At 72.0% G+C, this 57089-nt stretch carries 50 protein-coding genes and 1 riboswitch (1 of these 51 only partly in view); of the genes, 15 read left to right on the top strand and 35 right to left on the bottom strand.

Features of this window, described 5'->3' with window-relative positions:
* Positions 1–5 precede the first annotated feature (5 nt).
* Both ACSP50_RS03860 and ACSP50_RS03855 read left to right on the top strand, forming a co-directional pair.
* Positions 6–1070: an LCP family protein gene (locus ACSP50_RS03860; RefSeq protein ID WP_014687842.1), complete on the top strand. Its 1065-nt coding sequence runs from the start codon at positions 6–8 to the stop codon at positions 1068–1070.
* Between the two features lie 17 nt (positions 1071–1087).
* Positions 1088–2473: a M1 family metallopeptidase gene (locus ACSP50_RS03855; RefSeq protein WP_014687841.1), complete on the top strand. Its 1386-nt coding sequence runs from the start codon at positions 1088–1090 to the stop codon at positions 2471–2473.
* A 4-nt stretch (positions 2474–2477) separates the two neighbouring features.
* Here ACSP50_RS03855 and ACSP50_RS03850 read toward each other — a convergent pair whose 3' ends face one another.
* The gene (locus ACSP50_RS03850) at positions 2478–3599 is read right to left on the bottom strand and encodes a GuaB3 family IMP dehydrogenase-related protein (RefSeq protein WP_014687840.1); all 1122 of its coding nucleotides are present in this window, start codon (positions 3597–3599) and stop codon (positions 2478–2480) included.
* Between the two features lie 20 nt (positions 3600–3619).
* Positions 3620–5107 (bottom strand): IMP dehydrogenase, encoded by a 1488-nt coding sequence (guaB, locus tag ACSP50_RS03845; protein ID WP_014687839.1) that lies wholly within the window; start codon positions 5105–5107, stop codon positions 3620–3622.
* A gap of 119 nt (positions 5108–5226) precedes the next feature.
* Here guaB and ACSP50_RS03840 point away from each other — a divergent pair, with 119 nt between their 5' ends.
* Positions 5227–5622, top strand: coding sequence for a DUF5319 domain-containing protein (locus tag ACSP50_RS03840; RefSeq protein ID WP_043513471.1), 396 nt, complete (start codon positions 5227–5229; stop codon positions 5620–5622).
* Between the two features lie 498 nt (positions 5623–6120).
* Here the strand turns inward: ACSP50_RS03840 and ACSP50_RS03835 are convergent, their stop codons facing one another.
* Positions 6121–6960, bottom strand: a complete 840-nt coding sequence (locus ACSP50_RS03835) for a response regulator transcription factor (RefSeq protein ID WP_014687837.1) — start codon at positions 6958–6960, stop codon at positions 6121–6123.
* A gap of 231 nt (positions 6961–7191) precedes the next feature.
* On the opposite strand from ACSP50_RS03835, the gene ACSP50_RS03830 reads away from it, so the two are divergent.
* Positions 7192–7578: a WhiB family transcriptional regulator gene (locus ACSP50_RS03830; RefSeq protein WP_014687836.1), complete on the top strand. Its 387-nt coding sequence runs from the start codon at positions 7192–7194 to the stop codon at positions 7576–7578.
* A gap of 159 nt (positions 7579–7737) precedes the next feature.
* Here the strand turns inward: ACSP50_RS03830 and ACSP50_RS03825 are convergent, their stop codons facing one another.
* From ACSP50_RS03825 to ACSP50_RS03780, 10 genes are all read right to left on the bottom strand, one after another.
* Positions 7738–9231: a molybdopterin-dependent oxidoreductase gene (locus ACSP50_RS03825; protein WP_043513469.1), complete on the bottom strand. Its 1494-nt coding sequence runs from the start codon at positions 9229–9231 to the stop codon at positions 7738–7740.
* 29 nt (positions 9232–9260) lie between these two features.
* Entirely contained in the window at positions 9261–10898 is a 1638-nt protein-coding gene (locus ACSP50_RS03820) for a pitrilysin family protein (protein WP_014687834.1), read from the bottom strand.
* Positions 10898–12385, bottom strand: coding sequence for an insulinase family protein (locus ACSP50_RS03815; protein WP_014687833.1), 1488 nt, complete (start codon positions 12383–12385; stop codon positions 10898–10900). Before ACSP50_RS03815 ends, ACSP50_RS03820 begins: the two co-directional genes overlap by 1 nt.
* Positions 12382–13272 carry a hypothetical protein gene (locus tag ACSP50_RS03810; protein ID WP_043513466.1) on the bottom strand — a complete coding sequence of 297 codons (891 nt, stop codon included), beginning with the start codon at positions 13270–13272 and terminating at the stop codon, positions 12382–12384. The genes ACSP50_RS03815 and ACSP50_RS03810 overlap by 4 nt, the downstream gene beginning before the upstream one ends.
* Before the next feature lie 54 nt (positions 13273–13326).
* The gene (locus tag ACSP50_RS03805; RefSeq protein ID WP_014687831.1) at positions 13327–14505 is read right to left on the bottom strand and encodes an ROK family transcriptional regulator; all 1179 of its coding nucleotides are present in this window, start codon (positions 14503–14505) and stop codon (positions 13327–13329) included.
* A gap of 31 nt (positions 14506–14536) precedes the next feature.
* Positions 14537–15796 carry a sugar ABC transporter permease gene (locus ACSP50_RS03800; RefSeq protein WP_014687830.1) on the bottom strand — a complete coding sequence of 420 codons (1260 nt, stop codon included), beginning with the start codon at positions 15794–15796 and terminating at the stop codon, positions 14537–14539.
* Positions 15793–16596, bottom strand: coding sequence for an ATP-binding cassette domain-containing protein (locus tag ACSP50_RS03795; RefSeq protein ID WP_014687829.1), 804 nt, complete (start codon positions 16594–16596; stop codon positions 15793–15795). The genes ACSP50_RS03800 and ACSP50_RS03795 overlap by 4 nt, the downstream gene beginning before the upstream one ends.
* 152 nt (positions 16597–16748) lie before the next feature.
* On the bottom strand, positions 16749–17858 hold the full coding sequence (locus ACSP50_RS03790; protein ID WP_014687828.1) for a sugar ABC transporter substrate-binding protein: 1110 nt from the start codon (positions 17856–17858) through the stop codon (positions 16749–16751).
* Positions 17859–18213: 355 nt separating this feature from the next.
* On the bottom strand, positions 18214–18696 hold the full coding sequence (ybaK, locus tag ACSP50_RS03785; protein ID WP_014687827.1) for a Cys-tRNA(Pro) deacylase: 483 nt from the start codon (positions 18694–18696) through the stop codon (positions 18214–18216).
* Positions 18697–18719: 23 nt separating this feature from the next.
* The gene (locus ACSP50_RS03780) at positions 18720–19898 is read right to left on the bottom strand and encodes a methyltransferase domain-containing protein (protein ID WP_043510794.1); all 1179 of its coding nucleotides are present in this window, start codon (positions 19896–19898) and stop codon (positions 18720–18722) included.
* Between the two features lie 216 nt (positions 19899–20114).
* Between ACSP50_RS03780 and groES the strand changes: the two genes are divergently transcribed.
* Both groES and groL read left to right on the top strand, forming a co-directional pair.
* Positions 20115–20429: a co-chaperone GroES gene (gene groES, locus ACSP50_RS03775; RefSeq protein WP_014440794.1), complete on the top strand. Its 315-nt coding sequence runs from the start codon at positions 20115–20117 to the stop codon at positions 20427–20429.
* Positions 20430–20503: 74 nt separating this feature from the next.
* Complete coding sequence (groL, locus tag ACSP50_RS03770; RefSeq protein ID WP_014687824.1) at positions 20504–22150, top strand: chaperonin GroEL; 1647 nt, start codon at positions 20504–20506, stop codon at positions 22148–22150.
* A gap of 9 nt (positions 22151–22159) precedes the next feature.
* Here the strand turns inward: groL and ACSP50_RS03765 are convergent, their stop codons facing one another.
* The 12 genes from ACSP50_RS03765 to ACSP50_RS03710 all read right to left on the bottom strand — a co-directional run bounded on the left by ACSP50_RS03765 (position 22160) and on the right by ACSP50_RS03710 (position 33401).
* Complete coding sequence (locus ACSP50_RS03765) at positions 22160–23962, bottom strand: ABC transporter ATP-binding protein (RefSeq protein WP_014687823.1); 1803 nt, start codon at positions 23960–23962, stop codon at positions 22160–22162.
* Complete coding sequence (locus ACSP50_RS03760) at positions 23959–25656, bottom strand: ABC transporter ATP-binding protein (RefSeq protein ID WP_014687822.1); 1698 nt, start codon at positions 25654–25656, stop codon at positions 23959–23961. The genes ACSP50_RS03765 and ACSP50_RS03760 overlap by 4 nt, the downstream gene beginning before the upstream one ends.
* Before the next feature lie 43 nt (positions 25657–25699).
* Positions 25700–25954, bottom strand: coding sequence for a hypothetical protein (locus tag ACSP50_RS03755; RefSeq protein ID WP_014687821.1), 255 nt, complete (start codon positions 25952–25954; stop codon positions 25700–25702).
* A 9-nt stretch (positions 25955–25963) separates the two neighbouring features.
* Positions 25964–27016 (bottom strand): tRNA (adenosine(37)-N6)-threonylcarbamoyltransferase complex transferase subunit TsaD, encoded by a 1053-nt coding sequence (gene tsaD, locus ACSP50_RS03750; protein ID WP_014687820.1) that lies wholly within the window; start codon positions 27014–27016, stop codon positions 25964–25966.
* Positions 27009–27446: a ribosomal protein S18-alanine N-acetyltransferase gene (gene rimI / locus ACSP50_RS03745; RefSeq protein ID WP_014687819.1), complete on the bottom strand. Its 438-nt coding sequence runs from the start codon at positions 27444–27446 to the stop codon at positions 27009–27011. The genes tsaD and rimI overlap by 8 nt, the downstream gene beginning before the upstream one ends.
* Positions 27446–28102, bottom strand: a complete 657-nt coding sequence (gene tsaB, locus ACSP50_RS03740; protein WP_014687818.1) for a tRNA (adenosine(37)-N6)-threonylcarbamoyltransferase complex dimerization subunit type 1 TsaB — start codon at positions 28100–28102, stop codon at positions 27446–27448. The genes rimI and tsaB overlap by 1 nt, the downstream gene beginning before the upstream one ends.
* A gap of 10 nt (positions 28103–28112) precedes the next feature.
* Entirely contained in the window at positions 28113–28796 is a 684-nt protein-coding gene (gene ung, locus ACSP50_RS03735; RefSeq protein ID WP_014687817.1) for a uracil-DNA glycosylase, read from the bottom strand.
* Positions 28793–29242, bottom strand: coding sequence for a tRNA (adenosine(37)-N6)-threonylcarbamoyltransferase complex ATPase subunit type 1 TsaE (gene tsaE / locus ACSP50_RS03730; protein WP_014687816.1), 450 nt, complete (start codon positions 29240–29242; stop codon positions 28793–28795). The genes ung and tsaE overlap by 4 nt, the downstream gene beginning before the upstream one ends.
* On the bottom strand, positions 29239–30345 hold the full coding sequence (locus ACSP50_RS03725; protein ID WP_014687815.1) for an alpha/beta fold hydrolase: 1107 nt from the start codon (positions 30343–30345) through the stop codon (positions 29239–29241). The genes tsaE and ACSP50_RS03725 overlap by 4 nt, the downstream gene beginning before the upstream one ends.
* Positions 30342–31460 carry an alanine racemase gene (alr, locus tag ACSP50_RS03720; protein WP_014687814.1) on the bottom strand — a complete coding sequence of 373 codons (1119 nt, stop codon included), beginning with the start codon at positions 31458–31460 and terminating at the stop codon, positions 30342–30344. Before alr ends, ACSP50_RS03725 begins: the two co-directional genes overlap by 4 nt.
* 36 nt (positions 31461–31496) lie before the next feature.
* Entirely contained in the window at positions 31497–32948 is a 1452-nt protein-coding gene (locus ACSP50_RS03715; protein WP_014687813.1) for a bifunctional ADP-dependent NAD(P)H-hydrate dehydratase/NAD(P)H-hydrate epimerase, read from the bottom strand.
* A gap of 84 nt (positions 32949–33032) precedes the next feature.
* Positions 33033–33401 (bottom strand): holo-ACP synthase, encoded by a 369-nt coding sequence (locus ACSP50_RS03710; protein WP_014687812.1) that lies wholly within the window; start codon positions 33399–33401, stop codon positions 33033–33035.
* Between the two features lie 134 nt (positions 33402–33535).
* Between ACSP50_RS03710 and ACSP50_RS03705 the strand changes: the two genes are divergently transcribed.
* Both ACSP50_RS03705 and ACSP50_RS03700 read left to right on the top strand, forming a co-directional pair.
* Positions 33536–33823: a type VII secretion target gene (locus tag ACSP50_RS03705; RefSeq protein WP_014687811.1), complete on the top strand. Its 288-nt coding sequence runs from the start codon at positions 33536–33538 to the stop codon at positions 33821–33823.
* 715 nt (positions 33824–34538) lie between these two features.
* The gene (locus tag ACSP50_RS03700) at positions 34539–35675 is read left to right on the top strand and encodes an alpha/beta hydrolase (RefSeq protein WP_085945544.1); all 1137 of its coding nucleotides are present in this window, start codon (positions 34539–34541) and stop codon (positions 35673–35675) included.
* Positions 35676–35790: 115 nt separating this feature from the next.
* Here ACSP50_RS03700 and glmS read toward each other — a convergent pair whose 3' ends face one another.
* A complete protein-coding gene (gene glmS, locus ACSP50_RS03695; RefSeq protein ID WP_043510792.1) occupies positions 35791–37674 on the bottom strand; it encodes a glutamine--fructose-6-phosphate transaminase (isomerizing) in 1884 nt (627 codons plus the stop codon).
* 197 nt (positions 37675–37871) lie between these two features.
* Here glmS and ACSP50_RS03690 point away from each other — a divergent pair, with 197 nt between their 5' ends.
* Together ACSP50_RS03690 and ACSP50_RS03685 are read left to right on the top strand one after the other, a co-directional pair.
* Complete coding sequence (locus tag ACSP50_RS03690) at positions 37872–38438, top strand: Putative membrane protein mmpS4 (RefSeq protein WP_014687807.1); 567 nt, start codon at positions 37872–37874, stop codon at positions 38436–38438.
* 37 nt (positions 38439–38475) lie between these two features.
* On the top strand, positions 38476–39606 hold the full coding sequence (locus tag ACSP50_RS03685) for a pyridoxal phosphate-dependent aminotransferase (RefSeq protein ID WP_369793944.1): 1131 nt from the start codon (positions 38476–38478) through the stop codon (positions 39604–39606).
* A 15-nt stretch (positions 39607–39621) separates the two neighbouring features.
* Here the strand turns inward: ACSP50_RS03685 and glmM are convergent, their stop codons facing one another.
* The 3 genes from glmM to rplM all read right to left on the bottom strand — a co-directional run bounded on the left by glmM (position 39622) and on the right by rplM (position 42125).
* The gene (gene glmM, locus ACSP50_RS03680) at positions 39622–40977 is read right to left on the bottom strand and encodes a phosphoglucosamine mutase (protein WP_014687805.1); all 1356 of its coding nucleotides are present in this window, start codon (positions 40975–40977) and stop codon (positions 39622–39624) included.
* Positions 40978–41154: 177 nt separating this feature from the next.
* On the bottom strand, positions 41155–41661 hold the full coding sequence (gene rpsI, locus ACSP50_RS03675) for a 30S ribosomal protein S9 (RefSeq protein ID WP_014687804.1): 507 nt from the start codon (positions 41659–41661) through the stop codon (positions 41155–41157).
* A 20-nt stretch (positions 41662–41681) separates the two neighbouring features.
* Positions 41682–42125 carry a 50S ribosomal protein L13 gene (gene rplM, locus ACSP50_RS03670; protein ID WP_014687803.1) on the bottom strand — a complete coding sequence of 148 codons (444 nt, stop codon included), beginning with the start codon at positions 42123–42125 and terminating at the stop codon, positions 41682–41684.
* Positions 42126–42773: 648 nt separating this feature from the next.
* Here rplM and ACSP50_RS03665 point away from each other — a divergent pair.
* Entirely contained in the window at positions 42774–43898 is a 1125-nt protein-coding gene (locus ACSP50_RS03665; RefSeq protein WP_014687802.1) for a uroporphyrinogen-III synthase, read from the top strand.
* A 280-nt stretch (positions 43899–44178) separates the two neighbouring features.
* Here the strand turns inward: ACSP50_RS03665 and ACSP50_RS03660 are convergent, their stop codons facing one another.
* The 4 genes from ACSP50_RS03660 to ACSP50_RS03645 are packed head-to-tail and all read right to left on the bottom strand — an operon-like array spanning position 44179 to position 48416.
* Positions 44179–44790, bottom strand: coding sequence for an ATP/GTP-binding protein (locus ACSP50_RS03660; protein WP_014687801.1), 612 nt, complete (start codon positions 44788–44790; stop codon positions 44179–44181).
* Positions 44771–45133, bottom strand: a complete 363-nt coding sequence (locus ACSP50_RS03655) for a DUF742 domain-containing protein (protein ID WP_014687800.1) — start codon at positions 45131–45133, stop codon at positions 44771–44773. The genes ACSP50_RS03660 and ACSP50_RS03655 overlap by 20 nt, the downstream gene beginning before the upstream one ends.
* A gap of 50 nt (positions 45134–45183) precedes the next feature.
* A complete protein-coding gene (locus ACSP50_RS03650; RefSeq protein ID WP_014687799.1) occupies positions 45184–45597 on the bottom strand; it encodes a roadblock/LC7 domain-containing protein in 414 nt (137 codons plus the stop codon).
* Positions 45594–48416 carry a nitrate- and nitrite sensing domain-containing protein gene (locus ACSP50_RS03645; RefSeq protein ID WP_014687798.1) on the bottom strand — a complete coding sequence of 941 codons (2823 nt, stop codon included), beginning with the start codon at positions 48414–48416 and terminating at the stop codon, positions 45594–45596. The genes ACSP50_RS03650 and ACSP50_RS03645 overlap by 4 nt, the downstream gene beginning before the upstream one ends.
* Before the next feature lie 595 nt (positions 48417–49011).
* On the opposite strand from ACSP50_RS03645, the gene ACSP50_RS03640 reads away from it, so the two are divergent.
* The 4 genes from ACSP50_RS03640 to ACSP50_RS03625 all read left to right on the top strand — a co-directional run bounded on the left by ACSP50_RS03640 (position 49012) and on the right by ACSP50_RS03625 (position 54788).
* The gene (locus ACSP50_RS03640; RefSeq protein WP_014687797.1) at positions 49012–50400 is read left to right on the top strand and encodes a hypothetical protein; all 1389 of its coding nucleotides are present in this window, start codon (positions 49012–49014) and stop codon (positions 50398–50400) included.
* Positions 50401–50515: 115 nt separating this feature from the next.
* A complete protein-coding gene (locus tag ACSP50_RS03635) occupies positions 50516–50920 on the top strand; it encodes a ribonuclease domain-containing protein (RefSeq protein WP_014687796.1) in 405 nt (134 codons plus the stop codon).
* Between the two features lie 257 nt (positions 50921–51177).
* A riboswitch (cyclic di-GMP riboswitch) is annotated at positions 51178–51252 on the top strand.
* Between the two features lie 29 nt (positions 51253–51281).
* Positions 51282–51725 carry a hypothetical protein gene (locus tag ACSP50_RS03630; RefSeq protein ID WP_155123432.1) on the top strand — a complete coding sequence of 148 codons (444 nt, stop codon included), beginning with the start codon at positions 51282–51284 and terminating at the stop codon, positions 51723–51725.
* 96 nt (positions 51726–51821) lie between these two features.
* On the top strand, positions 51822–54788 hold the full coding sequence (locus ACSP50_RS03625) for a S24/S26 family peptidase (RefSeq protein WP_014687794.1): 2967 nt from the start codon (positions 51822–51824) through the stop codon (positions 54786–54788).
* Positions 54789–54812: 24 nt separating this feature from the next.
* Here the strand turns inward: ACSP50_RS03625 and thiC are convergent, their stop codons facing one another.
* Both thiC and thiD read right to left on the bottom strand, forming a co-directional pair.
* Positions 54813–56330: a phosphomethylpyrimidine synthase ThiC gene (thiC, locus tag ACSP50_RS03620; RefSeq protein ID WP_014687793.1), complete on the bottom strand. Its 1518-nt coding sequence runs from the start codon at positions 56328–56330 to the stop codon at positions 54813–54815.
* 69 nt (positions 56331–56399) lie between these two features.
* Positions 56400–57089 carry the 3' portion of a bifunctional hydroxymethylpyrimidine kinase/phosphomethylpyrimidine kinase gene (thiD, locus tag ACSP50_RS03615; protein ID WP_014687792.1) on the bottom strand. Its footprint extends 72 nt past the window's final position, so 690 of the gene's 762 nt are visible here — the last part of the coding sequence; its start codon lies beyond the right edge, outside the window; it ends in the stop codon at positions 56400–56402.

Raw genomic sequence — 57089 nt, 5'->3', positions numbered from 1 at the left:
GGATCATGCGGACAGGCAGGATCGCGCGAGCCGTGGTGGTCGCCGTGCTCGGGATGACGGTCGCCGCCTGCCGGCACTCCGGCGCCGCCGCCCCGGCCGCGTCCACGGCGCCGATCCCGGAGTCGACGCCGAGCGCCGCGCCGGCGCCCTCCCCGGGCGCCGACCTCACCGGCCCGCTCGATCTGGTGCTGGCCGGCGTCGACACCCGGATCACCGAGCCCGGCTGGGAGCCGCACTCCGACGCGATCATGCTGCTGCACGTCGACGCCGGGCTGAAGTCCGCCTACCTCTACTCCCTCCCCCGGGACCTGCTCGTCCAGGTCCCGGCCTATCCGAAGGCCGGCTTCCCGGGCGGCAGGCACAAGCTCACCGAGGCGATGGCGTTCGGCTCGCGGATCCCCGGTCGGACCGCCAAGAACGTGGCGAACGGCTACGACCTGCTGACCCGGACGATCAGCGCGTACACCGGGATCAGGACCTTCCAGGCCGGCGCGATCCTCAACTTCGGCGGCCTCGACCGGCTGGTCGACGAGTTGGGCGGGATCGACATGACGATCGACCAGAAGGTGAAGTCGCGGCACCGGCGACCGGACGGCACACTGCGCAAGCTGAGCGGCCACGACTACACCGGGCCGCAGGCCGTCTACCTGCCCGGTAAGCGGCACCTGGTCGGCTGGCAGGCGATCGACTACGCCCGGCAGCGCTACGGCCTGCCGAACGGCGACTACGACCGGCAGCGCCATCAGCGGCAGATGGTCGAGGCGATCCTCGACAAGGCGCTCGGCGAGGGCCTCAGCGACCCGGCGAAACTTCAGCCGGTCATCACCGCCCTCGGGAAGACGCTGGTCACGGTCGGCGGACGACAACCGATCGACTACGCGTACGCGTTGCGTGACCTCACCCCGTCCTCGGTGACCATGGTTCAGCTGGACGGCGGCGGCGTCGGCAGTGGCAGCGGCTACCTGGGCGAGGCGCTGAACGCGGAGGCCCGCGGCTTCCTCTCCGCGGTCGCCGCGGGCACCATTGCGGCGTACCTGAAAGCGCACCCCGGGATGGTCGACAAGGGATGAACGTAATGTCTTGAGGCATGAGACGACGGGGTCCGGTCGCCGTGCTGGCGGTCCTGCTCATCGCCGGTGGCTGCCGGTCCTCCGGGGCCGCGGCCTTCACGGCCGGTGCGATCGGGGCCGGTGACCCCTACTTCCCGACGTACGGCAACGGCGGCTACGACGTGGCCGGATACGACCTGGACCTGCGCTACGACCCGGGCAGCGGTCAGCTGGGCGGCCGGGCGACGATCACCGCGACCGCCACCCAGAGCCTGTCCCGCTTCGACTTCGACCTGGCCCACCTGACCGCCTCGAAGATCACCGTGGACGGCGCCGCGGCGACCGCCGAGACGGCCGGCAACGAGCTGGTCGTCACCCCGGCCACCGGGATCCCGTCCGGGCGGCGGTTCACCGTCGTCGTCGAGTATTCCGGCGAACCCGACCAGCTGGAGAACAAGGCGCTCGGCAACGGCGGCTGGATCCGCACCGCCGACGGCGGCATCGCGCTGGGCCAGCCCGAATCGGCCAGCACCTGGTATCCGGTGAACGACCACCCGTCGGACAAGGCCACCTTCCGCCTGGCGATGACCGTGCCGGACGGACTGCAGGTGATCAGCAACGGGGTGCCCGGGACGACGGACCGCCACGGGGGCTGGACCACCTGGCACTGGGCCGAGTCCGCGCCGATGGCCAGCTACCTGTCCACCGTGGTGATCGGGCACTACCGGGTCACCACCGGCACCCACGACGGCAAGCCGATGATCGTCGCGGTGCCCGAGTCGGTGCCGGCCACCAGCCCCGGGGCCAGGGCACTGGCCCGCACCGGCGAGATCGCGGATTTCCTGGCCGGGCTGTTCGGGCCGTACCCGTTCGACGCCTACGGTGGGGTGATCGTCACCGACAGCCGGATCGGGTACGCGCTGGAGACCCAGTCCCGGCCGGTGTACGGCGGTGACTTCTTCACCAAGGACGAGAACGCCGGGGTGGTCGCCCACGAGCTGGCCCACCAGTGGTTCGGCGACAGCGTTTCCCTGCGACGGTGGCAGGACATCTGGCTCAACGAGGGGTTCGCGACCTACGCCGAATGGCTGTGGGCCGAGCACGACGGCGGCCGCACCGCGCAGCAGGAGTTCATCATCGCGTACTCGTCGACGGACTGGACCCAGCCGACCGGGGACCCGGGCCCGGCGCACCTCTTCGGATCGGCGGTCTACCAGCGGGGGGCGATGACGGTTTACGCCCTGCGCCGGACGATCGGCGACGACGCCTTCCTGAAGCTGCTCACCGCGTGGCCCGCCGCCCACAGGGACGGCAACGGCACCACGGAGCAGTTCATCGCCCTTGCCGAACAGACGTCCGGCAAGGACCTGAAAGACTTCTTCCACGCCTGGCTCTACGGAACCGGGAAGCCCCCGGCCCCGTGAAGCCCTACTGCCGGTCGAGGACCAGGGCGACCTTCTGGAACTCCTTGACGTCGCGGTAGCCGCACTTGGCCATCGCGCGACGCAGGCCGCCGAACAGGTTGAGCTGACCGTCGGCGCGGTCGGCCGGGCCGTAGAGCAGCTGCTCCAGAGAACCGTCCGGCTCGCCGGCGATGCAGAAACCACCGCGCGGCAGGGCGGGGTGGCTGGCCGCCGAGTGCCACCAGGCGCCGCCGGCCGGGGCGCCCTCGGCCAGCGACAGCGGCTCGCCCAGCATCACCGCGTCGGCGCCGCAGCCGATCGCCTTGGCGATGTCGCCGGAGGTCGCGATCCCGCCGTCGGCGATCAGGTGCACGTAACGGCCGCCGGTCTCGTCCAGGTAGTCGCGGCGGGCCGCGGCGGCGTCCGCGATCGCGGTGGCCATCGGCACCCGGATGCCGAGCACCGTGTCGGTGGTCGACCACTCGTCCGCGCCGACCCCGACGATCACGCCGGCCGCACCGGTACGCATCAGGTGCAGGGCGGTCTTGTAGTCGGTGCAGCCGCCGACGATCACCGGCAGGTCGAGGTCGGCGATGAACTCCTTGAGGTTCAGCGGCTCGTCGGTGGTCGACACGTGCTCGGCCGAGACCAGGGTGCCCTGGATGACCAACAGGTCGACGCCGGCGTCCAGGATCACCGGGGCGAGTGCCAGGGTGTGCTGCGGCGACACCCGGACGGCCACGGTCACGCCGCCCTCGCGGATCTGCCGGACCCGCTCGCCGATCAGCTCCGGCTTGATCGGCTCGGCATACACCTCCTGCAGCCGCTTGGTGGCGTCCGCCTCCTCGTCCAGCGAGGCCAGCTCCTCAAGGATCTTGCTGGGGTCCTCGTAGCGGGTCCAGAGGCCCTCGGCGTTGAGCACGCCCAGGCCGCCGAGGCGGCCCAGGGCGATCACCGAATCCGGGCTCTGGGTGGCGTCCGAGGGGTGCGCGACGCAGGGGATCTTGAACGGGTACGCGTCGAGCTTCCACTCGGTCGAGACGTCGTCGACGTCCCGGGTCCGCCGGCTCGGCACGATCGCGATGTCATCCAGGTGGTAGCCGCGCTGGGCGGTCTTACCGAGGCCGATCTCCACTACGTCACGCATCGGGGTTTCAGATCCTCTATTTAGCGGGAGTGGTAGTTGGGGGCCTCGACCGTCATCTGGATGTCGTGCGGGTGGGACTCCTTGAGACCCGCCGCAGTGATCCGGATGAGCTGTCCCCGCTCCTGAAGATCGGGAATGGTCTCCGCGCCCACGTAGCCCATGGCCGCGCGCAGCCCGCCGATGAGCTGATGCGCCACCCTGGACAGAGGACCACGATAGGGCACCTGACCCTCGACGCCCTCGGGCACCAGCTTGTCCTCGTTCACATCCTGCTGGAAATACCGGTCCTTGGAGTACGACTTGGCCTGACCCCGGGACTGCATCGCGCCGAGCGAGCCCATCCCCCGGTACGACTTGAACTGCTTGCCGTTCATGAAGATCAGCTCGCCGGGGCTCTCCTCGGAGCCGGCCAGCAGGCTGCCCAGCATCACCGTGCTGGCCCCGGCCACGATCGCCTTGGCGATGTCGCCGCTGTACTGGATGCCGCCGTCGCCGATCACCGGGACACCGGCCGGCGCGCACGCCCGGGCCGCCTCCATGATCGCGGTTATCTGCGGCACACCCACACCCGCGACGATCCGGGTGGTGCAGATCGCGCCCGGCCCGACACCCACCTTGACCGCGTCGGCGCCCGCCTCCACCAGCGCCTTGGCGCCCGCGTAGGTCGCCACGTTGCCACCGACGATGTCGACCGCCACGTCCTTCTTCAGCCGGGCCACCATCTCCAGCACGGCCCGCTGGTGCCCGTGCGCGGTGTCCACGATCACCACGTCGACACCGGCGTCGACCAGGGCCCGGGCCCGCTTGTAGGAGTCGTCGCCGACCCCGACCGCGGCCGCCACCCGCAGCCGGCCCTGCGGGTCCTTGGCCGCGTTGGGGAACTGCTCGCTCTTGGTGAAGTCCTTGACGGTGATCAGGCCGCGCAGGTGCCCGTTCTCGTCGACCAGCGGCAGCTTCTCCACCTTGTGCCTGGCCAGCAGTTCGAGCGCCTGGTCCTTGCCGACCCCGACCGGGGCGGTGATCAGCGGCGCCTTGGTCATCACGTCGCGCACCTTGGCATCCAGGTCGCTGACGAAGCGCATGTCCCGGTTGGTGACGATGCCGACCAGCACGCCCTGCCCGTCGACGACCGGGGCGCCGGAGATCCGGTACCGCCCGCACAGCGCGTCGACCTGGCGCAGCGTGTCGTCCGGCCCGCAGGTGATCGGGTTGGTGATCATGCCGGACTCGGAACGCTTCACCAGGTCGACCTGGGCCGCCTGGTCCTCCACCGACAGGTTGCGGTGCAGCACGCCGATGCCGCCCTGCCGGGCCATGGCGATCGCCATCCGCGCCTCGGTGACCGTGTCCATGCCGGCCGAGAGCAGCGGGATGGAGAGCTCCACGTTGCGGGTCAGCCGCGTGACGGTGTTGACCCGGCTGGGCACCACGTCCGACTCACCCGGCTGCAGCAGCACGTCGTCGAACGTCAGACCGAGGGGAACGGTGCGAGCGCTGTCAGTTTCCACAGATCATCCCTAGGCAAGAGGCGGAGTTCATCATCCTACCCATCCCGGACGCGGCACCCTGGCGGCGGACAGAACGTGCGGGCCAGCACACTCCCCCGTGGGGTGAGTACGGTATGGGGGTGCAAGAAGAGCCGATCGACCCGTTCAACGGCGACCCCGCCGACCCGGCAGCGGAACTCGACGACCTCCAGGAGGAGGCCGAGAGTGAGCCGCTGTCCGAGGATGAGCGGCAGGACGTCCTGGAGGACCTCTCCGACCTGGAGATCTATCAGGCCCTGCTGAGCCCGACCGGCATCCGTGGTCTGGTCATCGAGTGTGAGGACTGCCACGAGCCGCACTACTTCGACTGGGATCTGCTCCGCGGCAACCTGCGCCACCTGTTGAGCAGCGGCCGCCCCCGGGTGCACGAGCCCGCCTACGACCCCGATCCGGATCACTACGTGACTTGGGAGTACGCGCGAGGCTACGCCGATGGCGTCCACGACACCCTGACCGAGGGCAACGACGAGAACTAGCGGTCCGTCGGTGGTCACCGGTCGTCCAGATCACCCCACGTCATCGGTCGTCCAGGTCACCCCGCGAAGATCAAGTTCTTTGAAGATCGAATTCGTTTTTGCCACGGTCCGCGCTGATCACTGATCGTCGCTCCCGCGGGGACCCTTCCGGGCTTCGCAGGGCGCTGGCGCGCCCAGAACGCGAAACCCGAAAGGGCGACGTCCGCGGCTGGTGACGACCGCCAGATCAAAACCATATTGGCCAGGCGGCTGGCGTGCCGGCCGCGCGGTCGCCGTCCCGATCGGGCTCGCACACGCCGGGTCTGCTTTGCGGTGACCAGCCACGGGCCGTGAAGGGCGCGATGATCGCTCTGGACGCGCAGCGGCCAGATCATTGCGCCCGGCCCGCGCGGGAGCATGCGATCTGCACCCCGCTGGACCTGCGCATATGAAGACCTTGAACTTGATCTTGGCTGGTGAGAACGGCCGGCGAGGGAGTCCCCTCGCCGGCCGTCGGCGTCATGCCACCAGGCCGGCGCGGAAGCCCGCCGCCACCGCATGCGCCCGATCCCGTGCACCGAGCTTGCGGAACAGGCGCCGCGCGTGCGTCTTCACCGTGTCCTCGGAGACGAACAACTCCCGCCCGATCTCCGCGTTGCTCTTGCCGTCCGCCATTCCGCGCAGCACCTGCAGCTCACGCTCGGTCAGCGTCAGCCGCCGCCCGGCCGGCGCACCGTCGGCCATCGCCTCGTTGCCCGGCCAGGCCACCATCGGCCGGCCGGTCGCCGGGTCGATCGGTGCGTCGCCGCGCTGCACCGGGACCATCGGCGAGTTCGGCAGCATCGCCGGGACGGCCGCCGCGTTGGGCGCGCCCATGCCGATCCCGCCGTTCTGGTACGCCCCGCGGGCGGCGGGCGAGTTGTTGTTGCGCATTCCGCCGGCCACCGTGGCCGGCTGCGCGTTGCCGTTGATCGGCATGCCCTGCGGGCGCACCGGCAACAGCAACAGGAGCAGCGCCTTGGCGACGACGCTGACCAGGTCGTGCTCGACGCCGCGGATCACACCGCGGGCGCCGGCGGCGACGGCCGCGGCCGCCACCCGGGGGTCTTCCGCCCCGAAGAGCACCACCTGGGCCTGCGGGGCGCGGGCGAGGACGCGCCGGGTGAAGCCGACACTGTCGGGTCGGGTCACGGCGGTGTCGGCCAGGACCACTTCGGCCGGCCGTTCCGCCAGTCGGATCATGGCCTCGGTCTCGCTGACCGCGGTCCGGACGACGCCGGTCATGCCGAGCCGGGCCGCGGTCGACGCGACGGTTTGGGCCGCCAGCGGGGTTCGGACGCACACGAGGACGGTACGCACAGTGATCCTCCTTCTCTCTCAGAGGAGATCACGCGAGGGCCGCAGCATTACGCGCTTTAGATGGAAAAAACGGGAAAGAAAGGTATGACTTGCCACCTCTTTGCCACTGCGCACGCGAAGACATCGACGTGGTGCGTGTGAGCCGGCTACTGCCGGGGTACACCCGCGTGAGGCCTGCGTCGGGCCCCCAAGTCGACCAATCCGCGGTGCCGCGCGGTGAGGAGGGTGTTGATGTCGAACGTTCGCAGGCTGCCCGGCCCGATCGCCGATCTCTGGGACTGGCAGCGCCTGGGGCTCTGCCGCGGCCGGGACAGTGCACAGTTCTTCCACCCGGACGGCGAGCGGGGGTCGTCCCGCAATCGCCGTGAGGCGAAAGCCAAGACGATGTGCGGCGCGTGCCCGGTGCGGGCCGAGTGCGCCGCCCACGCCCTCGCGGTGCGCGAGCCGTACGGGGTCTGGGGAGGGTTCAGCGAATCGGAGCGGCTGCGGCTGCTCGCGGTCGGCTGGGAGGATCTGGCCGATCGTCACGGACGGGTCGACCTGGCCCGGCTCGAGGCACGCCTCGGCCGGCCCCACAAATCGGCCGTGCCCGCGCAGAGGCAGGCACCGGCGGCCTGAGACCGCCCGGCGCGCGGCATCACCACACGACTGGCGACACGGTCCTCCCCGGGGGGCCGTGTCGAGTGGTTCAGCGGTTCTTCAACCGCATCGGTGGACATGCAAGCCACCGTATGAGCGACTTGTAATTTCGTGTCGGACCGAAAGTGCGGCTTTCAACTAGTTGACGGAGACCGTCACACGGTGCCATCCGGTGGCCCCGTCCGGAGCCGGATCGGCTCGCTCGGAGGTCTGCGTGGCGCCGTCCAGGTCGGTCGCCCGGACCCGCAGGACGTGCCGCCCGGAGGTCGCCGTCCAGGTGTGCGTCCACTGCCGCCAGGTGTCGTCGGAGACCGCCGGCGCCAGCGCGGCCACCTCCCACGGACCGTCGTCGACCTGCACCTCGACCTTGGCGATCCCGCGGTGCTGCGCCCAGGCCACCCCGGCGACCACCACCGGGCCGGGTTTGCGGGAGGCGCCGTCGCGGGGCGTGTCGATCCGCGACTGGGTCTTGATCGGGGCCTGCGCCGCCCAGCCGCGCGGCACCCAGTAGGCATCGAAGTCAGCGAATTGAGTGAGCTCGATCTCGGTGATCCACTTGCAGGCCGAGACATAACCGTAGAGTCCGGGAACGACCATCCGGACCGGGAATCCGTGGTCGACCGGCAGCGGCTCGCCGTTCATCCCGATCGCCAGCAGCGCGTCGCGCCCGTCGCGCAGCACCGCGGTCGGCGTGCCACACGTCCAGCCGTCGGTCGACCGCTGCACCGCCTGGTCGGCACCGGGCAGGGGATCGGCCTCGTCGATCAGCGCCTTGATCGGGGTGCCCAGCCACAGCGCGTTGCCGATCAGGTCGCCGCCCACCTCGTTGGAGACGCAGGCAAGCGTCACATACCGCTCGATCATCGGGCGTTTCAGCAGGTCGGCCCAGGTGATGGTGATCGGGTTGCGGACCATGCCGTGGATCCGCAGACGCCAGGTGGCCGGGTCGACCTGCGGGGTGACCAGGGCGGTGTCGATCCGGTAGAAGTCGGGATTCGGCGTCACGTACGGCACCGCGCCCTCGACCTGGGCCCCGGGCGGGACGACCGGGGTCGGCTCGCCGGCCGCCGGCAGGCGCAGCTCGTCCCGCGCCTGGGTGGCCACCCCGCGGCTGGTCAGCCAGCGCCCGGCCAGCCCGCCACCGGCGGCGACCGCGACGACGATCCCGGCCTGTTTGAGGAACTGCCGGCGACCCGCCGCCTCCGGGAGGGCGCCGACCCGCAGCAGGTGGCGCAGCACCAGGAAGCTCAGCCCGGCACCGAGCAGCGACGGAAGCGCGGCACCCGGGCCGGCGCCCGGACGGGTCACCGCGGCGGCCGCGCCGATCACCGCGAACAGCGCGATCCCGGCGGCGGCCAGCGGCCAGGAGCGGCGGGCCAGGACGCCGACGCCGAACGCGTACAGCCCGAGAAGGATCGCCGTGCCGGTGAGCAGCGCGATCTTGTCGTGGGTGCCGAAAACCGCGATGCCGAAGTCCTTGACCGGGGCCGGGACGTGATCGACCACCACCCCGCCGACCGCCACCAGCGGCGCCGAGCGCGGGCCGGCCAGCACCGCCAGCAGCTCGGCCACCCCGAGCGCGGCCGCGGCCGCCGCAACGCCGGCCAGACCGGCCCGAATCGAATGCCTCACCGCGCCATCCTGCACCGTGAAGCTGAACGTCACCTACCGAGGATCCGATACACCGCGAACACCACGATCAGCGCGATCGCGAAGAACGCGGCGGCCACCGGCGGGGCCAGGAGCCGCAGCGTCACCAGCCCGATCAGGCCGACCGCGGCGAAACTCAGGCGCCAGATCCGCTCGGTGCGGCGCGGGTCCCGGGGCGGCGGTGCCGGCGGCGCGGGCGGATGCGGGATCCGGGCCGGGTCGCGGGCCGCCATGGTGACCCGCTGCTCCGGCCGCACCCCGGTGTCCAACGCCGCGACCAGCGCCGGACCACCGTCCACCAGGGTCGGCTCGACGTGCACCTGGATACCGTCGTGGCCGATGAACCGGCGGGCACCGTCCGGCCAGGAGAGCACGCCGGCGAGGCCGTCGTACCGGACGGTGACGGTCGACGCGTCGCCGACCAGGCTGATTCCGTGCGTCCCGGCGATCAGCCGGTCCCCCGGGCGCTCCGGGTCGAGCAGGCGGTACTCGGCGCCGGTCACCGCCTCGGTGGAGCACTCCGGCGCGGCGGTGTACCCGGCCCACTCGGCGGTCGTCCGCCCCGGCGTCATCAACAGGCCGTCGGCGACCGCGAGGCGGCCGGCCACCGCGACGTCGGCCGGGGTGACCTCGCGCAGCTCGGCCAGCGCCTCGTCGAGCTGCCGCACCCGGCGGCCGGCCAGCAGGTTGAACACCTGCGCGGGCAGCCGGGCACCGGCCTCCTCGGCCCGGGCCAGGTCCTCGCAGCGCTGGTTGACCACGGCGGTGATCTCGGCCGGTGCGAAGCCGCCGTCCCGGGCCACCTCCAGCACCTCGACGAACCCGCGGAGCACCGCCTCCTGCTTCTCCGGCAGCGCGTCGGCGGCCGCGGTGATCACCATCGCGCCGTCGCCCCGCGATTCGAAGTCGGCCTGCACCGTGTAGGACAGTCCGCTCTCCTGACGCAGCGAGCGGAACAGCGCCCGCTCCAGCACGCCGGCCAGCACCGCCGCGGCCGGTTGCCGGGGCACCGCGGCGTTCCAGGCGACCACGTTCTCCGGGCCGGCGAAGTAGGCGGGACGACAGGGCAGCGCGTTCGACGGGGCCGGGGCCGGCCGGCGTTCGCCGTGCGGCAGCCGCAGGTCGAGGCCGTCCGGCACGCCCGGGCCGGCGATCCACAGGGCCGCGTTCTCCGCGGTGAACCAGCGGGCCACCCAGTCGCGCAGGTCGTCCGGAGTGAGTCCGGTCAGGCCCCACTCCGGGAAGGCCGGCATGCCGTAGTCCCGGGCGCCGTGCCGCCACAGCCCGAGCGGGCCGGCCGGGCTCTCGCCGCGACCGTTCTCCTCGGTGCGCAGGATCTCCTTCTCCACCGGGAGCCGCGACATCGGCAGCTCGCGCAGGCCGGCGCAGACCCCGTTGAGGAAGGTGACGATGTCCGCCTCGGCGCCCTGCATGTGGAAGTACGTGTACTCCACCCCGGTGGCGCCGTTGTAGTGGTAGTCGGCCACCCCGAACGAGAACAGTGCGAGATGCTCGATCAGGTGCGTGATACCCCGCTTGGCCAGCGGCTCGTCGGCATGCCCGACCCGGAAGACCAGGCCGGCGTGCATCGGCCCGGTGGCCGGGGCGAGCAGGGCGGGAATGCCGCCGATCTCCCGTTCGGTGATCATCAGGGCTGTCTCCGGCGCGGGAAGCGGAGCACCTCGCGGAGCGGGCGGCGCTGCCGGGGTGGCGGCTGCGGGATCTGCTCCCGGACCGGCATGGTGATCCACCGGTCGGCCGGCACCTGCGCGTCGGCCTCCCGGGTCAGCCGGGTACCGGCGCGCAGCAGCGAGGGCTCGACCCGGACCGTGATCGCGTCCGGCCCGATCAGATGGCGCGCACCGTCCGGCCAGACGAGCATCGCGGCGCACTCGTCGTAGCGCACCGTGGCGGCCGTCCCGCCGGCCACGTGGCTCAGTCCCCCGGCACCGGCCACCAGGTGGTGCCGGGGGTCGTTGACCGCCCGGTGCACCCGGCCGGTGACCGCCGACTCGGAGCGGGTCGGCCCGGCGGTGTAGCCCGCCCAGCCGGCACCGGTGCCGGCCGGGGTCATCAGCAGCCCGTTGCCGTACGCCGCGGCGGCCACCTCGGCGACCTGCTCCGGCGTGACCGCGCGCACCTCGGCGACCGCCTCGTCCAGATCCTTGAGCTCGCGCCCGGCCAGCAGGTTGAACGCCTGCCCGGGCAGCCGCCCGCCGCGGGTGTCCGCCTCGGCCAGGCCGTCCGCGGTGAGCCGCACCACGGTGGCCACGTCCGCCGGGTCGATCCGGCCGACCCGCATCGCGGCCAGCACGTCGGCCAGCGAGCCGAGCGCCGCCTCGCGCCGGCCCGGCAGCGCCTCGGCATGCGCGACGATCCGGGCGGTGCCGCCGGCCCGCGGCTGGTAGTCGGTGCGCACCGGGCCGGAGACGGCGTCCCGCTGCCGGAGCTCGCGGACCATGTGCCGCTCCAGCACGTTGGCGAAGACCGCGGCGCGCGGCGCCCGGGTCACCACCGCGTCCCAGGCCAGCTCGTCGCCCGAGCCCTCGAACCAGGCCGGGGTGATCGGCAGCGCCGAGGACGGGACCGGCGCCGGCCGTCGCTCGCCCGGCGGCAGGTGCAGTTTCAGACCGGCCGGGATCTGTTCGCCGGCGACCCAGAGGGCCGCGTTCTCCCGGGTGAAGTAGCGCGCGATCCAATCCCGCAGCTGCTCGGCGGTGAGCCCGTCGAGACCCCACTCGGGATAGCCGGCGGCGCCGAAATCGCGGGCGCCGTGCCGCCACAGGGCCAGCGGGTCGCCCTGCTCCCGGTGTTCCCTGAGGCGGTCCCGGACCTGCTCCAGCCGGTCGACCGGCGGCTCGCGCAGGGCGTCGCAGACCCCGGTGAGGAAGGTGGTGATCTCGTCGGCGTCGCCGCGCACGTGGAAGAACGTGTGCTCGGCGCCGGTCATCGGTTGGTGCTGCCGCCCGGTGGCGCCCGGGCCGTCCAGCACCAGGTGCTCGACCAGCCGGGTGACGCCGCGGCGGGGCAGCGGCTCGTCCGCCACCCCGACCCGGAAGACCAGGCCGGCGTGCATCGGGCCGGTGGTCGGCGAGAGCACGGCCGGCACCCCGTCCACCTCGAGCCGGGTGATCATGCGGCACCTCCGTCCGGCAGCGCGCGCTCGGCGTACTGGCTGATCACGGTGACCGGGTCGCCGAGGCAGGACCACGGCCACCCGGTGGCCAGACCGTCCAGGGCGGTGAACAGCGAGGCCACCGCGGGCATGTCGTCGAGCAGCGCGAAGGCCACCGCGAAGACGTTCATCACGTGCACCCAGCCGTGCGTACGCCGGAAGTCGGCGTGCCAGACCGAGCTCTTCGCGGCGTCGTAGAGCCCGGAGCGCACCGCGTCGGCGGCCAGATAGGTGCGCCGGGCCGCGGTGTCCCGCAGCGCCAGCCAGTGCTCGATGTGCACCTCGGCGATCAGCACGTGGCTCAGCGAGCCGGGCGGCGCGGCCTCGGCGGCCGACCGGGCGAACTCGTGCGCCCGGTCCCAGTCACCGCCCCACTGCGGACACAGCTGCCGCGCGAACCCGGACTGCCCGGGCAGGAAGTGCGGATCGATTGCGGCCAGCCGGTCGTAGCGGCGGCGAGCCTCGGACTGCCCCAGGCCGAGGAGGCGGGCGGTGCCCAGCCGGGCGGCCCAGACGGCCGGATCGTCCGGGGCGCGGGCGGCCGCGTCGATCAGCTCGATCTCGGCGGCCCGCCAGCGTTCGGCGGAGCCGGCGACCACGGTCAGATGCCGGCCGAGCAGCGCCGCCGCGGTGCTGTCCGCCGGATCGGCGGTGCGCACCCCGCGCAGGAACCCGGCCACCTCGGCGGCCTCCGCGGCGGCGTCGATCAGGAAGCCCCGCTCCACCGGCTCCGCCGCGTCCAGCAGGGCGCGGCAGGCGGTCCAGTCCCGCGCGTCGAGTGCGGCCCGGAGTTCATTGATCTTCGGGTACGCGACGGCGGGATCCAGGACGGGGTGGTGCGGGGGCATGCGCGGCAGCATAGAGCTTCCGGGGCCGTTCGCGCGTCCCGGGTGATCGGGCGTTCAGCTGATCAGCGGGTCGTCGAGCAGGTGCTCGAAGGCGAGTTCGGCCGCGCCGATCAGGGCGGCGTCCGCGCCGAGCTCCGGGGTGCGCAGCCGGACGTGCTCCCGGCAGGCCGGCAGCCCGACCGAGTTGAGCCGGCTGCGGATCTGGGCGGCCGCGACCAGATAGACGTCGCGCAGCGTGCCCCCGAAGATCACCACCTCCGGGTTGAAGATGTTGACCAGGTTGCCGACGCCGAACCCGATCCAGTCGCCGACGTGCCGCAGCGCGTGCTGCGCCTGGCTGTCCCCGCGGACCGCGGCGTCCACCACCTCCAGCACCACGTCGCGTCCGGTGCGGTCGGCCCGGCCGGACAGCCGCAGCAGCGCGTGTTCGCCGATCTCGGTCTCCCAGCAGCCGCGGGAACCGCAATCGCAGGGCCGGCCGTACGGGTTGACCACCATGTGGCCGACCTCGCCGCCGTACCCGCCGTGCCCGGTGACCCGCCGTCCGCCGGCCACGATGCCCGCGCCGACGCCGACATCGCCGTACAGGTAGATGACGTTGTCGCAGCCGACCGCCGCGCCGCGCGCGTGTTCGGCGAGCGCGCAGACGTCCGCGTGGTTGCCGATGCTGAGCCGCCCGGGTGCGCCGAGCTCGGACCGCAGCGCGGCGCCGACCGGCTCCTCCACCCAGCCGATGGTCGGCGCCAGCCGGACCATGCCGTCCTCGCGGCGCACCATGCCGGCCACCGCGAGACCGCTGCCCACGCAGCGGGCGTCGTCGCTCACCTGGTCGTGCATCGCCCGGACGAACCGGGCCAGCGGCTCGACCGCCTCGTCCGCGCTCATCCCGGGCGGCCGGACGGTCTCGTACTGCTCCAGGATCTGCCCGCCCAGCCCGACCCGGGCGGCGCGCAGCCGATCCACCTCGATGCTGAGCGAGTACGCGAAGACCGTGTCCGACTCGGGCCGGACGACCAGTGACGGCCGTCCGGCCCGGCCGGTCTCCTTCGGCACCGCCTCGCTGACCAGACCAGCGCTGATCAGCTCGGCGGTGAGTGCCCCGATGGTGCTGCGGTTGAGGCCGAGCCGGGTGGTGAGTTCCGCCCGGGAGGTGGCGCCGTGCATGTGCACGTACCGCAACAGCGTCCCGAGATTGTGGCGGCGAACCTCTTCCTGGCTGGGGCCGGCGCGCATCAGCTCGCCGACCCCCGCCCCCGGCTCCGACTCACCGGTTGCCCGAGGCGGCCGCCCTGCGGCGGGCCAGCGCGTCGACGCTCGCGGCGAGCAGCAGGATCAGACCGGTGAAGATGTACTTGGTGCCCGGCTGGTACCCCATCAGGCCCATGCCGTTGTCGATCACCGCGATCACCGCGCCACCGATCACCGCGTTGATCACCCTGCCCTTGCCACCGAAGAGGCTGGTGCCGCCGATCACCGCGGCGCCCACCGCGTACAGCAGGATGTTGCTGCCGCCGGTGTTCGGGTCGACCGAGGTGGCCCGGCTGACCAGCATGATGCCGCCGATCGAGGCCATGAACGAGCAGATCACGAAGACCGAGATGCGGATCCCGTCGACCGGGATGCCGGCGCGGCGGGCCGCCTCGGTGTTGCCACCGACCGCGTAGACGTGCCGGCCGTAGGTGGTGCGGCCCAGCACGAACGTCCAGATGACGAGGAACGCCACGATGATCGGGACGACGATCGGCACGCCCTTGAGCGAGTTGAGCGCCGGGTTGATCGCCCGCTCCTGGGTGAGCACCGCGGTGGCGATCAGCACGATGGCCGCCAGGCCGCCGACGCGCAGCAGCACGATGCCGATCGGCTCGGTGATCAGGCCGCGCTTGGCCCGCGCCCGGACCCGGTTCAGCTGCACCGCGGCGAACACCACGACCGCCAGGACGGCGAAGCCCCAGCTCAGACCGATCGAGAGGTTGTCGTTGTTGAGGCTGTTGACGAACTCGTCACGGGTCGAGATGTTCTTGCCCTCGCCGAGCAGCTTCAGCAGCACGCCCTGGAAGGCCAGGAAGGCGGCCAGGGTGACGACGAACGACGGGATCTTGACCTTGGCGACCAGCGAGCCGAGGAGCAGGCCGATCACGACGCCGGTGAGCATCGCGGCCGGGATCGCCAGGTAGGCCGGCTGCCCGTGCTCGGTCAGCATGATCGCCATGATCGCGCCGCAGACGCCGCTGGTGTAACCGGCGGACAGGTCGATCTCGCCCAGCAGCAGGACGAAGACCAGGCCCATCGCGATGAAGATGACGCCGGCGCCCTGGTTGAACAGGTTGGCGAAGTTGCGGCCGCTCAGGAACGTGTCGCTGCGGGCCACGCCGAAGACCAGGGAGAGGACGATCAGGCCGAGCACGGCCGGCAGGGTGCCGAGGTCGCCACCGCGCACCCGGGCCCAGTAGTCGCGGATGTGGCTGCTGACCGTCGGCTTGACGGCCTGGATGCCACCCGCCGTGGTGGTGGTCGTGGTGGTCACTGCTCTTCTCCCGGCGTGATGTCGACGAAGTCGGAGGGCTTCTCGGGCGGCAGACCGAGGTTGCCGCTGCGCCCGGCGGTGATCAGCTCGACGACCTGGGAGTGCGTCACATCGGAGCTCTTCACCTGGGCGGCCATCCGGCCGAGGTAGAGGGCGGCGATCCGGTCCGACACGGCGAAGACGTCGTTCATGTTGTGCGAGATCAGCACGACGCCGAGACCGTTGTCGGCCAGCCGGCGGACCAGCTCGAGCACCTGCGCGGTCTGCGCCACGCCGAGGGCCGCGGTCGGCTCGTCGAGGATGACGACCTTGCTGTTCCAGAGCACGGCCTTGGCGATCGCCACGGTCTGCCGCTGACCGCCGGAGAGGCTGGCGACCAGCTGGCGCAGCGACTTGACGGTGCGTACCGAGAGGCTGCGCAGCGTCTCGCCGGCCATCTCCTCCATGGTCGCCTCGTCGAGGACGACGCCGCGCTTCTTCTCCCGGCCGAGGAACATGTTCTGGACGATGTCCAGGTTGTCGCAGAGCGCGAGGTCCTGGTAGACGACCTCGATGCCCAGAGCCGACGCGTCCCGGGGGCTGTGGATGGCGACCTCTTTGCCGTCGAAGACGGCCGTGCCCGAGTCGATGTTGTAGATACCGCTGATGCACTTGACCAGGGTGGACTTACCGGCGCCGTTGTCGCCGACCAGGGCGGTGACCTCGCCCGGGTAGACGTTGAGTCCGACGTCGTGCAGGACCTGGACGGGACCGAAGCTCTTGTTGATCCCGCGCAGTTCCAGTAGGGGTGTCGCGGCCACGGATGGTTCTCCTTCGCTCGGTGACCGGTTGGATCGCGCGCCTGACGCCCCTCGACACTGAGAGGCAGCGAAACCGACTCCGGCGCCGCCCACCTCAAGGTGGGCGGCGCCGTCCTCAGCCGTCAAACGGTGGGGGCTGGTTCAGCCGATGGTCAGCTGATGCCAGCGTCGGTGCAGGCCTTGGCGAAGTCCGCGGTGCAGAGCTCCTCCTTGGTCACGAAGCCGTCCGCCACGACGTCCTTGACGTTCGCCTTGGTGATCGACTGCGGGTCGAGCAGGACCGACTTGACGTCCTTCTTCGACTCCGGGTCGGTGACGCTGCCGGTCGCCGTGGTCGGCGCCTGGCCCTTGGCCAGCGAGATGGCCAGCGCGGAGGCCGCGTCGGCCTCCTTCTTGATCGCCTTGTAGACCGTCATGCACTGGTCGCCGGCGAGGATGTTCTGCAGACCCTGGACGGTGGCGTCCTGGCCGGTCACCGGGACCTGGCCGTTCAGCTTGTTCTTCTTCAGCACCGAGATCGCCGCGTTGCCGAGACCGTCGTTGGCGGCCAGCACACCCTTGATGTTCTTGTTGCTGGTCAGCATCTGCTCGAAGATGGTGCCGCCCTGGGCGTTGTCCCAGTCCGGAACGCTCTGGTCCGGGCCCTTGACGTAGTCGCCCGAGTCGTACTTCGGCTTGAGCACCGAGTCGTAGCCCTGCTTGAACAGCGTGGCGTTGTTGTCGGTCGGCGAGCCGTTGAGCTCGGCGATGACCGGCTTGGTGACCTTGGCCGCGGTCAGGCAGTCGACCAGGCCCTGGCCCTGCAGCTGGCCGACCTTGGTGTTGTCGAAGGACACGTAGAAGTCCGCGCCACCGTTGAGGGTCAGACGGTCGTAGTCGATCGTCGCGATACCCGCGTCCTTGGCCTTCTTCAGCACCGCGGCACCGGAACCCGAGTCCAGGTTGACGATGACCAGGACCTTGACGCCCTTCGAGATCATGCCGTCGGCGATGCTCGCGAACTGGGTCTTGTCGCCCTGCGCGTTCTGGATGTCGGCGTCGACGCCGGCCGCCTTGAACGCGTCGGTCAGGTACTTGAGGTCCGCGGTCGCCCAGCGAGCCGAGCTCTTGGTGTCGGGGAGGATGACGCCGACCTTGCCCGCCGAAGCGGCGTTGCTGCCGCCCGAGCTCGGGGTCGTGTCGTCCTTCTTGTCGCCACAGGCGGCCATGCTTCCGGTGGCCAGCAGGCCGACCGCGGCAAGGGCGAACAGTCCCTTACGCATTCCGTATGTCCTTTCGGGGGGTAAATCCGGGCCTTCGTTCGGATTTTTCAGGGGTGGTGCGTGCCTGGGAGTGTCGCTCCCCTGGGCGCCGATGGATCAGGAACCGGTTTGTTGTGCCCGGCAACGTATTCCGACGGTGGCCTGGAACACAAGCCACTGCGGAGATCTATCTCGTAACGCTGGATAACAATCCCGCAACACGGCCGGGCCGGAACCGGTACGACCTGCCCCGGAAAGTGGCGTTCCCCAACGCATGACGTAACGCTAAGTAAGAATCGGCCGCGAGGGAGCCGGATCCGGCAAGGTCGGCCGGACAAACCTGACGGTCATCGCACGGCGCCGGCGGGACGAGCCGTCACGCCCGGATGGCCGCGACGGTGGCGCTGGTCAACCGGACCAGGTCGGCCGGCGCCAGGCTCACCTGCAGACCGCGGCGGCCGGCCGAGACGTACATCGGCTCCGCACCGAACGCCGAGTCGTCGATCACTGTGGGCAGTCGCCTGCGCTGACCCAGTGGACTGATCCCGCCGCGGACGTAGCCGGTGCTGCGCTCGGCCGTCGCCCGGTCGGCCAGCGCCGCCCGTTTCCCGCCCGCCGCGTGCGCCAGCGCCTTCAGGTCGAGCTCGCCGGTGACCGGCACCACACCGACCACCAGGGCACCGTCCACCTCGGCCACCAGCGTCTTGAACACCCGCTCCGGCGCCACGCCCAGAGCCGCCGCGACCAGGGCGCCGTAGTTCGGCGCGTCCGGCGACACCTGGTACGGGTGCAGGGTGTGCGCCACCCGCTGCGCGGTCAGCAGCACAGTGGCCGGGGTGCCGGCCGCCCTCTTCGGCATGACCGCACGCTACCCCCGAGCCCTCAGGAGTGCTCGGTCAGCAACACCGTGGGGGCACCGTCCACCCGGGTCAGGACCAAGCCCGCGGCCTGCGGCCCGGACAGTTTCAGATCCTTGCGCAACTGATCCGGTACGAGCGCCGAACCCCGCTTGCGGATCTCCAGGGTGCCCACCCCGCGGTCGCGCAACAGCGCGCGCAGCCGCTTCAGCGAGAACGGCAGCACGTCGGTCACCGCCAGCCGCCGGGCGAACGGGGTGTCCACCGGGTCGTCGGTGTAGACGTAGGCGATCTCCGGGTCACCCAGCCGCCCGCCGATCCGCTCGGCGAACTCGGCCACCAGGTGCGACCGGACCACCGCCGGATCGGGGTCGTAGAACCACGCGCCGACCGGGCCGACCGGGGCCCGCCGGTCCCCCGTGCCGGTGAGCTCGCCGACCCCGGCCAGGGTCGCCCGGCGCGGCACGGCGGCCAGCGGACCGCACCAGAAGGCCGCCTCCACCAGGTCGCCGCCGACACTCACCCACTCGCCCTCGGCGCCCGGCGGCAGCAGCCCGTGGTCGATCCCCGGGGCCAGCTTGAGCACCGTGCGGGGGACCCGGCCGGCCAGTCCGGCGACGAAGTCCCAGGGCGGCGAATACGACTTCGGGTCGAACACCCGGCCGCGGCCGCTCTGCCGGCGGGCCGGATCGGCGAAGACCGCGTCGAACCTCTCCACCGTGACGGTGGTGGCGTCGGCGCAGGTCACGGTGATCCGGTCGGCCAGGCCGGCGGCGTGCGCATTCGCCGCGGCGAGGGCGGCGGTGGCCGGGTCGGCGTCCACCGCGTACACCGTGATCCCGTGCCGCGCGGCGGCGAGCGCGTCGGCGCCGAGGCCGCAACCGAGATCGGCGAGGCTGGTGACGCCGGCCGCCACCAGCCGGGCCGCCCGGCGATCCGCGACCACCGCCCGGGTGGCCTGCTCCAGGCCGTGCCGGGTGAAGAACATTCCGGCGGCGTCCGGGCCGAATTTCATCGCCGCCCGGCGGCGCAAACTAGCCTGGGTGAGTGCGGCTGCGGCCAGCTCCGCGCCGAAGCCCCGGGCCCGCAGGGCCGAGGCCGCGGCGAGCGGCTCGCCGTCGCCCATCCCGGTCGCCACGGCCAGGGCCTGCTCACCTTCCGGGGTCTGCAGCAGAGCAAGGAGTTCAGGGGTCACACCAGGCATTCTCCCCGGCGTGACAGGTTGGCACTCTGGTTGACGGAGTGCTAGTTCCGGCATAATCTCCGGTTAGCACTCTCAACATGAGGGTGCCAGCCGCCCCGGCCCTGCCGAGGTGGCTAGGCACCAGGCGGACCGGCACCCGCGACGACGGCCCCGCCCGGTGGCATGAGGCATTGACCGGCCTGGCTCATGGCCGGCGAAACCTGTACCCAGGAGGGTATGCCCGTGACTACCGCGACCAAGGTTGCGATCAAGCCGCTCGAGGACCGCATCGTGGTCCAGGCCAACGAGGCGGAGACCACCACGGCGTCGGGCATCGTGATCCCCGACACCGCGAAGGAGAAGCCGCAGGAGGGCACCGTCCTCGCCGTCGGCCCCGGCCGGATCGACGACAAGGGCAACCGCGTCCCGCTCGACGTCAAGGTCGGCGACGTGGTCCTGTACTCGAAGTACGGCGGCACCGAGGTCAAGTACGCCGGTGAGGAGTACCTGGTGCTCTCCGCCCGCGACGTCCTCGCGGTCATCGAGAAGTAAAGACCTGACTGACTGCGCAGACGCCCTGTTCCGGATCTTCGGGGCAGGGCGTCGGTGCGTGAAGGGACCACTACATGGCGAAGATCCTCAGCTTCTCTGACGACGCCCGGCACCTCCTGGAGCACGGCGTCAACACGCTCGCCGACACGGTCAAGGTCACTCTCGGCCCGCGCGGCCGCAACGTCGTCCTGGACAAGAAGTTCGGCGCTCCGACGATCACCAACGACGGCGTGACCATCGCCAAGGAGATCGAGCTCACCGACCCGTACGAGAACCTCGGCGCCCAGCTGGTCAAGGAGGTGGCGACCAAGACCAACGACGTCGCCGGCGACGGGACCACCACGGCGACCGTGCTCGCCCAGGCGCTGGTCCGCGAGGGCCTGCGCAACGTCACCGCGGGCGCCAACCCGATCGGCCTCAAGCGCGGCATGGACCTGGCCGCCGAGGTCGTCTCCAAGGCGCTGCTGGCCAAGGCCGTCGAGGTCGCCGACCACAAGGCGATCGCGAACGTGGCCACCATCTCGGCCCAGGACGCCACCATCGGTGAGCTGATCGCCGAGGCGATGGACCGGGTCGGCCGCGACGGCGTGATCACCGTGGAGGAGGGCTCGGCGCTGCACACCGAGCTCGACGTCACCGAGGGTCTGCAGTTCGACAAGGGCTTCATCTCCCCGAACTTCGTGACCGACGCCGAGTCGCAGGAGGCGGTGCTGGAGGACGCGCACATCCTCCTCACCACCCAGAAGATCTCCAGCATCGAGGAGCTGCTCCCGCTCCTGGAGAAGGTGCTGCAGACCGGCAAGCCGCTGCTCATCGTGGCCGAGGACGTCGAGGGCCAGGCCCTGTCCACCCTGGTGGTCAACTCGCTGCGCAAGACCATCAAGGTCGCCGCGGTGAAGGCGCCCGGTTTCGGTGACCGCCGCAAGGCGATCCTGCAGGACCTGGCGATCGCGACCGGTGGCGAGCTGATCGCCCCCGAGCTCGGCTACAAGCTCGACCAGGTCGGCGTCGAGCAGCTGGGCAGCGCCCGGCGGATCGTCGTCGACAAGGAGAACACCACGATCGTCGACGGCGGCGGCAACTCCGCCGACATCGCCGACCGGGTCGCGCAGATCCGCAAGGAGATCGAGGCCTCGGACTCCGACTGGGACCGCGAGAAGCTCTCGGAGCGGCTGGCCAAGCTCTCCGGCGGCATCGCGGTGATCAAGGTCGGCGCCGCGACCGAGGTCGAGATGAAGGAGCGCAAGCACCGCATCGAGGACGCCATCGCGGCGACCAAGGCGGCCGTCGAGGAGGGCACCGTCCCGGGCGGCGGCGCCGCCCTCGCGCAGGTCGCCACGGAGCTCGACGGTGGTCTGGGGCTGACCGGCGAGGAGGCGATCGGCGTCTCGATCGTCCGCAAGGCGCTGGTCGAGCCGCTGCGCTGGATCGCGCAGAACGCCGGCCACGACGGTTACGTCGTGGTGGCCAAGGTCGCCGAGCTGGGCTGGGGCCACGGCCTCAACGCGGCCACCGACCAGTACGTGGACCTGGCCGCGGCCGGCATCATCGACCCGGTGAAGGTGACCCGCAACGCGGTCTCCAACGCCGTCTCGATCGCCGCGCTGCTGCTGACCACCGAGAGCCTCGTCGTGGAGAAGCCGGCCGAGCCGGCCCCGGCGGCTGCCGGCGGGCACAGCCACGGTCACGGGCACGGCCACCAGCACGGTCCCGGCTTCTGATCGGTTGCACTAGAAGGGCGCGTCCTGGCGGGGGCGCGCCCTTGCCATGTCCGGAGGCTTCTCCGGGGCTTCGCCACCGCCCTGCCAGGAGCGCCACAGGGCGGCGTACGACCCGTTCGCCGCCACCAGGTCGGCATGCGAGCCCAACTCGGTGATCCGGCCGTCCTCCACCACCGCCACCCGGTCGGCGTCGTGGGCGGAGAACAGGCGGTGCGCGATCGCCACCACGGTCCGCCCGTGCACCACGGCCGCCAGCGACCGTTCCAGATCACGGGCCGCCCCCGGGTCCAGCAGCGCCGTGGCCTCGTCCAGCACCAGCGTGTGCGGGCCGGCCAGGACCAGCCGGGCCAGCGCCACCTGCTGCGCCTGGGCCGCGGTCAGCACCTGCCCGCCGTCTCCGACCTCGGTGTCCAGCCCGTGCGGCAGCGCGTCGACCCACTCCAGGGCATGCACGGCGGCAAGCGCGGTGCGCACGTCCGGTTCCGGCGCGTCCGGCCGGGCCATCGCCACATTGTCGCGCAGCGTCCCGATGAAGATGTGATGCTCCTGACTGACCAGCGCCACCTCGGTGCGCAGCCGGTCCGGGGCGAGCGCACCCAGCGGCACGCCACCGACCGTGACACTGCCGGCGGTCGGCTGGTGCAGCCCGGCCAGCAGCCGGCCGAGCGTGGATTTGCCGGCGCCGGACGGGCCCACCACGGCCAGCCGCTCCCCCGGCCGCAACGTCAGGTCGACACCGTGCAGCACCTCACGGCCCGCCACGTAGCCGAAGCGCAGGCCGCGCACCTCGATCCGGGGACCGTCCGGGACCGGGGCGGCCGGCCGGGGCGGCTCGGCGGTCGCGGTCACCCCGAGCAGCCGGGCCAGCGAGGCCGCGCCCACCTGCAGCTCGTCCAGCCAGGAGAGCAGCCGGTCGAGGGGGTGGATCAGCTGCTGGACGTAGACGACGGCCGCGGTCAGCTGGCCCAGGCCGACCGTTCCGCGCAGATAGAGCCAGCCCCCGGTGAGCAGGGTCAGCACCATCGGCAGCACGTAGCTGACCTCGATCACCGGCCACCACACGGTGCGCAGGAAAAGCGTGTACCGCTCGGCCCGCCAGGACCGGTGCAGATCCCGGTCGGTACGCGCGATCCGCTGCCCCTGCCGGCCGAGCGCCTCCACCGTGCGGGCGCCCTCGACCGTCTCGGCCAGCCCGTCGGTGACGTCCGAGTACGCCGCGTTCTGCCGCAGATAGCCGGCCGGGGCGCGCCGCACGTACCACCGCGTGCCGGCCACCGTGATCGGCACCCCGATCAGCAGCGGCAACGCCAGCACCGGCGACACCGCGACCAGCGCGACCACCACCAGCCCACCGGTGAGCAGCGCGATCGTGGTCTCCGGCACGGCCAGCCGGACACATTTGGAGAGCGCGTCCACGTCCCGGGTGGTACGGGTCAGCAGGTCCCCGGTGCCGGCCGACTCGACCGTGCCCAGCGGCAGGGACAGCGCCCGGGCGATGAACTCCTCCCGGAGCCGGGCCAGCACCTGCTCGCCGAGCCGGGCCGAAGCCAGGTAGGCATAGCGCACCAGCACCGCCTGCACCAGCACGAAACCGGCCAGGGTGGCGGCCAGCCGGTTCAGCTCGGCCTCGTGCACCCCGCGCTGCACCCCCTGCACCAGCTCGCCGAGCAGGCGCGGGCCGGCCAGCCCGGCGCACGCGGCGAGCAGGTGCAGCCCGACCGTGGCCCGGAACATGCCGGGGTGGCTGCGGAACAGGGATCGGGCGTACCGCCAGGCCTGCGCGCGGCCGGCCACCGGAAGCGGACGGCTCACGACAGCTCCTCGCGCAGCACCACACGGGCGTAGCCGGGCTCGGCGGCGAGCAGCTCCGGATGCGCCCCGGCAGCGGTCACCCGGCCGCACTCCACGAAGAACACCCGGTCGGTGTGCGCCAGCACCAGCGGGCTGGAGGTGCAGACGACCGTGGTGCGGCCGGCCCGTACGGCGCGCAGCCGCTCGGCGATCCGGGCCTCGGTGTGCGCGTCGACCGCGTTGGTCGGCTCGACCAGGATCAGGAATTCCGGGTCGGCGACCAGCGCCCGGGCCAGCCGCAGCCGTTGCTGCTGACCGCCGGAGAACGACCGGCCGCGCTCGGCGACCACACTGTCCAGACCGCCCGGCAGACCGTCCACGATGTCCTGTGCCGACGCCGCCGCGAGCGCCTCGGCCAGCCGCGGGGTCCGGTGCGGATCGAGGTCGGCGCGCAGCCGCCCGGAGAACAGCCGCGCCTCGTTCTCCACCACCAGGATCCGCTCCCGCACCACCTCCAGCGGGATCGCGGTCAGCGGTGTGCCGTCCCAGGTGGCCCCGGGCGCGTACCGGCCGAGCCGGTCGGCGATCCGGGCGGTGTCGGCCGGATCCTCGGCCACGATCGCGGTGAGCCGGCCGGGCATGACCAGCACCCCGGAGAGGGGGTCGGCCAGTTCGCCGCCGGGCGGCGGTACCGTCACCGGCGGCTTCGCCGGCGGATCGGGCAGGTCACGGCGCAGGCCGAGCATGTCGGCGACCCGGCGGGCCGAGACGTGCCCGCGGGTCAGTTTGTCGATCGAGTCGGTGAGCTGCCGCAGCGGCGAGACCAGGAAGGCGGCGTACGCGTAGAACGACACCAACTGGCCGATCGAGATCCGGTGCTCGGCCGCGAACCGGGCCCCCAGCCAGGTGATCAGCACCAGCAACGTCCCGGGCAGCAGCACCTGGGCGGCCTCCAGCAGCGACTCCACCTCGGCGGTGCGCACCCCGGCCACCCGCAGCGCCTGCGACCGCTGCCGGTACCGCGCCACCATGACCGCCTCGCCGCCCACCCCGCGCAGCACCCGCAACCCGGTCACCAGGTCGGCGGCCTGCCCGGTGAGCCGGCCCTGCCGCTCCCGGTAGGTCTGCTGACGCGCGTGCAGCGGGCCGATCAGTCCACCTACGACGATCATCAGGGCCGGCACCCCGATCAGCACCACCAGGCCGAGCGGGACCGAGGTGCGCAGCAGCAGCACGGTGACCGTGCCGACCGCGACCAGCGCCCCGGCGCCCCGGGCCGCGACGTCCACCGCGCCGCCGATGTGGTTGATGTCCGAGGTGCCGATCGCCACCACCTCGCCGGCCTCCAGCCGCCGCGGCAGCGACGAGCCGAGCCGGTTCGCCTGCCGGACGGTGACCTGCACCGTCCGGAAACCGGCACCGAGCCAGTTGACCACCGAGAACCGGTGCCGGCTGATACCGGCGACGGCCTGCGCCACCCCGGCCGCGAAGAGCACCAGCCCCCAGCCGAGCAACGCCCGGCCACGGCGTTCGGCGGCCGCGTCGATCGCCTCACCGACGATCGCCGGCACCAGCGACTGGCACCCCATCCAGGCGATCGCCAGCGCGATCGCAGTGAGCATCGTCATACGGGAGCGCCGGATCAGCCAGCTCAGGTAACGCGTGGCGGACCGGGCGTCGGGCAGGCCGGGATCGGCCACGGGCAGTCTGCGCATCAGGCCCCGACGGTACGGCCGGGAACGCCCGTGCTGCGACCGCTCAGCGATCGACGGGGGTGAAATCCCAGACGTGCGGAGCGCGTGCCACCAGCTTCTCCGGCGGGCTGGGCAGGCTCTCCGGGGTGTTTCGCCATTTGGAGATGACGACGATGCGATGATCCGTGGACGAATAGACGTCACTCGACACATGTTGTGGCAGCACCTCGAGGCTGGGCACCGCCGTGTCGCAGACCCAGCTCAGCAGCTCATCGAAGCCGCTGCGCGAGGCCCGCACCTCCCACATCCGCGCGATCATGTTCGCTTCCTACCCCGCGACGCTGACCGCGGTCAAACCCATCGCGGAATCCGCCGGAAGGTCGAGACGACTCGGCGCGACGCCGGCGGCCACCAGATGCGAGCCGAGCGCCGCGACCATCGCGCCGTTGTCCGTGCACAACTGCGGCCGTGGTACGCGTACCGCGATCCCGTGCCGGGCCGCCCGCTGCTCCGCCAGCACCCGCAACCGCGAGTTGGCCGCCACACCCCCGCCGATCACCAGGGTGCCCACCCCGTGCTCCCGGCAGGCATCGATCGCCTTGGCGGTCAGCACGTCGCAGACGGCCTCCTGGAAGCTGGCCGCGACGTCGGCCACCGGGACCGGCTCGCCGGCCCGCTCGCGCGCCTCCACCCAGCGGGCCACCGCCGTCTTCAGCCCGGAGAAGGAGAAGTCGAAGCGGTGCGCGGCCAGGTCCTTGGCGGCGGTCAGCCCGCGCGGGAAGGCGATCGCGCCGGCGTCACCGTCCCGTGCCGACCGGTCGATGATCGGGCCGCCCGGGAAGCCCAGCCCGAGCAGCCGGGCCACCTTGTCGAACGCCTCGCCGGCCGCGTCGTCGATGGTCGCCCCCAGCGGGGTCACCCCGGCCGTCAGGTCGTCGACCAGCAGCAGCGACGAGTGGCCGCCGGAGACCAGCATGGCGATCGCCGGCTCGGGCAGCGGGCCGTGCTCCAGAGTGTCCACCGCGACGTGCGCGGCCAGATGGTTCACGCCGTAGATCGGCTTCTCCGCGGCCAGTGCGTATCCCTTGGCGGCGGCCACCCCGACCAGCAGCGCGCCGGCCAGGCCGGGGCCGCTGGTGACCGCGATCGCGTCGACGTCGGCCAGCGTGACACCGGCCTCGTCCAGCGCCCGCCGCATGGTGGGGACCAGCGCCTCCAGGTGGGCGCGGCTGGCCACCTCGGGGACCACGCCGCCGAACCGGGCGTGCTGGTCCACACTGGACGCCAGTGCGTCGGCGAGCAGGGTGTGGCCGCGCACGATGCCGACACCGGTCTCGTCGCAGGAGGTCTCGATCCCGAGGACCAGGGGCTCGTCACGCATCTCGCATCATCACCAGGGCGTCGGTGTTGCTCGGTTGGTAGTAGCCGCGCCGGATGCCGACCGGCTCGAAATCGTAGGTGGCGTACAGCTTCTGTGCCGGATGGTTGTCGACGGCCACCTCGAGCAGGGTGCGGCCGACGCCCCGGCGGGCCGCCTCGGCGAGCAGATCCTCCAGCAGGGCGCGGCCGATGCCGCCGCGCTGGGCATCCCGGCGGACCGCGATGTTCTGCACCCAGGACTCCTCCCGGTCCACCACGGACAAACCGGCATAACCGGCTATGTCATCGTTTTCCAGGGCAACGATGTAGTAGTTCCGCTGCGCCAGCTCATTCCAGAACATGGCGGCGGACCACTTCTCCGGCCCGAAGAGATCCTCCTCCAGCGGGAGGATCGCCTCGATGTGCCACCAGCGGAGTCGCTCGATGCGCATCAGGTCAGCACCGGCTTGCGACCGGCCGGCTCGACGGCGTCCGGACGCCGCAGATAGAGCGGGGTGAGGATCTCGCTCGCGGCCCCGGCCCGGACCCGGTCGGCCGCGAGGGCCACCAGCGCGGCACCCGGCGGGTAGAGCAGGTGCTCCTCCACCGGCAGCCCGAAGACGTCCCCGTACTTCAACGCCCCCTCGCCCGCCGCCCTGTCCGCGTTCACCGTGACATCGGCGGGCTTGGAGACATCGGGACCACCATTGCGTACGCCGTCGACGTACGACGCGAAATACACCTCGCGCCGCCGCGCATCGGTGGCGATCAGCACCCGCCCCGGCCCGGCCGCCCGCCCCAGCGCGTCCAGCGAACACACCCCGTACGTCGGGATGCCCAGCGCCTGCCCCATCGCCGCGGCCGTGGCCAGCCCCACCCGCAGGCCGGTGAACGGCCCCGGGCCCAGGCCGGCCACGATCGCGGTCAGATCCGATGGTCGCACCCCGGCCGTGGCGAGCACCGCGGCGATCTCCGGCGCCAGTTTCTCGCCGTGCGCCCGGGGGTCGACCGTGCGACTTTCCGCCACCCCGAACAAACCGTCTGCGGTGACCTCGACGAGCGCCGCCGTCGAGGCGGGCGTTGCGGTGTCCAGAGCGAGTACGAGCACGGTGAAAACCCTAGACGGTGGCCCGCGGGTCCCAGTTCACCACCGGCCGGCCGCCGTCGGCGAGTGCCTTGTTGGCGGCGCTGAACGGGCGGCTGCCGAGAAACCCGGCGGGGTTCATCGGGCTCGGGTGGCCGGCCTCGATCACCGCGTGCACCGGGTTGGTGACCAGCGCCGCCTTCTTCTTCGCGTAGTTGCCCCAGAGCAGGAAGACGACCCGCTCGTTGCGCTCGTTCAACGCCCGGATGGTGGCGTCGGTGAACGTCTCCCAGCCCTTGTTGGCGTGCGAGGCGGCCTTGCCGGCCCGGACCGTGAGCACCGCGTTGAGCAGCAGCACCCCCTGCCGCGCCCAGCCGGTCAGGTCGCCGCTCTTCGGCGGGGCGATGTTGACGTCCTCGGCGAGCTCCTTGAAGACGTTGCGCAGCGACGGGGGCACCCGGACCCCCTCGCGGACGCTGAAGCTCAGCCCGTGCGCCTGGCCGGCGCCGTGATACGGGTCCTGGCCGAGGATCAGCACCCGGGTCTGCTCCGGCGAGCACAGCCGGTACGCCGCGAACAGGTCCTCCGCCGGGGGGTAGACGGTGTGCTCGGCGTACTCCGCGGCGACGAACTCGCCCAGCTCGGCCGTCGCCTGCGCATCCAGGAAGGGGGCCAGCTCGGCGCGCCACTCGGCGGGGAGGTGCTCGGTCAGGTTCACATCTGCTCCAGTCGGTGTGCCCAGTCGCCGCCGTGCGGCGTCAGCTCGATCACTCGGGTGTCGTCGTCCAGCCGCTCGAGGCGGACGAGGAGATGTTCGTCGTTCAGTTGCTCGACCAGACCGGCGCCCCATTCCACCACGGTGACCGCCTCGTCGGCGGAGGCGTCCAGGTCCAGGTCGTCGATCTCGGCGCGCGGGTCGGGGCGGTCGCCCAGCCGATACGCGTCGGCGTGCACCATCGGCACCGGGCCGCGGTGCACCCGGGCGATCACGAAGGTCGGCGAGGTGATCGGCCCCTGCACGCCCAGCCCGGTGCCGATGCCCTGGGCCAGCGCCGTCTTGCCGGCCCCCAGCGGCCCGGTGAGCAGCACCAGGTCCCCCGGGCGCAGCACGGCGGCGAGCCGGCGGCCGAAGGCCCGGGTCTGCTCGACGGTGGTCAGCTTCACGAGATCTTCTCCAGGAACGGGATCAGGGCCGCGTTCACCTCGTCGGCCTTCTCCAGCATGACCACGTGCCCGCTGTTCTCGATCTTCAGCAGCTCGGCCTGCGGAAGCTCGCGGATGATCTGCTCGGAGTGGGTGACCGGGGTGAGGTAGTCCCGGTCGCCGACGACGACCAGCACCGGGACGCCGCGCAGCGCGGACAGCGCCGGCAGCCGGCTGTGGCGATACAGCGTGTTCAGGTATTTGGTGAGGGTCTCCACCGAGGTCCGCGAATTCATGCTCTCCACGAAGGTGACCAGCGACGGGCTGGGCCGGGCCTCCCCGAACCCGTACCGCCGGGTGAGCAGCCAGGCCAGGTCGGAGGAGGCCACCCGGGCCCGGTCGATGGTGCCACCGCCCAGCTTGGCCGCCCGATCCCAGAGCGGGAAGAACGGCGCGCTGGCCCGGGCCACCACGTTGGTCAGGCCGAGGGTCGCCTTGTCGAACAGCCCGGCCGAGGTGGACATCAGCACCACGCCGGTCACCCGGTTGCCGAACCACTCCGGGAACTGCTCGGCGAACGCCATGATCGTCATGCCGCCCATCGAGTGCCCGACCAGGATGATGTGCCCGTCCGGGACGGTCGCGTCGAGCACGGCGGCCAGCGAACGGCCCAGGGCGGCGATGTCATACGCCCCGGACTGCAGCCTGCTGGAACGGCCGTGGCCGGGCTGGTCGTAGAAGACCAGGCGGTGGTCGCCGCGCTCGGCCAGCGCCTTGCGCTGGAAGTAGAAGGTGCCCATGTCCAGCGCGAAACCGTGCACGAAGACGATGGTGGGTTTCTCCTTCCGGCCGCGCCCGGGCCGGCCGGTCCAGCCGCGGGGCTCCTCGGCCCGCGGATCGACGATCTCCACGTGCAGCTCGGTGCCGTCCGCCGCGGTGACGGTGCGCTCCTCGTCATAGGGCTGATCGCCGAACGGCTCGTCGACATAGGGATCACCGGGCTTGTTGACCGAGCGCCGGACCAACACCCGCTCCACGGCGAACGCGGTCGCCAGACCGGCCGCCGCCACCCCGACGACCGCCCCGGCTATCCCGGCCGTCTTGGCCGCACGGGACCGGCTCACGCGACCTCCCCGGTGTAGACCCGCGGCACCCGCCCGCTGCCGAACCGGGTGACGATCTCGTAGTTGATCGTGCCGGCCGCCGCCGCCCAGTCGTCCGCGGTGGGGCCGCCGTCGTCACCCGCCCCGAAGAGCGTCGCCACGTCACCGGGCGCCACCGGGGCGTCACCCAGGTCGACCACGAACTGATCCATGCAGACCCGCCCGGCGATCCGCGCGGTGGTCGTGCCGATCCGCACCGGGCCGGCGCTGGATGCGTGCCGCGGCACCCCGTCGCCGTAGCCCAGCGGGACCACGGCCAGGGTGGTCTCCCGCTCGGTGTGATAGGTCAACCCGTAGGACACGCCCTGCCCGCCCGGCACCCGCTTGGTCATCGTCACCCGGGCGCGGGCCGTCATGGCCGGACGCAGGCCGTAGGTCTCGCCCGCGATCGGCGACAACCCGTACGCCGCGATGCCGACCCGGACCAGGTCGAAGTGCGTGTCGGGACGGGTCAGCGTGGCCGCCGAGTTGGCGATGTGCCGGTAGCGCGGGGTCAACCCGAACCGCTCCGCCACGGCCAGGCCGTCGGTGAACGCGGCCAGCTGGCGGTCGACCGACTCGTGGCCCGGCTCGTCGGCACAGGCGAAGTGGCTCCACACCCCGGTCACCTCGACGTCCCCGCCGGCCTGCGCCTTGGCCGCCGCCTCGAACAGGGCCGGCCACTCGGCCGGCACCGCGCCGCCCCGGGACAGCCCGGTGTCGAGTTTCAGGTGCACCCGGGCCGGCCGCCCGGCCCGGCGCGCGGCGGTGACCAACTCGTCGAGCAGTTCCGGGGTGGCCGCGCTCAGGTCGACGCCGGCCGTGATCCCCTCGTGCAGCGGCTGCCCGGGGGCGAACAGCCAGGCCAGCACCCGGGCCTCGATCCCGCCCCGGCGCAGCTCCAGAGCCTCGTCGAGGGTGGCCACGCCGAGCCAGGTGGCGCCGCCGGCGACCGCGGCCCGGGCGGCCGGAACCATGCCGTGCCCGTAGCCGTCCGCCTTGACCGCGACCAGCACCTCGGCGGAGGTGCCGGCGCGCAGCATCGCGACGTTGTCCCGGATGGCGTCCAGATTCACGCGGACTTCGGCCTGCCACATGTCATCCACCCTACTGAGGGGTACGACAGTTTCCGTTCACCCCAGTAGGTGGGCCAGCACCGGCCGGATCGCCGCCGCCACATCCGGCGAGGTGACCGGCCCGTCCGCCGCCGCATGCCGGCCGGCCAGCCCGTGCACGTACGCCGCCGCCACCGCCGCCCGCACCGGCGGCAGCCCGGCCGCCAGCAGCGACCCGAGCAGCCCGGCCAGCACGTCCCCGCTGCCCGCGGTGGCCAGTGCCGGGCTGCCGGTCGGATTGGCCCAGATCTCTCCGCCCGGCGTCGCCACGATCGTCCGGTCGCCCTTGAGCAGCACCACCGCGTTCGTCCAGGCGGCCAGCCGGGCGGCCGCGGCCATCCGGTCGGCGCCCGGCGCCTCCCCGGCCAGCCGCTTGAACTCGCCGTCGTGCGGGGTCAGCACCAGCGGCGCGTCCCGGCGCAGGTGCTCGGCGTGCTCCCCGCCGACCAGCAGGGTGATCGCGTCCGCGTCCAGCAGCACCGGCAACGAGGTGGCCAGCACGCTGCGCAGCTCGGTGCGGGCCTCGTCGCCGGTGCCCAGCCCGGAACCGCAGACCCAGGCCTGCACCCGGCCGGCGTCGGCCACCTTCGGCGCCGCCACCACCGACGGGTGGGCGTGGACCACCTCCCGGTGGGCGCTGCCGGCGTACCGCACCATGCCGGTCGGGCCGGCCAGCGCGCCGGCCGTGGAGAGCAGCGCGGCACCCGGATATCCGGCCGAACCGGTGGCCAGGCCGACCACGCCGCGGGTGTACTTGTCCGAAGCAGCACCGGGACGCGGCCACCAGGCGGCGATGTCGGCCGCCTCGGCCACCCGCACCGCCGGGTCGGCGACCAGCGCCGGGCCCAGACCGATGTCGACCAGCTCGACGTGCCCGCAGCGGGGCGCCGCGGGGCCCACCAGGTGGGCCGGCTTCAGACACCCGAAGGTGACCGTGACATCGGCGTCCACCGCGTCGCCGGGCACGTCGCCGGTGTCCACCCGCACCCCGCTCGGCACGTCGACAGCCACGATCAAAGGCCGATCACCGGTACGTCCCCGCAGCTCGCCGAGCGCCCCGACGAGCGCCGCGGCGGGCGGTCGCAGCCCACCGCTGGCCCCGATCCCGACGATCCCGTCCAGCACCAGATCGACCCGGGTGGGCAGGTCGGCGGTGGTGAAGCCGCCCGCCTGCCGCAGCGCGGCGAGCCCGGCCAGATGCACCCGGTCCGGGCTGAGCAGCAGCGCCCGCACCTGCGCCCCGCGCCGCGCCAGCAGGGCCCCGGCGTACAGCGTGTCACCGCCGTTGTCGCCGCTGCCGACCAGCAGCAACACCCGGGCGCCGTACACCCCGCCGGAGTCCTCGAGCAGCAGCGCACAGCGGCGGGCCAGACCGGCCGCGGCCCGCTGCATCAGCGCACCCTCCGGCAGCGTCGCCATCAGCGTCTTCTCCGCCGCGCGCACATCGGCGACCCGCCATGCCTGCCGCATCTCTCCCCCTACCGCTAGGCCGGCCTTCTCCACTGCCCGGCTGTCACTGCCCGGCTGTCACTACCCGGTCTCGCTGCTCCGCTCTCACTGCTCGGCGACCACCATCGCGGAGGCGATCCCGCCGTCGTGCGACAGCGACAGGTGCCATCGGTTGATGCCGCGCTCGGAGGCGGCGGCGGCGACCGTACCCGAGACGGTCAACCACGGCCGCCCGTCCGGGTCGGTGACGATCTCGCAGTCGTGCCAGCGCAGCCCCACCGGCGCGCCCAGCGCCTTGGCCACCGCCTCCTTGGCCGCGAACCGGGCGGCCAGCGACTCCGGCGAGCGCGGATTGCCCGAGCCGGTCAGCCGCTCAGCCTCGGTGAACAGGCGGTCCCCGAGCAGCGGGGTGCGGTCCAGAGCGCGGGCGAAGCGGTCGACCAGGACGACGTCGATGCCGACAGACACGATCACAACGGACACCCTAACGGTCGCCGGACCGCCTGTGGACAAGCCGCGAACCGTTGTCCACAGGCCGTCCCGGCGGGCCGGAAAACGGCCTACCTTCGGCGCATCCGTTCCGCCGGCCCGCCCCAGGAGGTTGCCCCATGAATCCGGATCTCGACGTGGATACCGAGACACTGCACCGGATCGCCGACGCGACGGAGGGAACGGCGTCCCGGGTGCGCGAGGCCGCCTCGTCGGCCCCGCACCCGGTCGCCGGCCCCCAGTGGGCCACCACCGGCGCCGCCACCATCACCTCGGACACGGCTGCCCGAACCCTGCGCCAACTCGGCGCCGACCTCTCCGACACCGCCTCCAGGATCAAAACCACCATCACGGCGTACGCGGCGGCCGACACCCGAGCCGCCACCCGCCTCCGGTCCACCCGATGAGCCTGCACCCGATGAGCGTCACCCTGCCGAGCATCAGCCCGATGATCGTCGCCGCAATGGACGTCGACGCGATGGGCAACGCCCCCATGAACCTCAACGCGAGGAGCAACGCCCGATGAGCGTTCACCCGGTGACCGTCGGGCCGACGCTCACCGTCACCTATGACCGTCTGCGCGTGACCGACCCGGCTCGCTGGGCCGCAGCCGCGCTGACCTGGCGCCGCTGGGCCGCCCTGGCAGGCGTGCTGTGCGCCGAGTTCGGGCCACTGATCGAGGGCTTGCGCACAGCCTGGTCCGGCGCAGCCGCCGAGGCCGCGGTCCTCCGGCTGGCCACGCTCCGCCGCCGTCTGGTGGTGTTCCGCCTGCTCTGCTGGCGAGCCGACCAGATCCTCAGCGAGTTCGCCGCCGCTCTCACCCGAGCCCGCGCACTTCTGGACCGGGCCCGGGCCGCCGCAGCCGCCGCGGCCAGCTCGGGCGGCCTCGGCCAGGGCGGTACCGGCCCGGGCGCCGGCGGCACAAGCGCAGGCTTGGCCGACGCGGGCTCGGGCAGCACAGGCGCGGGCACCGCAGGCGCAGGCTCGGGCAGCGCAGGCGCAGGCTCGGGCAGCGCAGGCGCAGGCAGCGCAACAGCGGGCTCGGGCCGTGCAGGCGCAGGCAGCGCAACCGCGGGCTCGGGCCGTGCAGGCGCGGGCGGAGGTCGGGGCGGAGCAGGAGGCGTGGATCTGGTGCCCGGCGTGCCCGGGCCGGGCGCCGCCGAGCTCGGCAACGCTCTGCGGCTCGCCGCGAGCGCCGACGCGAGCGCGGCAGCGCGTCTGGCCGAGCTGACGGCGATCCCGGTGGCGCCGGCTTCCGACGACCGGCCGAGTTGCACGGCCACCCCGGCGCAGGTCCGGTTGTGGTGGGCCGCCCTGTCCCCGGGTGAGCGGATGTGGCTGCTCGGCACCGAGCCGACTGCCTTCGGCGGGCTCAACGGGATCCCCGCCGCCGACCGTGACCTGGCCAACCGGTTGCTGCTCGCCGATCGCCGCGACGAGCTGTTGCGGCACGGCGGGACCGCGGGCACCGTGCAGGGTCTGGACCGCCTGGCGGACCGGCTGGCCGACGACCGGGGCCCCCGGGCGTACCTGATGGGCCTCGACGTCTCCGGCGACGGCCGGGCGGTGGTCGCCTTCGGCGACCCGGATCGGGCCGCCAATGTGCTGACCCACGTTCCGGGCATGACCTCGGACCTGGCCTCGCTGAACGGTGAGCTGACCCGCGCCGAGCGGGTCGCCGGCCGGGCCACCGACCTCGGCCCGGCCGAGGCGACCAGCGCCGTCCTGTGGCTCGACTACGACGCCCCGGATTTCCTGCCCGAGGCCTCGTCGGCCCGCCAGGCCCGGGACGGCGCCGGTGCGTTGCGGTTGTTCCAGGACGGCCTGCGGGCCACCCACGAGGGCGCGGCCGCCCGGCAGACGGTGCTCGGCCACAGTTACGGTTCGCTGGTCGTCGGCGAGGCGGCGACCGGCGGCCTGGACGCGGACCGGGTGGTGTTCGTCGGCTCACCCGGCGTCGGCGTCGAATCGGCGGCCCAGTTGCACCTGCCGGCCGACCGGGTGTTCGCCTCGACGTCGATCAGCGACCCGATCCAATATCTGGCGGTCTCCCCGGCCGGCGCGGCCCGGGAGTTGGTGCCGGGCCTGGGGCTGGCGCCCACCGAGCACCTCTGGTTCGGCCACGACCCGAGCGACCCGGCCTTCGGCGCCCAGGTGTTCCACACCCAGGCCGACGGCGGCCACCTCGGCTACTGGGATCCCGGCAAGCCGGCCCTCGACGCCCTCGCCACCATCACCCTGGGCGGACACCCGAAATGACCGGCAGAGCACACGACCCCGACCAGCAGCCCGACCAAGCACACGACCCCGACCAGCAGCCCGGGCGAGTGCACGACCCGGGCCGCAGGTGGAGCGGGTGGGGTTGGGGGGTTGGTTATTCGACGGTGACGGACTTGGCCAGGTTGCGGGGCTGGTCGACGTCGTGGCCGCGGGCGGCGGCGATTTCGCAGGCCAGGATCTGCAGCGGCACCGTGGTCATCAACGGGGCCAGCAGGGTGGGGGTGTGCGGGACCTCGATGAGGTGGTCGGCGTAGGCCTTGACGCTCTCGTCGCCCTCCTCGGCGATGACGATGGTGCGGGCGCCGCGGGCGCGGACCTCCTGGATGTTGGAGACGACCTTGTCGCGCATGACGCCGCGGCCGGCCGGGGACGGGACCACGCAGACGACCGGGGTGCCCTGGTCGATCAGCGCGATCGGGCCGTGCTTGAGTTCGCCGGCCGCGAAGCCCTCGGCGTGCATGTAGGCGAGCTCCTTCAGCTTCAGGGCGCCTTCCAGGGCGACCGGGAAGCCGACGTGCCGGCCGATGAACAGGATCGTCGAGGCGCTCTTCAGGTCGCGTGCCAGCGCGCGCACGTCCTCCATCTTGTCGAGCAGCTCACGCAGGTTGTCCGGGGTGCGGCGAAGCCGGGAGACGACCGCGGCGACCTCGTCGGCGTACATCACGCCGCGGATCTGGGCCAGGTGCAGGCCGATCAGGTAGCAGGCGACCAGCTGGGTGAGGAACGCCTTGGTCGAGGCGACCGCGATCTCCGGCCCGCCGTGGGTGTAGAGCACCGCGTCCGACTCGCGCGGGATGGTCGACCCGTTGGTGTTGCAGATGGCCAGCACCCGGGCCTTCTGCTCCTTGGCGTGCCGCAGCGCCATCAGGGTGTCCATGCTTTCGCCGGACTGGCTGATCGCGATCACCAGGGTGGACCGGTCCAGGATCGGGTCGCGGTACCGGAACTCGCTGGCCAGCTCCACCTCGCAGGGGATCCGGACCCAGTGCTCGATGGCGTACTTGGCGACCATGCCGGCGTGGTACGAGGTGCCGCAGGCGACGATGAACACCTTGTCCACGTCCCGCAGGTCCTGGTCGGTGAGCCGCACCTCGTCCAGGATGATCTCGCCGCGCTCGCTGAGCCGGCCGAGCAGGGTGTCCGCGATGGCCTGCGGCTGCTCGGCGATCTCCTTGAGCATGAAGTAGTCGTAACCGCCCTTCTCGGCGGCCGACGCGTCCCAGTCGACGTGGAATTCCTGCCCGGTCGCCGGGGCGCCGTCGAAGTCGGTGATCTCGATCCCGGCCGGAGTGATCAGGACGACCTGGTCCTGGCCCAGCTCGACCGCTTCCCGGGTGTGCTCGATGAACGCCGAGACGTCACTGGCCAGGAAGTATTCGCCGGCGCCGCGGCCGACGACCAGCGGCGAGTTGCGCCGGGCGGCGATCACCGCGTCGGGGACCTCGACGTCGACGGCGAGCAGGGTGAAGGCGCCCTCCAGGCGGCGCACCACGCGGCGCATGCCCTCGGCGAGCAGCGCCGGGCCGTCCTGGCCACCGGCCGCGCGCAGCGCCCGCATCTCGGCGGCGAGCAGGTGGGCGGCGCATTCGGTGTCGGTGTCGCTGCGGAACTCGACCCCGTCCGCTTCGAGTTCGGCGCGCAGCCGGGAGAAGTTCTCGATGATGCCGTTGTGGATGACGGCGACCCGGCCGTCGGCGGACAGGTGCGGGTGGGCGTTACGGTCGGTCGGCCCGCCGTGGGTGGCCCACCGGGTGTGCCCGATGCCGGTGTGCCCGGCGGCGATTCCACCGGCGGCCCGCTCCGCCAGGGCCTTCTCCAGGTTGGCCAGCTTGCCGGCCCGCTTCTCGGTGTGCACCTCGCCGGCGTCGATGACGGCGATACCCGCGGAGTCATATCCGCGGTACTCCAGACGCCGGAGGCCATCGAGGACGATGCTCAAGGCCGGGCGATTGCCTACGTAACCCACGATCCCACACATGCCGGGCAGCGTAGCCGACTTTCGCGCAAACGTCATGCGCAAGAAGCACTCTTACGCGCATCGTACGTGATCGGAAACATAGATCGGCGGGCGGCCGCCGGTGCGGGCGATTGAGCCGTCGGGCGCCGCTGGCGTACCGTCAGAACAGCCCCGGCCAGGCGGGAACGCCCCCGCCCGGGGCGTGGCGGAAGGACGAGATGAGCGATCAGCGCGATCCGGCGCGGGACTATCCGCCTACCGCACAGTTTGCGCCGGTCGGATACCCGCCACCGGATTATCGGCAACATCGGCGCAGCAACGCCCCGCTGATCGCGCTGATCCTGGCGATCACCCTGCTGCTCTGCGGCGGCGTGATCACCACTGTGGTGCTGGTCGCCCGGCGCACCTCGGACAAGGCCAAGGAGACGGTGCAGAAGATTCCGACCGCCCTGCCCACCCCGAGCAGGCTGCCCAAGCTCCCCGCCGGTGGTGACGACGACCACACCAAGCTCACGGTGCGATACGAGGTGAGCGGCGACGGCCCCGCCACGATCATCTACTCGGAGAAACTGGGACTGCCGAAAACGGTCAACGAGGCGAAGCTGCCGTGGAAGATCGCGGTCCGCATGGACGGGTTGTCGTTCGTCTCGGTGTCCGCGCTGCGGCTGTCCCTGCAGGACGGCAGCATCACCTGCAAGGCCATCATCGACGGCAAGACGGTCGACGAGCACACCGCGACCGGTGTCGGCGCCACCGCGACCTGCAACAAGCTCACGTTCAATTAGGGGAGCACGGTTGAGCACGGACCCGCTGGTCGAACGGATGCGTCCGTTCGGGACCACGATCTTCGCCGAGATGTCCGCGCTCGCGGCGCGCACCGGTGCGGTCAATCTCGGACAGGGCTTCCCGGACACCGACGGCCCGCCGGAGATGCTGGCGGCCGCCGCGCAGGCCCTGGCGAGCGGCGCCAACCAGTATCCGCCGCTACCCGGCATCCCGGCCCTGCGGCACGCGATCACCGGGCACGAGCGGCGGTTCTGGGGCCTGACCCGGGACCCGGACACCGAGGTCGCGGTCACCGCCGGGGCCACCGAGGCGATCGCCGCCGCGGTGCTGGCCCTCTGCGAGCCGGGCGACGAGGTGGTCTGCTTCGAGCCCTACTACGACTCGTACGCGGCCTCGATCACCCTGGCCGGGGCGGTCCGGCGCCCGGTCACGCTGCGCCCCGGCCCGGACGGGCGCTACGAGTTCGACGAGGCGCAGCTGCGCGCGGCGTTCGGCCCGCGCACCCGGCTGGCGCTGCTCAACTCGCCGCACAACCCGACCGGTAAGGTCTTCACCCCGGCCGAGCTGGCCCTGGTCGCCGAGCTGTGCCAGGCACACGACGCCGTCGCGGTCACCGACGAGGTCTACGAGCACCTGGTCTTCGACGGGGTGCACGTGCCACTGGCCACCCTGCCCGGGATGGGCGAGCGCACCCTGCGCGTCTCGTCGGCCGGCAAGACCTTCTCCTGCACCGGGTGGAAGGTCGGCTGGGTCACCGGCCCGGCCCGGCTGGTCTCCGCGGTGCTGCGGGTCAAGCAGTTCCTGACCTTCGTGAACGCCTCGCCCCTACAGCCGGCGGTGGCGGTCGCGCTGGGGCTGCCCGACGCGTACTTCCAGGATTTCACCGCCGGGCTGCGCGCCAACCGGGACCGGCTGACGGCCGGGCTGACCGCGGCCGGGTTCGAGGTGTTGCCGTCCCAGGGGACGTATTTCGTGACCGCCGACATCCGGCCGCTGGGCGGGACCGACGGCGTCGAATTCTGCCGTGGGCTGCCTGCCCGCTCCGGTGTGGTGGCCGTGCCCACCCAGGTCTTCTACGACCACCGGGAGGCCGGCCGCCACCTGATCCGGTTCGCCTTCTGCAAACGCCCCGAGGTGATCGAGGAGGCAGTGGCCCGCCTCAAGTGAGGCGGGCCGCACCTGTCACGCGACGGGGCTGGCGGCCCGCACCTCGTCCGCGATGCGGGCGGCGACCGCACCGGCCTGCTCCTCGGTCGCGGCTTCGACCATGACCCGGACCAGCGGCTCGGTGCCGGAGGGGCGCAGCAGCACCCGGCCGGTCTCGCCCAGTTCGGCCTCGGCCAGCGCCACGGCGGCCTGCACGGTCGGCGCGGCTGCGCCGGCTTCCCGGTCGCCCACCTTCACGTTGATCAGCTTCTGCGGCAGCTTGTGCACCACCGCGGCCAGGTCGGCCAGCGACTTGCCGCTCGATGCCAGCTGCGCCATCAGGTGCAGCCCGGTCAGCACGCCGTCGCCGGTGGTGGCGAACGCCGGCATCACGATGTGCCCGCTCTGCTCGCCGCCCAGGGCCAGACCGCCGCCCTGCAGTTCCTCCAGCACGTACCGGTCGCCGACCTTGGTCTCCAGCAGCTTGATCCCGGACTGCTTCATCGCGATCCGCAGACCCAGGTTGCTCATCACGGTCGCGACCAGGGTGTCCTCGGTCAGCGTGCCCGCGTCGCGCATGGCCACCGCCAGGATCGCCATGATCTGGTCGCCGTCGACCACGTCACCGGCCGCGGTGACGGCCAGGCAGCGGTCCGCGTCACCGTCATGGGCCAGACCCAGGTCGGCACCCTCGGCCAGCACCGCGTCGCGCACCTTGTCGAGGTGCGTGGAGCCGCACTCCTCGTTGATGTTCAACCCGTCCGGCTCGGCGTGGATCGCGATCACCTCGGCGCCGGCCTCCCGGTAGGCCACCGGACCGACATCGCTGGCCGCGCCGTTCGCGCAGTCCACCACGACCTTGATGCCTTCGAGGCGGTGCGGGATCGACTCGACCAGGTGCTTGATGTAGTGCTCGGCGCCGTCCAGCAGGTCGTGCACCCGGCCGATGCCGGCGCCGGTGGGCCGCCCGACCAGGCCGTGCCCGTCCGCGACCGCCTTCTCGATCCGCTCCTCCAGCTCGTCCGGCAGCTTCTGGCCGCCGGCGGCGAAGAGCTTGATCCCGTTGTCCGCCATCGGGTTGTGTGACGCGGAGAGCATCACGCCAAGGTCGGCGCCGGTCTGCCCCACCAGGTACGCGACCGCGGGCGTCGGCAGCACGCCGACCCGGACCACATTGGCACCCGCGCTGGTCAGGCCCGCGACGACCGCCGCTTCCAGCATCTCGCCGCTGGCCCGCGGGTCACGGCCCACGATCGCGAGCGGCTGGTGGCTGCTGTCGGCCTCGACCAGGACCCGGGCGGCCGCGACGGCGACCGAGAGGGCCAGTTCCGGGGTGAGCAGATCGCCGTTCGCGAGACCGCGAACGCCGTCGGTGCCGAAGAGTCGCCCCATGGCGGCTTCCTTTCGCCGGTGACACTTACCCCGCAAGCGTGCAACAACGTCGCGTCAGGGCAGGAGTACCGGAACGGCTAGTTGGGGGGAGGGGGGTCGTGCAGAGGCCGCAAAAACCACGGCGGCCGGGTGGTCCTCCCGTTTATCGGAAGGAACACCCGGCCGCCGTAGGAAAAATCAGCGCTTCGAGTACTGCGGGGCCTTGCGGGCCTTCTTGAGACCGTACTTCTTGCTCTCCTTGACCCGAGCGTCACGGGTCAGGAAGCCGGCCTTCTTCAGGGCGGGACGGTCGTCGGCCTCGTCCGCGATCAGGGCGCGGGCGATGCCGAGGCGCAGCGCACCGGCCTGGCCGGTGATGCCGCCGCCACGCAGGTTCGCGATCACGTCGAACTGCTCGGCGCGCTCGACGGTGACGAGCGGCTCGCGGATCAGCTGCTGGTGGACCTTGCTCGGGAAGTAGTTCTCGAGCTCACGGCCGTTGCAGGTGATCTTGCCGGTGCCGGGGACGAGGCGCACCCGGACGATGGCCTCCTTGCGGCGGCCCACGGTCTGGACCGGACGGTCACCGGGACGCGGGGCGCGAACCGGAGCCGGCGCGGGCGTCTCGACGACGACGACCGTCTCAGCGGGCTCCTCGACGGTCTCGACGGTCTCGACGACCTCGGGCTCGATGATGTCGGTCATGCTGCTGCCTTCTCCCGCGCTCACTGCGCGATCTGGGTGATTTCGAACGGCTTCGGCTGCTGCGCGGCGTGCGGGTGCTCGGCGCCCGGGTAGACCTTCAGCTTCTTGATGATCTGGCGCGCCAGCTTGTTGTGCGGGAGCATGCCCTTGACCGCCAGCTCGATCGCCTTCTCGGGGCGCTTGGACAGCAGCTCCTCGTAACCGACCTGCTTCAGACCACCCGGGTAACCGGAGTGCCGGTAGGCGACCTTGGTCTGCCGCTTGTTGCCGGTCAGCGCGACCTTGCCGGCGTTGATGATCACCACGAAGTCGCCCGTGTCGACGTGCGGGGCGAACGTGGGCTTGTGCTTGCCACGCAGGAGAGTCGCGGTGTGGGTAGCCAGGCGGCCCAGAACGACGTCAGAAGCGTCGATAATGTGCCACTGACGCTCGATCTCACCCGGCTTCGGGCTGTACGTACGCACAGAATTACCTTGTCTCGTCGTCGGTCTGGGGGCGCGCGCTGGTCGCGTCGAACTCGACGTCGACACGACGATCAAGCACACCCCAGAGGGAGCGCTCGCCAGCTATCGCACAACAGCAGGCAACAATACCCGGCCGCGCGGCGCGTGGTCAAAACAGGCTGCCCCTGGGTGAATGGCCCGAGGCGGGACCTCAAACGGTATCCAGCATACTCGGTGTCTGAGGTCGTCCTGTCTCGGGTTCACCAACTGGCTCGTGGACGGCTCTTAGCAGGCTCGAAACAAATGGGACGCCACGCCGAAATTCCCCACCGGCAGGCTTCCCGGCATGGCCATCGGTGCGGAACCCCGGACGGCGCGGCCCGGCTCTGGCCGAGGCGACGCGTCAGGGCGCACCATGGAGAGACCACCGTCAGGGTTGAGGACGGACCTGGCGGTGTTCGCCACACCGGTTCGCCGGAGTGGCGAGGAGAAGTCGCGGCGTGCCCCGGACGGAGGCATGGCGAGGACCGTAAGCGTGACATGGGAGCGGGTCTACGCTGAGGACGACGGGACTCGAGCGTGCCCTTCGGTGGACCGCCCGGCCACGCCGCGACTTCTCACTTTCCCATCCCCGGCCGCTGCGGCCCTTCCCCCGCTGTTCGGCGCCGGATGACGGAGCGGATCCCGGCGGCACGACGGTCGGCGCTGGACGAGCCCGCGGCCGTCCTGGCCGGATACACCGTCGGCGTCACCTCCGACCGGCGCCGGGATGAGCTGGCCGCCCTGCTGGAGGGCCGCGGCGCCCGGGTCGTGCTCGCCCCCGCGCTGCGGATCGTGCCGATCGCCGACGACGCCGAACTGCGCGCCGCCACCCGTGCCTGCCTGGACTCACCCCCGGACATCGTGCTGGTCAGCACCGGGATCGGGATGCGCGGCTGGCTGGAGGCCGCGGAGAGCTGGGGGCTGGCCGAGCCACTGCGCGCGGTGCTCGACCGCTCCTATCTGGTCGCCCGCGGCCCCAAGGCGCGCGCCGCGGTCCGTACCGCCGGCCTGCGGGAATGCTGGACCCCGGAGGGCGAGAGCTCCGCGGAGGTGGTCGAGCACCTGACCACCCGCGGCCTCGGCGGGCTGACCGTCGCCCTGCAGTTGCACGGGGAGAGCCAGCCCGAATACACCGAGGTACTGCGCGCGGCCGGCGCCCGGGTGATCGAGTTGCCGGTCTACCGCTGGGCGCCACCGACCGACACCGCGCCGCTGCACCGCCTCGTCGACCTGATCGCCGGCCGGCTGGTCGACGCCGTGACGTTCACCTCGGCGGCCGCCGTGCACGCACTGCTGCGCGCCGCCGGTCCGGCCGTCGATCCGCTGCTGGACGCACTCCGCTCGGACGTGCTGGCCGCCTGCGTCGGGCCGGTCACCGCCGAGCCGCTGCGCCGGCTGGAGATCCCGGTCACGACGCCGGCCCGGGCCCGGCTCAGCGCGCTGGTTCGCACCCTGACCGACGAACTCCCCCAGCGCGCGGTCTCCCTGCAGGTCAACGGCCACGCGATCACGCTGCGCGGGCACGCCGCGGTGATCGACGGCCGGCTGCGCCAGCTGGCCCCGGCCCCGATGGCGGTCCTGCGCGCCCTGGCCACCTCACCGGGCCGGGTCCTGTCCCGCGCCGCTCTCCTGCAAACCCTCCCCCGCCACGCCGACGAACACGCGGTCGAGATGGCCGTCGCCCGCCTCCGGGCCGCCATCCCCGGCATCGTCCAGACGGTCGTCAAGCGCGGCTACCGCATCGCCGGCTAGCTGTGATGTCCGGCCAGGTTGTTCAACCTGGCCGGACATCACAGCTAGCCCCGCCGAGAATTCGTCAGTGACGGAACAGGCCTGACGGCGCGGGCGGTCCGGGGCGGGGGCCGCGTGGCGCCCGTGCCCACCCGCGGATGTCGCCCTTGCGGGCCGGGCGTTCTGGACGCGTCAGCGGCCAGCCCGGCCCGCAAGGGTCCCGGCGGGAGCTACGGTCAGTTATCGGCCGCAGCGCACGACATCTGCATCACAGTCTTGATCTTGATCGTCGAGCAGCGACTCACACGGTCACGCCCTGCTCGTGTTCGGCGACCAGCGTGGTCATGGCGTGCTCGACGACGCCGATCAGAACCGCCTTGACCGACTCGCGGTGCCGGGCGTCGCACATGATCAGCGGGACCCGGGCCGGGATCGCCAGCGCCTCCCGGACCTCCTCCGGCTCGTAGCGCGGCGCGCCGTCGAAGCAGTTGACCGCCACCAGGTAGGGCAGGTGCCGGTTCTCGAAGTAGTCCAGCGGGGCGAAGGCGTCGGTCAGCCGCCGCGTGTCGACCAGCACCGCGGCGCCGACCGCGCCCCTGATCAACTCGTCCCACATGAACCAGAACCGGGTCTGCCCGGGCGTCCCGAAGAGGTAGAGGATCAGATCGTCGGCCATGGTGATCCGGCCGAAGTCCATCGCCACCGTGGTGGTGCCCTTCTCCGGCACCTTGGAGGCGTCGTCGATGCCGGCCCCGGCCGCGGTCATCACGGCCTCCGTGGTCAGCGGCTCGATCTCGGAGACCGCGCCGACCAGGGTCGTCTTCCCGACGCCGAAACCACCAGCGATGACGATCTTCGCGGAGGTGATCTCCGAAGGGGACGCCCCCGCCCACTCAGAGCTTGCGAAGTCCACTCAAAACCCTTCCCAGCAGATCCATCCGCTCCGTGAAGCCACGCTTGGGAGCGGCACTGTGCAGCGCGAGCAAACCGTCGGCGACCATGTCGGCGACGAGGACCCGGGCCACCCCGAGAGGCAACCGGGTCAACGCCGCGAGCTCGGCGAGCGATAGTGCTTTCGGCTCACACAGCGCGGCGATGCGGTACTTGTCGTGCCCGGCGAAACGTGACTCCTGCACGGCCGCCGGGCTGGCGACCAGGACCGCTTCGATCGGGATGTCCCGGATCGGCTCGGTCCGGCCGCGGGTCACCGCGTACGGCCGCACCAGGTTGCCCCGGGGATCGTGCGGCTCACTCATGTCGCGGTCACCTCATCTCCGCCGGGGCCGGGGGCCCCGGCGCTCAGGCTCTATCTGGCGTGGCCGACGGCCTCGCGGGCCACCGGCGACAGGGCGGCGCCGACGCGCTCCACCAGCAGGGCCATCTCGTAACCGACCTGGCCGACGTCGCAGCTGCGCGCGGCCAGCACCGCCATCGAGGAACCGTCGCTGATGGACATCAGGAAAAGATAACCGCTGTCCATCTCGATGATCGTCTGCTGCACCTTCCCGGCGCTGAACATCCGGGACGCACCGTCGGTGAGACTGACCACCCCGGAGGTGATCGCGGCCAGTTGATCCGCCCGGTCCGGCGGCAGATCCCGGGAGCATGCCAGCAACAGGCCGTCCGCGGAGACCGCCACCACGTGCGCGATCCCGGCGATGCTGTCGGCGAAGTTGTTGAGCAGCCAGCCCATGTCCTGCATGGTGGGAGGCCTGGTCACTGTCGATTCTCCTTAGGAGCCGGTGGTGCCTCGGCGGTGCCATCGGTCCGCCCTCGCTGCACCCCACGGGTGTACGCGGACAGCAGTCCACGGACGTCGTCGGGGCTGCGACGATGCTGTGCGCGGGGCGGGTCGGTCACCCCGCCGGGAACGAGCTGCGCCTGCGGGATGCGCTTCGGCAGCCCGGATCGGGTGGTACCGGCGTCCCGCGGGGCCGCGGCGTCGCGGGCCCGCTGCCAGCCGTCGTCGGCCGCGGTCCGCCACCGGTCCTCGAGCGCCGGGCGGGGACGCGGCACCGCCCCACCGCCGGAGACCGGCGCCGCGCTCGCCGCGGGCACGGAGACGGACGCCGCACTCGCCGCGGGCACGGAGACGGACGCCGCACTCGCCGCGGGCACGGAGACCGGCGCCGCACTCACCGGCGCGGTGGCGGGCATCGCGGAGACCGGTGCCGGCGCGTAGCCCGCGGTCGGCATCCCGCGCGGACCGGCCGCCGCCTCCCCCTCGAACCAGCTGTGCTGCATCCTGACCTGGATCGGCGCCGACACCGGATGCACGGACACCGGATGTGCGGACACCGGATGCGCCGAGACGGGCGCGGCGGCCGGGGTGAACAGCGGCGTCGGGGCGGGTTCCGCGCCCACGTCCGGCTTCGGCACTCGGGTGGGCAGCGGCGGCCGGTCCGGTGTCGGCCGCAGGTCCAGGTCGGGCTGCGGGCCGGGCTCGATCGCCGCCCACCGCGGAGCGGCCGGCGCGGTGGGCGCCGGGACGGTACGTACCGGCGGGCGGACCTCCGGCGTAGCACGCTCCGCTCCGGCGATCGCCTGCGGCGGCGGGCCGGGACGTGTCCAGCTGGCCGCGCGTCCCGGGGTGCTCTGCATTCCGGGCAGGACGGTGACCTCGGCCGGCAGGCTGATCTCGGCGATCGTGCCGCCCTCGCGGTGCGGCAGCAGGCGGACCGTGATGCCGTGCCGGGCGGCGAGCCGGGCGATCACCGCGAAACCCATCAGGCGGAACGCGGCCACGTCGACCTCGGCCGGTTCGGCCAGCCGCCGGTTGATCACCTCGAGTTGTTCCGGGGTGATGCCCAGGCCCCGGTCCTCGACCTGGACCACGAGCTGCTCACCGGAGCGCCGTCCGTGGGCCATCACCACCGTGGTCGGCGGCGAGAAGCGGGTGGCGTTGTCGAGCAGCTCGGCGATCAGCCGGACCACGTCGTTGACCGCGGCCGCGGCGACCGCCACGTCGGTGTCGATCGCGCCGAACTCGATCCGGTGGTACTGCTCCACTTCGGACTGTGCGGCGCGCAGCACGTCGACCAGCAGGGCGTCCTCGCGGCGCGGGGCGCCCACGTCGGCGCCGGCCAGGACCAGCAGGTTCTCGTCGTTGCGGCGCATCCGGGTGGCGAGGTGGTCGAGGTCGAAGAGCTTGGCGAGCCGCTTCGGGTCCTCCTCGGTGCGTTCGATCTGGTCGAGTTCGCCGATCATCCGGTCGACCAGCGCCTGACTGCGCCGGGCCAGGCTGAGGAACATCGCGGAGACGCTGGTGCGCAGGGCGGCCTGTTCCGCGGCGACCCGGATCGCCTCCCGGTGCACCATGTTGAACGCCTCGGCGACCTGGCCGAACTCGTCGCGATCGGTGAGCCGGAACGGGTCGCGGGTCTCGGCGACGATCCGGTCGACGCCACCCTCGCCGAGGCTGTCCGCGTCCTGCAGCCGGGTGACCGCGTCGGGCAGGTCGCGGTGCGCGACGGCGAGCGCGCCCTCGCGCAGCATCCGCAGCGACAGGTGCAGCCGGCGGGCGAGGAAGGCGGCGATCGCGATCGCGGCGGTCAGCACCAGCAGCACGACGATGAACTCGACGGTGGCCCGCCGCGCGGCGGCGTCCCGGTCGTACCGGGCGTCCTCGGCGACCTGTCCGTCGAGTCTGCCGCCGGTGTCCTGAAGCAGATCGAGGACTTGGCCGTACGTCGTGGTCAGCTCGTCGGCGTCCACCGACCCGCCGCCGGCAAGCCGGGTGACCAGTCCGTCCGCCTGGGCCACCACGGGGTTCGACAGGGTGCTCTCGACCAGGCCGATCTGGTCGCGGTCGGCAATCTGCCGGAAGTCGTCGAGCGCCGCCTGCCGGGCGACCTGAGCGCCGATCAGCTCCTGTTGCTGGGCCGCGCCGAGCTGACGGGTGGCCTGCACGACGTACCCGGTGGCCTCCTGGTCGGCCACCGCCTCCTGGATGCGGCCGAACGCGGCGAGCCCGCGGAGACCGTCGGCGACCGTGCCCGGCTCGGCGATCTGGACGACCACGTCGTCGAAGTCGAAGATCTGGTCGAGCGCCTGGTCGTAGCGCTGGGCCATGGTGACGATCGGCAGGTCCTTGCGGGCCTCGACCGCGCCCCGGATGTCGGTGAGCGTGCCGAGCTGCTCCTGGATCAGCCGAAGCCGGTCGGCAACCCGGGCCGGGACGTCACCGAGGGCGGTGCGGTGCGCACGGAAGGTCCGGATCTGGGTGTCGACCGCCTCGGTCGCCGTCCGGAAACGGTCCGGCGCCGCGCCGGTGTCGGCGAGGAACGCGGCGGCGGCCATCCGCTCCTGGTGCAGCAGCCGGCTCAGGCCGGAGAGGTCGGTGCCGATCCGGGTGAGGTCGGCGACCCGGCCGGCGTCGGACGCGGTGCCGCGTACGTCGATCAGCCGCACCGAGGCCAGCGCCAGAGCGGCCACCAGCGGAATGACCATCAGGCCGGCGAGTTTGGTGCGGATCCCGGCGTCGCGCGACCAGGAGAGCGGACCACGTCGCACAGGCAGGCCCGAGGATCCCGTGCTCACGACATCTCCTTCGCGGTAGTCCCGCTTCGCTGGGCACCCTTTTGCCGGGCACCCGGGAATGTCGCGGCGGCGAGCGGGGCCCGCGGTCCGTCCCCGATCGGCACGCGTAGCAAGGGTCGTGCCGTTATCGGCACGGCGGCGATTTCATCAGACCCTCTACCGTTTTGGGAAGCCTGGATCCTCCCGCAAACATCCCGGCTGTCCGAGTGATAACCGCGCGCGACAACGAACGGCCCCCGCAACAAACGCTTTGACGTGCGCGAATGGTTCATGCGTGACCGCCGGCGCGGTTCCGGCCCCGGAACAGCTTCAAGATTCCAACCACTATGTGAGAGTCCCGTCCCGCGCCTGAGTGCTGAGCAGGAGTCTCACGTTCGCAAGCTTTGGCACGACGCAACGGACATGCTGTCCGCGTCCGCCCAGTGTCCACTCTGGAGGCAGCGGCCGGCAACCCATCCGTACGTCGCCCCGGGGTGACTGAGCGTCACGGAGCTTAATCGACGTACTTCGATAGGGAAGATCCAGACTTTAGGCCGCCTTAAGAAGGGCCGCTCCCACTGGCGTACCGGCCGCCGGATTACGTAACGTGCGCGGCATGGCATTTCGGAGCTGGGTGAAGCTGCTCGCCACCACCGCCACGGCAGCCGCGGTGGTCGGCGCCGGCCAACTCGGCATCGCCTACGGCCTCGGCATCGTGCGGCTCGACCGCGTCCTCGACGTCACTGCGCGTGATCAATGGACCGCCCATCTGGCCTGGGTCGCCTGGATCACGATGACCGCCGCCGCGCTCGGCGCGATCGTCGGCACCGGCATGCGGGCCCGCTGGCTGCCCCACCCGGCCGGCGCCGGCGGCGCGCTCGCCACCGGACTCGCCGGCGGCCTCGGCTCCCTGGCCGTCCTGCCGCTGACCATGCAGCCGGCCCGAGCCGCGCAGGTCGCCGGGGTGCAGCCGGTCTTCGTCATCGGCGTGGTCGCCGGGCTCGGCGCCGCGGCCGGCATCTTCGCCGGCTGGGCGGCCGCCGCCAAACCGGCCGCCCGCTGGAACGTGGCCACCCTGAGCGTGCTGATCTGGCTGATCGCGCTGGTCACCATCGGGCCGTCGCTGCGAGCCGGGCACACCCCGCCCGCGGTCCGGCTCGGCGTGCTCGGCGGCAGCCTCATCCCGGCCGCCGTCAGCGCGCACACCGCACTCCTCACCATGCCGACCCTCGCGCTGCTCGCCGGCCTGGTGATCGGCTCCACCGCCCGCGGGCGCAGGATGTCGACGCTGGCCGCGGGCCTCGCCGGGTTGGCCGGCCCGGCCCTGCTCACGGTCGCCTACCTGATCGCCGGGCCGGAACTGAAAGCGGCCGGATTCGCCGACGACCCGTACTGGGCGGCGATGACCGCGTGCGGGGCCGGGGTGCTCGGGTCGGTCCTGGCCGCCATCGTGCGGGGAAACCCCGCCCCCACGGAAAGCGCGGACTCCCCCGCGGAGACCGCGTCGCTGCCGAAGCGGGACGTCCCCGCCCGGTCCGCGATCGCCCAGGCCGCGGCGGCCGCCGCCGCGCGGCGCCCGGAGGAACAGGTGCGTCCTGCCGACACCGGGGTGATCCCGGCCGGGCAACCCGGGACGCCGGACAACCCGTTCTCCGGCGGCACCGGCAGCCCGTTCCGATCCGGGACGCCGTTCCCGCCGCAGCCCGTGCCGACCCAGGCGCCACCGCAGGCTCCGGCACCGGAGAAGGCGCCCCGCTTCTCCGGGCAGCAGCCGACCCCGATCGCCACCGGGCGCGGCGGCTGGCGCGGACGCCGCTCGACCCCGGCCCCCGCATCCACCCCGGCGCCGGCCGCCGACTCCTTCAACGGTTTCGCCGCGGCCCAGCCGCCCCCTTCTCCCGCGCAGCGCGGACCGGTCGTCGAGCCCACCTCGATCAGCAGTCCGCGCCGGTCCGGCCAGGAAACGGACTATGTCGACTGGGTGAGCGGCCTCGGCGGCCAGTAAATCATTCGTAAACTCCGATGAAATGGTGCTTCCGGGAGGTACCACGGGGCGTTCCGGGCAGGCACGATGATCGATGTCCGGGCTCCCTTCCCCCGAAGCATCGGAGTTGACGAACGTGACCACTTCCCTGCCCCGCCTCCGAAAGCTGCTGCTGAGCCTCGCCCTGATCCTGGGCCTGGCCGGCACCGCGCTCGCCGTCCCGTCCGCCGCCCAGGCCGCCGTCTACTCCTCGTGCACGATCAGCCGGTGCTCGGCCGCCCGCACCGCGTACACCGGCTGGCAGACTCTCGGCTGGCCGCTGAGCAGCGGCTGGTACGTCTGGCCGTACGGCAGCTACAACTACACCGGCGGCACCTTCCAGAACCGTGAGGGCTACCTGCCGTCGGCCACCTACAACGAGTACGACGTGTACTCCCGCGCCAAGGGCGCCTCGCGGGACGCCTACCGCATCGTGGTCAACCGCAGCACCAAGGTCGCCTACTTCACCCCGGACCACTACGTGACGTTCTACAAACTTTGATTGCTTTGCTGTACGTCACACCTCATCCCCCTCGTGGCGGCCGTCCCCGGACGGCCGCCACGAGCCGTTCCAGCGCCGTTCCGGACCACCCGCCCGAATCCCCGGCCCGATCCGCTACCGGCGCGCAACCGATAGCACCGAACCGGCTCTCATGCACCCCGAACAAATAGATCGGACCGAGAGAATTCCCAGCTATCTCTTAGGCGGAACCCGGCCACGACCGAACAACCCCATGCCAGGGGATAACGAAGTCCGCTCGGCGAGAAGGGCAAACCCGGCGCGAGCCGGGGACGCAAAGCCACAGGACCCAAGAGGTCGGCTGGGCTACCACCGAACGAACAGGGGAACAGATATGCGCAGCATGCTTCAGCTCGTGGGCGGCGTCGCGGCGGCCGGCGTGGTTGCCGCCGGAGCCACCGCTTTCACCGCGCCCGGCCTGACCAACAGCGTGGCAACCTCCACGAAGGTTATCTCGGCCGGTTCGCTGTCCTTCTCGACCGTCGAGGGCGCCGAGCTGACCAGCGTCGTCACCCTTTCCAGCCGCACCAACAAGGCGGAAATCACCGGAGTCCGGCTCTACCTGGCAGGCCTGAACAGCACGGCGCTCAACACGACCACCACCGTCGTCAACGCGTCCATCACCGGCACCAGCGCCCCCGCCGGCTCCGTGGTCGGCACGGTGCGCACCTTGACCTGCGCCTACAACTCGACGCCGGCGGCCTGGGACTGCAACGTCACCACCGCGGGCACCGACTACCTGACCGCGCTCACCGCCGTCACCGTCGACGTCCAGGCCGGCGTCTAGTCCGAAAGATCCGTCGGCGCCCCAGGCCCGGCATTAGCGTCAGACCCGCGGCACCGACGCCCGGAGGACGCCATTTCCCGAGTCCGACGCAAAGCGATGGCCGCCATCCTGTTGATGGCGGCCATCGCCGCGTGGGCCATCGGAACCCACCGCATCTCCTACGTCGTCACGCACGGCATCAGCATGAACCCGGTCTACTACGCCGGGGACCTGGTGGTCGTCGTCAAAAGCGATTCCTACGAAGTCGGGCAGATCGCCGCATACCATGGTGTCGGCGGCGTGGAAACCCTCCACCGCATCATCGGCGGCGATCCCGACACCGGTTACGTCTTCAAAGGAGACAACAACCAGTCGATCGACATCCCGCACCCCACAGCGGATCAACTCATCGGACGCGCGGTCCTGCACGTCTCGCAGGGCGGCGTCTGGGTCCGCCGGCTGCTGAGCCCGGCCACCCTGGGAATGGTCGGCTTTTTGATCATCGGCGCCGGCAGCCCGGCCGGCGCCCGGACCCGCAGAGACCTGCGTCGCCGTCGACGCGAGAGGAAAGCGAAGGGCATGGCTGGCCAAGGGGGCTCGTGGACAGCGGCCGCGGTCGTGGTCAAGGCCGTCAGCCGCCTTCATCCCCTGCTTCGCGTCCTCGCCGTCGGGACCGCCTGCTGCGCGCTGACCGGCCTGGTCCTCGGCGTCCTGAGCTGGATGAAGCCTGCCACGCAGGCGAGTCCGAGCAGCTCATCGAGCGGCGAGTCGGTGACCTTCTCATACTCGGCCCAGGTCCAGTCGTCGGCCGCCTACGACGGGACGGTCGCCTACTCCCCCGACCCGATCTATCGGAAGCTGGCGCACTTCGTCGACCTGCGGCTGCAGTATCACGGCAAGCCCGGCCGGATCGGCGTCGACGCCCGGCTGTCCGCCCAGGCCTGGCACTCGACGGTGCAGCTGGCCCAGTCCCGCCAGTTCACCGCCGACCGGTACACCGGCACTGTCCTGCTCGACCTCGACGGCATCGACGAGCGGGTGGCGGACGCCGCCGACGCGATCGGCACCGACCTCACCCCGGTCACCATCATGGTGACGGCGCACATCGAACACCCCGACGGGACGTCGTTCGAGCCGCAGCTCTCCCTCTCGCTCAGCTCCCTGCAGCTGAGCCTGAGCGGCGACGCGAACAGCCTGATCGTCAGCCAGTCCGGCAGGACGTCGGGCGGCGGGATCTATCCCCGGCAGATCGCCGTGCTCGGCCACGACCTGATCACGGCGGGCCGGGCCCGGACGTACGCGTTGCGCCTGCTCCTGATCGCGATCGTGGGGATCATCGGCATCGGCCTGGCCGCGGTGCGGCACGTGCCGCTCGCCACCCGGGCTCAGATCCAGCGGCGGTACGGGCATCTGCTGGTGCCGGTCGAACCGCTGAACGGCAAGCAGGGTGAAGCGGTCATCACGGTGGCCTCGGTGCCGGCGCTGGTGAAGCTGGCGGAGAAGTACGGGCAGATGATCCTCACCTGGACCCGGCCGGACGGGGCGGACGACTTCGTGGTCCGCGACGACGGGGTGATGTACCGGTTCCGGATCACGCCGCAGCGTCCGGTTACCGGGAAACCGCCGCTGTCCGGGGTTCCGCATCCGGCCCGCCGGTCCCAGAGGTCCGCCGCCCTCGGCATCGCGTCCCTGGTCACGGCCCCACCTCAGCACACCACCGAAGCCACCGCGGCCACCGAACCGGCCACCCCGTCGCCCGAGCCCGCGGCGGCCACCGCACCGGACCCGAGCCCGGAGCCCGCGCCCGCGGTGCCCGCGGAACCTGCCGCGGCCTCCGAGCCCACCCCGGAACCCGTCGCGGAAGCCCCGGCTTCCGCCACGGAATACCCGCAGCCCGCCCCAGAGCCCGTCGTAGAAGCCCCGACACCCGCCACGGAATACCCGCAGCCCGCCCCAGAGCCCGTCGTAGAACCCGCCCCGGAAAACCGGCAGCCCGGCCCGCAACCCGTCGCAGAAGCCCCGGAACCCGTCGCGAAGGCCCCGGCGTCCGACTCTCCCGAGCCGACGCCTTCCGCACCGGAATCGGCTGTACCCGCACCGGACGAAGAAGAACTGAAGAAGGAGCCGGAAGACTCTGAGCCGGCAAAGGCGGACGCCGCAGACGAGGGGCCGGAGGCGGCTGCCGAGACTCCCGTCCCCGAACAGCGCACCGAACCCCCGGCCGAAGCGGGGTTCGCACCACCCGCTGAGCCGGAGTCGACGTCAGAGGCGGACACCACCGAATCTTCCGCCGAAGCGGTGGCGGCCGAAGAGAAGGCCGAGGCATCGACCGAGAAGGAGCCGATGCCCGCCCCGGTTCTCGAACCCGGCCCCTCAGCCGAGGAAGAACCCGCCGCGGAGGCGAGGCCGGAAGTTCCCGCGGAAGCGAAGCCCGACGCTCCCGCGCAAGTGAAGCCGGAGACCGCTGCGGAGGCGAAGCCGGAAACCGCGGCGCAGGCCCCCGCGGAGGCGAAGCCGGAGACCGCTGCCGAATCCCCGGCCCCGGCTCAGGCCCAGCGCCCCCGCCGCACCCGCAAGCCGCGCCAAAAGCCCGAATCGAAGCCGGATCCGGATCCCACCATCGCCGCGCCGGAAACAAATGCCGCGCCGGAGGCGAAGGTCGCGCAGGAAACGACCGCCGCAACCGTGCCGGAGGCGGAGGCCACGCAGGAAAGGACCGCCGCAGCCGCGCCGCAGGCGGAGGCCGTCACCGCCGGGAAAACCCCGCAGAAGCGCGCCCCCCGCCGCAAACCGCGCCCCAGAAAAGCCACCCCATCACCCACCGAGACGAAGGCCACCACCCCGATGAGCACAGAGTTCGCCCCCGCCGAGGTCACCGCGAAGGCCGCCGTCGATGAACGACAGGCGGCCGAGGACCTCGCCGACCGCAACAAGGATCTCGACGAGGCCATCACCCGCAAGGCTGTCCGTGACCAGGCGGCCGCCGACCGGGCCCGCCAGCAGCGGCTGGCGAAGTCCGCCCCGCGGGACCCGGCCTACGATTTTCTGCCCCGCAATCAGCGCCCTGACCAGCCCGAAGACTAGTTGTCCACAGGCTGTCCACAACCCTTACGGCACGACCGGCAGGTAGACCCGCGCTCCGCCGTCGACGAATTCCTCGGACTTGGCTTTCATGCCGGCGGCCCGCAGCTCGTGGCTGATCTTCATGGAGCAGAATTTGGGCCCGCACATCGAGCAGAAGTGCGCGGTCTTGGCGGGCGCGGCCGGCAGTGTCTCGTCGTGGTACGACCGGGCGGTTTCCGGGTCGAGGGCGAGTTCGAACTGGTCTTCCCAGCGGAAGTCGAACCGGGCGTGGGACAGCGCGTCGTCCCACGCCTGCGCCCCCGGGTGGCCTTTGGCGAGGTCCGCCGAGTGGGCCGCGATCTTGTAGGCGATCATGCCGGCTTTGACGTCGTCCTTGTTCGGCAGACCGAGGTGTTCCTTCGGGGTGACATAGCAGAGCATCGCGGTGCCGAACATGCCGATCATCGCGGCGCCGATCGCCGAGGTGATGTGGTCGTAGGCGGGCGCGATGTCGGTGGCCAGCGGCCCGAGGGTGTAGAACGGGGCGCCGTCGCAGAGTTCCCGCTGCAGGTCCACGTTCTCCTTGATCTTGTGCATCGGCACGTGGCCGGGGCCTTCGACCATCACCTGCACGTCGTACTCCCAGGCGATGTGGGTCAGTTCGCCGAGCGTCCGCAGTTCGGCGAACTGCGCCTCGTCGTTGGCGTCGGCGATCGATCCGGGGCGCAGCCCGTCGCCGAGCGAGAAGGTGATGTCGTACTCCCGGAAGATCTCGCAGAGTTCCCGGAAGTGGGTGTAGAGGAAGTTCTCCCGGTGTTCGGCCAGGCACCAGGCCGCCATGATCGACCCGCCGCGGGAGACGATGCCGGTGACCCGTTCAGCGGCCAGCGGCACATAGGCGAGCAGCACCCCGGCGTGGATGGTCATGTAGTCCACGCCCTGCTCGGCCTGCTCGATCACGGTCTCCCGGAACAGCTCCCAGGTGAGTTTCAGCGGGTCTCCGTTGACCTTCTCGAGAGCCTGGTAGATCGGCACGGTCCCGATCGGCACCGGCGAGTTGCGCACGATCGCCTCCCGGGTCTCGTGGATCCGCGGCCCGGTGGACAGGTCCATCACGGTGTCCGCGCCCCACCGCGTCGCCCAGGTCAGCTTCTCCACCTCCTCGGCGACCGACGAGGTCACGGCCGAGGTGCCGATGTTGGCGTTGACCTTCACGAGGAACTTCGATCCGATGATCATCGGCTCGGACTCGGGGTGGTTGCGGTTGGCCGGTAGCACCGCCCGCCCGGCCGCGATCTCGTCGCGCACGAGCGAGGGGTCGACTCCTTCGCGGACCGCCACGAACTCCATCTCCGGCGTGATGTCGCCGGCCCGCGCCGCGGCGAGCTGGGTTCGCCCGTCCCACCAGGGTTTCCGCAGTGCGGGCAGGCCCTGCTCGGGGTCGCTGCCCGGGCCCGAGGTGTCGTAGAGCCGGACCGACGGGTTGTCGCCGGTCAGCACCACCTCGGTGAACGGGACGCGGATCTCCGGACGGGAGCCCTCCACGTAGACCTTGCGCCTCATGTTTCCTCCCAGATAGGTATAAAACCGGCGACCGATGGCAGCACTGATCGCCGGATGTCTTGTCATCCGTCAGCCGGAGAAGTGGTTCAGCGGCCCGGGCCCGGCACCCAGCCGCCACGCGGCGCCACCGCGCAGCGCCCCCGACACGTACTCCTTGGCCGCCGCGACCGCCGCCGGCACCGGGTCGCCCATCGCCAGGCGCACCGCGATCGCCGACGAGAAGGTGCACCCGGAGCCGTGGTTGTTCGGCGTCGAAACCGGCTCGCCGTGCAGTTCGGTGATCCGGCCGGCGTCCCAGAGGACGTCGACCGCGAGATCGCTTCCGGTCACCACCACGGCGCGCGGCCCGGTCGCGGCGATCTCGGCCGCCGCGGCGGCCATCTCCGGCACCGTCTCGGCCCGGCATCCGGCCAGGGCTGCGGCCTCTTCCCGGTTCGGCGTCACGACCCGGGCGTACGCCGTGAGCACCCGGACCGTCGCCGCCTCCCCCAGCCGGCTCCCGGAGGTCGACACCAGCACCGGATCGACCACCAGATTCGGCAGTTCGGCGGCCCGCTCGGCGATCACTTTCGCCACCGCCGAGTCGGCGATCATCCCGACCTTGACCGCGGCCACGGTGAAGTCGGTCAGTACCGCGTCGAGTTGTGCCGCCACGATCCCGGCCGGCACCGGGTGGATCGCGGTCACTCCGAGCGTGTTCTGCGCCGTGATCGCGGTGAGCACCGACACCCCGTACGCCCCCAGGGCCGCGAACGTCTT

It is taken from the genome of Actinoplanes sp. SE50/110, assembly GCF_900119315.1.
Lineage (GTDB): Bacteria > Actinomycetota > Actinomycetes > Mycobacteriales > Micromonosporaceae > Actinoplanes.
The sequence above is the reverse complement of the archived record's forward strand: the minus strand, read 5'-3'. Positions and strand labels throughout refer to the sequence as shown.

Bases quoted from the DNA above. Each gene is read 5' to 3' on its own strand.
- ACSP50_RS03860 (WP_014687842.1), top strand. From the start codon at position 6: ATGCGGACAGGCAGGATCGCGCGAGCCGTGGTGGTCGCCGTGCTCGGG.
- ACSP50_RS03855 (WP_014687841.1), top strand. From the start codon at position 1,088: ATGAGACGACGGGGTCCGGTCGCCGTGCTGGCGGTCCTGCTCATCGCC.
- ACSP50_RS03850 (WP_014687840.1), bottom strand. From the start codon at position 3,599: ATGCGTGACGTAGTGGAGATCGGCCTCGGTAAGACCGCCCAGCGCGGC.
- ACSP50_RS03830 (WP_014687836.1), top strand. From the start codon at position 7,192: ATGTCGAACGTTCGCAGGCTGCCCGGCCCGATCGCCGATCTCTGGGAC.
- ACSP50_RS03820 (WP_014687834.1), bottom strand. From the start codon at position 10,898: ATGATCACCGAACGGGAGATCGGCGGCATTCCCGCCCTGCTCGCCCCG.
- ACSP50_RS03815 (WP_014687833.1), bottom strand. From the start codon at position 12,385: ATGATCACCCGGCTCGAGGTGGACGGGGTGCCGGCCGTGCTCTCGCCG.
- ACSP50_RS03810 (WP_043513466.1), bottom strand. From the start codon at position 13,272: ATGCCCCCGCACCACCCCGTCCTGGATCCCGCCGTCGCGTACCCGAAG.
- ACSP50_RS03805 (WP_014687831.1), bottom strand. From the start codon at position 14,505: ATGCGCGCCGGCCCCAGCCAGGAAGAGGTTCGCCGCCACAATCTCGGG.
- ACSP50_RS03790 (WP_014687828.1), bottom strand. From the start codon at position 17,858: ATGCGTAAGGGACTGTTCGCCCTTGCCGCGGTCGGCCTGCTGGCCACC.
- ybaK (WP_014687827.1), bottom strand. From the start codon at position 18,696: ATGCCGAAGAGGGCGGCCGGCACCCCGGCCACTGTGCTGCTGACCGCG.
- ACSP50_RS03780 (WP_043510794.1), bottom strand. From the start codon at position 19,898: ATGCCTGGTGTGACCCCTGAACTCCTTGCTCTGCTGCAGACCCCGGAA.
- groES (WP_014440794.1), top strand. From the start codon at position 20,115: ATGCCCGTGACTACCGCGACCAAGGTTGCGATCAAGCCGCTCGAGGAC.
- groL (WP_014687824.1), top strand. From the start codon at position 20,504: ATGGCGAAGATCCTCAGCTTCTCTGACGACGCCCGGCACCTCCTGGAG.
- ACSP50_RS03760 (WP_014687822.1), bottom strand. From the start codon at position 25,656: ATGCGCAGACTGCCCGTGGCCGATCCCGGCCTGCCCGACGCCCGGTCC.
- ACSP50_RS03755 (WP_014687821.1), bottom strand. From the start codon at position 25,954: ATGATCGCGCGGATGTGGGAGGTGCGGGCCTCGCGCAGCGGCTTCGAT.
- tsaD (WP_014687820.1), bottom strand. From the start codon at position 27,016: ATGCGTGACGAGCCCCTGGTCCTCGGGATCGAGACCTCCTGCGACGAG.
- rimI (WP_014687819.1), bottom strand. From the start codon at position 27,446: ATGCGCATCGAGCGACTCCGCTGGTGGCACATCGAGGCGATCCTCCCG.
- alr (WP_014687814.1), bottom strand. From the start codon at position 31,460: ATGTGGCAGGCCGAAGTCCGCGTGAATCTGGACGCCATCCGGGACAAC.
- ACSP50_RS03715 (WP_014687813.1), bottom strand. From the start codon at position 32,948: ATGCGGCAGGCATGGCGGGTCGCCGATGTGCGCGCGGCGGAGAAGACG.
- ACSP50_RS03705 (WP_014687811.1), top strand. From the start codon at position 33,536: ATGAATCCGGATCTCGACGTGGATACCGAGACACTGCACCGGATCGCC.
- glmS (WP_043510792.1), bottom strand. From the start codon at position 37,674: ATGTGTGGGATCGTGGGTTACGTAGGCAATCGCCCGGCCTTGAGCATC.
- ACSP50_RS03690 (WP_014687807.1), top strand. From the start codon at position 37,872: ATGAGCGATCAGCGCGATCCGGCGCGGGACTATCCGCCTACCGCACAG.
- ACSP50_RS03685 (WP_369793944.1), top strand. From the start codon at position 38,476: ATGCGTCCGTTCGGGACCACGATCTTCGCCGAGATGTCCGCGCTCGCG.
- glmM (WP_014687805.1), bottom strand. From the start codon at position 40,977: ATGGGGCGACTCTTCGGCACCGACGGCGTTCGCGGTCTCGCGAACGGC.
- rpsI (WP_014687804.1), bottom strand. From the start codon at position 41,661: ATGACCGACATCATCGAGCCCGAGGTCGTCGAGACCGTCGAGACCGTC.
- ACSP50_RS03665 (WP_014687802.1), top strand. From the start codon at position 42,774: ATGACGGAGCGGATCCCGGCGGCACGACGGTCGGCGCTGGACGAGCCC.
- ACSP50_RS03655 (WP_014687800.1), bottom strand. From the start codon at position 45,133: ATGAGTGAGCCGCACGATCCCCGGGGCAACCTGGTGCGGCCGTACGCG.
- ACSP50_RS03640 (WP_014687797.1), top strand. From the start codon at position 49,012: ATGGCATTTCGGAGCTGGGTGAAGCTGCTCGCCACCACCGCCACGGCA.
- ACSP50_RS03630 (WP_155123432.1), top strand. From the start codon at position 51,282: ATGCTTCAGCTCGTGGGCGGCGTCGCGGCGGCCGGCGTGGTTGCCGCC.
- ACSP50_RS03625 (WP_014687794.1), top strand. From the start codon at position 51,822: ATGGCCGCCATCCTGTTGATGGCGGCCATCGCCGCGTGGGCCATCGGA.
- thiC (WP_014687793.1), bottom strand. From the start codon at position 56,330: ATGAGGCGCAAGGTCTACGTGGAGGGCTCCCGTCCGGAGATCCGCGTC.